Origin of the sequence: Streptomyces sp. NPDC020379 (genome assembly GCF_044387105.1) — a bacterium.
Taxonomy (GTDB): Bacteria; Actinomycetota; Actinomycetes; order Streptomycetales; family Streptomycetaceae; genus Streptomyces.
In genome coordinates, this window is the sequence record NZ_JBIRVR010000007.1 from 286,031 (window position 1) to 326,882 (window position 40,852).

A 40,852-nucleotide genomic window follows, 5' to 3' on the forward strand; every position below is an offset into this window, starting at 1 on the left:
GGCGGCCATGTTGTTGAAGCCGTCGAGGGCGAGCGAGGAGTGGAGCAGGTTGTAGAGGTCGAAGTCGGGGTCGGCGGGGTTGCCGCCGCCGGCCAGGACCGCGTCGTTCTTCATCCGCGGTTCGATGACCTCCCAGGTGCCGCTCTGCACCTCGACCTTGAGGCCGGCCTTCTTGGCGTCGGAGGCGAAGGCCAGGGCGTGGTCCTGGCGGAGCTTGTCACCGGCGGGGAACCAGAGCGTGAACTCCGCGCGCTGTCCGTCCTTCTCGCGGATGCCGCCGTCGCCGGTCTTCCAGCCGGCGTCGTCGAGGAGCTTCTTCGCCTTGTCGAGGTCGTACGGGCGCTCGGTGCCCTTGGCGAACCACTCGCTGTCGGTGGGGACCGGGCCGTAGCCCGCCTTGCCCGCGCCTTCGAGGAGCTTGTCGACCATGGCCTTGCGGTCGACGGCGAGGTCGAGGGCGCGGCGGACGGCGATGTCACCGGTCACCTTGTTCGCCGTGGGCAGCGTGACGCCGCGGAAGTCGGTGGTCCGGGCGGTGACGGACAGCTTGGACTTGTCGCCCTTGAAGCTCTTGGCGAGGTTCGGCGGCAGGATGGCGCCGTCGAGGTCGCCGTTGCGCAGGCGGGTGGCGCGGATGTCGTCGTCCTTGACGATCGCCATGGTGAGCTTCTTGATCTTCGGCTCGCCGCCCCAGTAGTCGGGGTTGGCCTTGAAGCTGAGCTTCTCGCCCTTGCTCCAGCCGGTGAGGACGTACGGGCCGGTGCCGATCGGCGCCGTGTTGAACGAACCGGTGTTGACGTCCTGCCCCTTGGCCGCGTGCTCGGGGGCGATGGGCAGCACGGTGCGCTCGGCGAACGGCGCGTACGGGTACTTGAGCTTGAAGACGACGGTGTCGTCGCCCTCCGCGCGCACCCCGTCGATGGCGTCGAGCTCGCCCTTGGCGGCGTTGTTGGTCTTCTCGTCGAGGATGGTCCGGTAGGTGAAGACCACGTCCTTCGCGGTGAACGGCTCGCCGTCGCTGAACTTCACGCCGTGCCGGAGCTTGTACGTGTACGTCTTCCCGTCGTCGGCCATCGCGGGCAGCTCGGCGGCGAGGGCGGGCCGGAGCTTCATGTCCGCGTCGCGGCGCAGCAGCCCGTCGAAGATCTTGGAGTTGCCGTCCTTGCCGTAGCCGAGCAGCGGGCTGAGCGTCTCGGGCTCATTGGCGAGCCCGACGACGAGCGACTCCTTGTCCTTCCCCCCACCGGGCGTCGAACACGCCGCGGCACCTGCCGCAAGAACCCCTGCCATGGCCGCGGCGGCCACTCCCCGTACGGACCGGGCCGTCATGCCCCACACCCTCTTACTCATGTTTTTCTGCTATTGCGAACCAGTTGCAATTAAACAGTATGTAAAGGAGGGGTCATGGGGGTGGGGGTCCGGGCTCAGCCGCCGGGTCTCACGCCAGCACCGTCAGCAATTGCTTCGCGAAGTCCTCCGGGTGTTCCGTGCAGCCCAGGTGGCCGCCCTTGAATTCCACGAGGGTGGTGCCGAGCAGGTCGGACAGGCGGGCGGCCGGGCCGTAGAGGGGGGTCTGGGCGCGGGAGTCGCGGCCGGCGGCCAGGGTCAGGCGGTTCGAGGCGCGGTGGAGGGCGGCGATGTCCGGGGCCGTTCCCGAGAACGGGCACAGCATGTGCTTCAGGAAGACGGGGAAGTTGGCGTGCATCCGCGGGAGCATCTCCTGGATCTCGGGCGGCAGTTCCGTCGCCTCCTCCGCGGAGCGGTCGTCCCCCAGGCCCTCGCTGAAGCGGGCCATCGCGGCACCGAGGCCCTTCTCGCAGAAGAGTTCGCGCACCTCGGCGAAGAGCGCGCGGTACGGCGCGGGGTCCTCGAGGACCTCCAGGAGCGGCGGCTCGTGGGCGACCACGCGGCGCAGCCGCTCGGGGTTCCGGGCCAGGAGGTCGAGCGCGACGATGGCGCCCGAGCTGTTGCCCAGGACGTACGCCTCCCGGTCCGGGGAGAGCAGGTCGAGGAGCCGGCGCGCGTCGTCGCTCCAGACCTCCACCCGCTGGTCGGCGAGGGGACCGTCGAGGGGGCTGCGGGACAGGCCGCGCGGGTCGTAGGAGACCACGGTGCAGTGGGCGGCGAGGCGCGTCGCGATTCCCTCGTACATCCCGGCGTCACCGGCGCCGCCGGGGATCAGCAGCAGGACCGGGCCGCTGCCGCGCGTCTCGTAGTGCAGGGTGGCGCCGGGCACCGCGAGGGTGCCGGCCGTGGGCTTGGTCATCGTTCGCTCCCAGCGTGTCGGGACGGCCAGTTCTCCAGGAGGACGTGCAGGGCGTCGAGTGAGCGCGACCACGATGCGCGCACGTCGCGGGAGTGGCCGAAGCCACCGCCGAGTTCCAGGTGGATATAGCCGTGGAAGGTGCTGCGCAGGAGGCGGCCCGCGTCGGTCAGGTCGGGCTCGGTGAGGCCGTAGGCGCGCAGCATGCCGTAGGTCAGCTCGACGCTGCGGCGCAGGCCGACGGAGTCGGCGACCTCTTCGGGGTCGAGGCGCATCTGGGTCGCCGCGTAGCGGCCCGGGTGTTCGAGGGCGTAGTCGCGGTAGGCGTCGGCGAAGGCGACGAGCGCGTCCTTGCCGGCCCGGCCCGCCACGGCCGCCGCGATGCGGCCGGTCATCTCCTCCGAGGCCCGCAGCGCGACCCGCACCCGGAGGTCCCGCACGTTCTTGACGTGCGAGTACAGGCTCGCGTCCTTCACCCCGAAGCGCCGGGCGAGGGCGGAGAGCGTGACCTTGTCGATCCCGCTCTCGTCCGCGAGCTCCCCGGCCGCCTCCGTCAGCTTGGCCACGGTCAGTCCTGCGCGCACCATGCTGCCGCCTCCTGCACGTTCCTAGTGTGTACAGGCAAAAACCTAACACACCTAGGTTTGGTGGCCGGAGGCCGACACGGTCAGGAGCTCAGCAGCCGGCCGCGCAGCGCGGCCACCAGGTCGTCGTCGACGCCGAGCCGCTCCGCGGCATAGCCGCGCACCGATCCGTAACGGGCACCCAGATCGGCCAGGAAGAGGCGCATGACCTCCGCGGGGGCGCGTCCGTAGGCGGGCCAGGTGAGCGTGAGACGGGGGTAACTGGCGTGCCATTCGGCCACCAGGCGCTCGGTGGCGAGGCCGGTCAGGGTGAAGTCGGCGACGATGTCGTCCTCGTGCACTCCGAGCAGGGCGAGGACGAGCATGGCCAGCAGGCCGGTGCGGTCCTTGCCGGAGTGGCAGTGGAACACCAGCGGGGCGGTGTCGTCGGCTATGACCTCCAGCGCGCGCCGGATCTCCTTGACGCCGTCGTGGGCGACCTCGGCGTACTTGCCGGCGAGGAAGCGCGCGGGCTCGACGTCCGGGGCCAGGCCCGCCTGGTCGTACGGCCGGTGCTCGATGCTCAGGTTGTGGTAGGCCAGCCCCTCGTGGCACGGGACGCGTCCGCCGCGCTCGACCTCCCAGGGGTACCGCAGATCGATCACGGTGCGGACCCCCAGGGCGAGGAAGCGGTCCCAGTCATCGCCCCGCAGCTTGCCCAGCGAGTCGGAGCGGAACAGCCGGCCCCAGCCGACGGTGCGGCCGTCGGCGGCCCGGTAGCCGCCCAGATCCCGGAAGTTGTGCAGACGCTCGAACGCGATATGTCTCTTCACTCAGGTCACACTAGCCACACCGGCCCTGGGCCGGTCCGGGAACTGGCGGCCCGGTCATGCCAGTTGCGCATCAGTCACGTGAGTTGCCGAAGAAGATGCGGTATCCGATCAGCAGGACGAGCGAGCCGGCGATCGCGGAGCCCCAGGTGGCGGCGTCGAAGAAGTGGTTGCTGATCGGCTTGTGCAGGAACTTGGCCGACATCCAGCCGCCGATGAACGCTCCGGCGATGCCGATGAGGGTGGTGCCGATCAGCCCGCCGGGGTCGCGTCCCGGCAGCAGGATCTTCGCGATCGCTCCGGCCAGCAGCCCCAGGATGATCCAGCCGATGATGCCCATGGTGTCGTCTCTGCCTTTCCAGCGGTTGATCTGTGGTGCGCTGCCCGCACAGGAGTCCGGACACTGTGAGCGACGCGTGGCAGTGGGGCGGCGGTTTCACCTCTGACCTCACCGACTCGCTGGTATTGCCCAGTTGCGCAACCTCTAAAGTGTCATTCATGACACACGATGGCGTGGCGGAGTGGGAGACGGCCGTGCTCGAGGGCGGGCCGGCGGACGGGGCGCTGATCCGGCTGGCCAACCGGCCGGGAGTGGTGCAGGTCACCCACCCCTGTGCGGTGGAGGACTCCACGAGCGGGATGCGCGTCGAGGCGCTGTACGTATACCGGCGCGATCCGCGCGTGAAGGAAGCGCCCCTGCGGTACGGCTTCGACCCCGCGAGCCCTTAGGTCCACCGGGCCACCGTCACGGGACGCCCGTCGGCGCGTCCCCGCACTCCCCTCGGCGGAGCCGACACCACATCGGAACGACAGAGCCGGCCCTATCGGGGACGGTCACCGGATCGCGCACGGAAGGAGCCCAGTTGCCGCAGGGCAGGACACCATCGACCGGCAGTAGCAACCTGCGTATCGGAGCGGCGGTGGCCGAGATCGAGGGCCTCTACGCCGCGTTGCACGCCACCGCGAACGAGCGTCGCCGGGAACGCCTCCTGAGCGAACTCGCCCAGGCCGGACGGCGCCTCACCGATCTCACGCTCTTACCGCAGAGGGAGCGTGGGGGCGTCCAGCCGCGTTCGCGCTGGCAGCGGCGGCGGTTCCTGGCGGCCCGCGGGGCCGCCAGGATCATCGCGTTCACCACGTCGGACAGCCGCGCGGACAAGCCGGCGCCCCTCGGGAACAGCCACTGACCCGGGCCGGCCCCGTTGCCTGATCCGCCTCAGGCGACGGGGCCGGGCACGTCCGCCAGCCGCGCCAGGGACTGGCGGTGCCGGGCGGGCGTGCCCAGGGCGGTCACGCCGGTCCTGGCACGTTTGAGGTAGAGGTGCGCCGGGTGTTCCCAGGTCATGCCGAGGCCGCCGTGCAGCTGGACGCACTCCTCCGCGGCGCGGACCGCGGCCTCGGCGCAGCGGGACTGGGCCACGGCGACGGCGATCGCGGTGTCGGGGGCCTCGGTCGCGAGCGCGTCGGCGGCGTTGCGGGCGGTGGCGCGGGCCGAGGCGATGTCCAGCCAGAGGGCCGCGAGCCGGTGCTTGAGGGCCTGGAAGGATCCGATGGGGCGGCCGAACTGCCGTCGCTCGGAGACATGGCGCACGGTTTCGGCCAGGCACCACTCGGCGACGCCCAGCTGTTCGGAGGCGAGCAGTCCGGCGCCGGTGAGCAGCGCGGCGTCCAGGGCGGCGGCGGCCCGGTCATGCCCGGCGAGCAGCGTGGCCGGGGCTCCGGAGAAGGTGATCCGGGCGATCGGCCGGGTGAGGTCGAGCGCGGTGAGCGGCGTGACCGTGACGCCTTCCGCGGTGGGGTCCACGCTGTGGAGGCCGGCGTCCGTGGGCACGATGAGGATCCCGGCCCCGGCGGCACCGGCGACGGAGTTCACCGTGCCGGTGAGCAACGCCCGCCCGGCGCCGGTGGCTTCGGCGCTTACGGACGGTGGTACGGACGCGCCCGGGGCGGTCGGCAGGGGCACCGCGAGCGCGCCCACCTGACGGCCTTCGGCGAGGGCGGCGAGCGGGGCGGCGACCTCGGGGCGGCCGGTGTCGCAGCCGAGCAGGGCGCGTACGGCCAGGACGGCGCTGGTCAGGAAAGGGACGTCGGCGACGGTGCGGCCCAGCTCCTCCAGGACGACGGCGGCCTCACGGGCGGTTCCGCCCTGGCCGCCGGACTTCTCGGGCACGAGCAGCCCGGCCGTGCCCATGCCCGCGGCGAGGGCCTGCCAGAGGCCGGCGTCGTACGGGTGGCCGTCCTCGGCGCGGGCGAGGACGGACGCGGGGGCGCCGTGGGCGGTGAGCAGGGAGCGGACGGCGGCGCGCAGATCCTCCTCGGCCTCGGAGTAGAGCAGGTCCGGCGTCATCGGGGCAGGTCCTTCCACGGGAGGTCCTTGTCGTTGCGGGGCTCGGGCGGCAGGCCGAGGACGCGCTCGGCGACGATGTTGAGCAGGATCTCCGAGGTGCCGCCCTCGATGGAGTTGCCCTTGGCGCGCAGATAGCGGTAGGCGGCGTCGCGGCCGGTGAAGTCGACGAGTTCGGGCCGGACCATGGTCCAGTCCTCATAGGTCAGCCCGTCCTCGGCGAGGAGTTCGAGCTCCAGGGCGCTGAGTTCCTGGTTGAGCCGGGCGAAGGCGAGCTTCATGCCCGAGCCCTCGGGTCCGGGGCGGCCGCGCCTCAGCTGCTGGCGGAGCCGTTCGCCGGTGAGGCGGGCCGCCTCGGCGTCCACCCACAGGCTCAGCAGGCGCTGGTGGAGGTCGTGGGTGCGCAGCTCCGGGCGTTCGCGCCAGGTCCGGGCCACGACGCCGATCATGCCGCCTTCGCGGGGTACGCGCGTCCCGCCGATGGCCACCCGTTCGTTCATGAGGGTGGTCTGCGCGACCCGCCAGCCGTCGCCGGTCTCGCCGAGGCGGTGCGCGTCGGGGATCCGTACGCCCGTGAGGAAGACCTCGTTGAACTCCGCCTCGCCCGTGATCTGGCGCAGGGGCCGCACCTCGACGCCCGGGTCGGTCATGTCGCAGACGAAGTAGGTGATGCCCTGGTGTTTGGGCACGTCGGGGTCCGTACGGGCGATGAGGATCGCCCAGCGGGCGAGGTGGGCGCTGGAGGTCCACACCTTCTGGCCGTCGACGGTCCAGCTGTCGCCGTCGCGCACGGCCCGGGTGGCGAGCCCGGCGAGGTCGGAGCCGGCGCCCGGTTCGCTGAACAGCTGGCACCACACCTCCTCGCCGGTCCACAGGGGCCGCAGGAAGCGCCGCTTCTGCTCGTCCGTGCCGTACTGGAGGATCGTGGGGGCGGCCATGCCGAGGCCGATGCCGATGCGGCGGGGGTCGTTGTCCGGGGCACCGGCGGCGTCGAGTGCGGCGTCGACGACCGGTTGGAGGGAGCGGGGCGCGCCGAGGCCGCCGAGCCCTTCGGGGAAGTGGATCCAGGCGAGCCCGGCGTCGAAGCGGGCCCGCAGGAAGTCGAGGGGCGCCGTGGTGGCCGGGTCGTGCGCGGCGAGGAGGGCGGCGACGCGGTCGCGCAACTCCCCGGCGTCCGGGGAGCTCATCGCGGGCCCTCCTGGGCGGGGAGGACGACGAGACGGCCGGTGGTCGTGCCGTCGGCGACGCGCTGGACGGCGTCGGCCGCCGCGGTGAGCGGCAGGCGCTCGCTGACGAGGGGGCGGATCGCGCCCTGTGCGGCGAGTTTCGTCAGCTCGTCGTGGCAGGCGCGGACGGTGGCCGGGTCCTTGGTGTTGTAGAGGCCCCAGTGCAGGCCGAGGATGGTGTAGTTCTTCACCAGGGCGTGGTTGAGGGCCGCGCTGGGGATCTTCCCGCTCGCGAAGCCGACGATCACGATGCGGCCCTCGAAGGCGATGCACTTGGTCGACTGGGTGTAGGCGTCGCCGCCGACCGGGTCGTAGACGACGTCCGCGCCGTGGCCGCCGGTGGCCTCCTTGACGGCCGCGATCACGTCCTCGGCGCGGCGGTCGATCACCACGTCGCAGCCGTTCTCACGGGCCTCGCGGGCCTTGCCGGAGCCGCCGACGACGCCGATGACCGTGGCCCCGGCGGCCTTTCCGAGCTGTACGGCCGCGCTGCCGACGCCGCCCGCGGCGGCGTGGACGAGCAGGGTCTCGCCGGGCTGGATGCGGGCCCTGCGGTGCAGGCCGAACCAGCCGGTCTGGTAGCCGACGTGCAGGGCGGCGGCCTCGGCGTCGTCCAGGGAACCGGGGGCGGGCAGCAGGGTCCGGGCGTCCACGACGGCGCGCTCGGCGAAACCACCCGCGGGGAGGGCGGGTTGCGCGAGGACGCGCGCCCCCACCGTGCCTTCCGCGCCCTCTCCGAGGGCGAGGATCTCCGCGCAGGTCTCCACTCCGGGGGTGAACGGCAGGGGCGGGCGGACCTGGTACTGACCGCGGCACAGCAGCGCGTCGGGGAAGTTGACGTTGGCGGCGAGGACGCGGATGAGGGCCTCGCCCGGTCCGGGCCGGGGGTCCGCCACGTCCTCGAGACGCATGACGTCCCGGGGTTCGCCGTTGCTGTGCACTCGCCATGCCTTCACTGGGTCCTCCGGGGTGGTGGGGTGGCGTGCGATTCGCATACTAAGCGGTTGGTAAGGGCCGGGGGTAGGGGGTGGCCGGGCGGGGTGGACTGCCCGGCCCTTCGGCAGGCGGACCTCAACTGCCGGGCAAGGCCGGGATCCGCCCGCCCGGCTACGCCCGGCCCGTCGATTCGCGGGCGGTCAGACGCGGGGTGGCCGCCTGGACGCGGCCGGGCGGGGCGCCCGTCAGGAGCTCGGTCAGGAGGCGGGCCGCCTGGCGGCCGAAGGCGGGGGTGTCGCGCGTCAGCGCCGTCAGCGGCGGGTGCGTGCTGCGGCAGAGGACGGAGTCCTCCCAGGCCACGATGGAGAGTTCGGCGGGTACGGACACCCCGAGCTCCGCGGCGACGGCGAGACCCGCGACGGCCATGACGTCGTTGTCGTAGACGATGGCGGTGGGCGGCCGTGACGCGGACAGCAGCCGACGGGTGGCCGCGGCGCCCTGGGCGTCGGAGTAGTCGGTGGTGACCGAGGTGACGTCGGGCAGGCCGCGCCGCTCGGCCTCGGTCCGCAGGCAGGCCATCCGGCGCCGGGTGTGGGCGAGTTCGGGCAGGCCGGCGACGTGGGTGACGCGACGGTGCCCGAGGCCGTGCAGGTGGCCGACGATGGAGGCCATGGCGCCGGTGTCGTCGGCCCAGAGGTTGGAGATCGCGCCGTGGGCGCCGATGTCCCCGTCGAGCGCTCCGATGACGACGGCGGGCAGGCCGAGTTCGTCCAGCAGGGCCGGGCGCGGGTCGTCGGCCCGGGGGTCGACGACGAGGAGCCCGTCGACACGGTGCTCGGCCCACCAGCGGCGGTAGACCGCGCACTCCGCGTCGATGTCCTCGGCCATCTGGAAGAGCAGGCCGAGGCGGTGGCCCGCGAGCACTTCCTGGACGCCGGAGACCAGTTGGAGGAAGAAGGACTCGACGCCCAGGGTGCGGGCGGGCCTGGCCAGGACGAGCCCGACCGTGGCCGCTCCCTCGCCGGACAGGGCCCGGGCCGCGGTGCTGGGCTGCCAGCCGAGCTGTTCGGCGACGCGGCGCACGCGTTCGCGGGTGGCGTCGGAGACCCCGGGGCGGCCGTTGAGCGCGAAGGAGACCGCGCTCTCGGAGACGCCCGCGCGGCGCGCGACGTCCTTCATCGTCGGGCGGCGGGCCGGGGTGCGGCGCATGGCTCTCCTTCTGCCCGCGCCCGGGGCGCGGGGCCGTACCGAAGCGCTCGAGTGAGCGTAACTCCCCGCAGGCTAAAGCGCATTAGCCGACAGCGGAAGTATTGACTTCACCCCGCCACGGGTGCAGCTTTTGTTGCGCACCTCCCGGTCCTACCGAAGGAGTTCGCCGCGCCATGCCCCGTTCCCGCAGAACCGCTGCCGCCGCCGTCCCGCTCCTCGCATCCGCCTTGTTGCTCACCGCCTGCGGCTCCGGTGGTGGTTCGGACGGCGATGCCGCGGACGGCAGGCCGGAGGGCGGCATCACCTTCCAGACCTGGAATCTGCGCAGCAAATTCAAGGACTACTTCGAGGGCCTGGCCGGCGAATTCGAGAAACAGAATCCGGGCGTCAAGGTCAAATGGATCGATCAGCCCGCCGACAACTACGCGGAGAAACTCAGCGCCGACGCCGGCGGCGGCACGCTGCCCGATGTCGTGAATGTGTCGCCCGACCTCTCCTATCCGCTGGCCAAGGCCGGGCTGCTGCTGAATCTGGACCGGGAGCGGGCCGCCGCGAAGTTCAAGGGCGAGTACACGCCCGAGGCGTGGCAGGGCAACGTGCTGCCGGGCCTGGACGGTTCGTACGCCTTCCCCTGGTATCTCAACACGGGCCCGCTGTTCTACAACAAGGCGCTCTTCCGGCAGGCGGGGCTCGATCCGGAGAAGCCGCCGAAGAGCTACGACGAGCTGTTCGCCACCGCCGGCACTCTGGCGAAACGGTCCGGCGGGAAGACCGCGACCCTCGCCGGCACCCCGTCCATCGAGGACTTCGGGCGCTACGGCGTACGGCTGATGAACTCCGACGCCACGAAGTTCACCTACAACGAGCCCAAGGGCGTCGAGCTGCTCACCAAATACAAGGAGCTCTACACCCACGGCGGGCTCGACGCGCAGGCGCTCACCAATACCGCGGAGCAGGCGGGGCAGAAGTTCCTGGAGCAGAAGGTCGCCATGAATCCGGGCAGCGCCCACGACCTGGACACCTTCAAACAGAGCGCGCCCCGTCTGTACAAAGAGCTGGGCATCACCGACGCCCCGAACAACACGGGCAAGCCGAACATGTACGTGATGGGTCTGGCCGTCAGCAAGCAGAGCAAGCACAAGGCCGCGGCCGTCGCTTTCGCGCACTTCATCACGGACCGGAAGAACCAGGAGGACTTCGCGCACAAAGTCGCCGTCTTCCCCAGCACCAAGGGATCGCTGGACGACCCTTACTGGACCAAGGACGACGGGACGGACGAGGGCCGGGTCCGGGTGGCCTCGGCGAAAATGCTCAAGGGCGCGGTCAATTACACGCCGGTGGTGCTGAGCGAGGAGATGAAGGTCGTCCTCAAGAACGAGGTCGCCAAGGCCCTTCAGGGCAAGAAGTCGCCCCAGCGGGCGCTCGACGACGCCGTCGCGCAGAGCGACAAGCTCCTCAAGCAGAGCTGACGGCCGTGAAGCAGCCCTCCGCACACGTGCGCACCCACCGCGCGGCCAGCCCCTGGCTCTTCCTGCTGCCCGGCCTCGGGGTGATCGCCGCCTTCAGCCTCTACCCCTTCGTCAGCACCGTCCAGAAGGCGTTCACCGACGCGCGCACGCTGACTCCGGGCAGCTGGGTGGGGCTGCGCAACTTCCAGGACATGCTGGGCGACGACCAGTTCTGGGTGGCCCTGCGCAACAGCGGGCTGTACGTCCTGCTGGTCGTGCCCTTCACCGTGCTGCTGCCGCTCCTGCTGGCGCTGCTGGTGCAGAAGCGGCTCCCGGGCGTGACGTTCTTCCGCTCCGCCTTCTACACACCGGTCGTGGCCTCCGTCGTCGTGGTGTCGCTCATCTGGGCCTGGATGCTGGACGACCGCGGGCTCGTCAACGGCATCCTGCGCTTCTTCGGGGCCGGTCCGGTGGCCTTCCTCGGTGACGAGTGGCTGCTGCTGTTCAGCGCCATGGCGCTGACGGTGTGGAAGGGCCTCGGCTACTACATGATCATCTATCTCGCGGCGCTCGCGAACGTCCCGCGCGAGCTGCACGAGGCGGCCGCGGTCGACGGGGCCGGTGCCCTGCGGCGCTTCGTCAGTGTGACCGTCCCGGCCCTGCGCTCCACGATGGTGCTGATCGGCGCGCTGTCGTCGGTGGCCGCCTTCAAGGTCTTCTCCGAGGTCTATCTGCTGGCGGGCCCGACCGGCGGACCGGCCGGACAGGACACCACGCTGGTGATACTCGTCCAGCGGACCGGCACCGGACTCAACGGGCGGGTGGGATACGCCTCGGCCCTGTCCCTCGTCGTCTTCGTGATCGCGCTGCTGCTGATGCTGCTGGTGCTCCGCGCCGACCGGAAGGAGAGCGTCTCGTGACGCGGACGTCCGGCTGGGAGAAGGCGCTGCGCTATCTGCTGATGCTCGTCGTGCTGGGCATCACCGTCGGGCCGTTCCTCTGGCAGCTGTCCACCTCGTTCAAGGGCGCGTCCGAGGACATCTACACCTACCCGCCCGGCTTCCTGCCCGAGCATCCGACCACCGGGAATTATGCAGGTGTCGCCGACATCATTCCGGTCTGGGACTATGCGTTGAACTCCCTCAAGGTCGCTCTCACCAATGTGGTCACCAACCTTGTCGGTGCCTCACTGGCCGGATACGCCCTGGCCCGGCTGCGCTTCCGCGGCCGGCGGCTCGCCGGGCTCGCCTTCGTGGTGGCGCTGCTCGTCCCTCTGGAGTCCATCGTCATCGCGCAGTTCACCATGATGCGCGACCTGCACCTCAACAACACCCTCACCGCCGTCGTCCTGCCCGGCGCGGTGGGCGCGCTCAATGTGCTGCTGATGCGCAACGCGTTCGCGAACCTCCCGTACGAGATCGAGGAGGCGGCCGTCATCGACGGGGCGAACGTCTGGCAGCGGTTCCGCCGGATCGCCCTGCCGTCCGTACGCGGCACCCTGGCCGTCGTCGCGATCTTCTCGTTCATGGGCGCGTGGGACGACTTCCTCTGGCCGCTGATCGTCCTCTCGGACTCGGACCGCTTCACGCTGACCGTCGGCCTGAACTACCTGCACGGAACGTTCCAGCAGAATCCCCGGCTGGTCGCCGCGGGCACCATCATCGCCGTCGCCCCGCTCATCGTGCTGTTCGCCTGCCTCCAGCGGTACTTCTTCCGCGGCGTCGGCGAAGGCGCCGTCAAGGGCTGACCCCGCTCCCCGCCCGAAGGGACACCTCCATGCGCTTCGGTGTGAACTACACCCCCACCCGCGGCTGGTTCCACCACTGGCTCGACTTCGACCTGGACGACATCCGCGCCGACCTCGACTCCATCGCCGCCCTCGGCCTGGACCACATCCGTGTCTTCCCGCTGTGGCCCGTCTTCCAGCCCAACCGCGCGCTGATCCGCCCGCGCGCCGTCGAACAGCTGGTGAGCCTCGTCGACGCGGCGGGCGAGCGCGGGCTCGACGTCGCCGTGGACGGCCTCCAGGGCCACCTCTCCAGCTTCGACTTCGTCCCCTCCTGGACCACGACCTGGCACCGCCGCAACCTCTTCACCGACCCCCAGGTCGTCACCGCGCAGGAGGAGTATCTGGCCGCGCTCGCCGGCGCGCTCGCCGGCCGGCCGAATTTCCTGGGCATGACGGTCGGCAACGAGACCAATCAGTTCTCCGGCGACCCGCACCCCGACCCCGACCGGATCAGGCCCGGTGAGGCGGAACGCTGGCTGCGCCGGATGCTGGCCGCCTGCGAGAAGGCCGCGCCCGGCCGGACGCATCTGCACGCCTCCTACGACGTCGCCTGGTACGACGGCGCGCACCCCTTCACCCCCGCCCACTCGGCCCGCCTGGGTGCCATGACCGCCGTGCACTCCTGGGTCTTCAACGGCACCGCGCAACGGCACGGCCCGCGGGGCACGGCCACCGAGCACCACGCCGCGTACCTCATCGAGCTGTCCAAGGCATGGGCCGAGGACCCGGCGCGGCCGGTGTGGCTCCAGGAGGTCGGGGCGCCCGCCCCGCACATCGCCCCCGGGCGGGCGGCCGCGTTCACCGAGGCGACCGTCCTCAACGCACTCGACTGCACCGGCCTGTGGGGCATCACCTGGTGGTGCTCCCACGACGTCGACCGCGCGCTCGCGGACTTCCCCGAGCTGGAGTACGGGCTGGGGCTGCTCACCAACGACCGGCGGGTGAAGCCGGCGGGCGAGACGTTCGCCCGTCTCGCCCGTGAGTACCGTGCCGCGGGGACCGCCGCGTCGCCCCGGTCGACCGCGCTGGTCGTGGAGGCGGGTGAGGTCGCGGGGGCGCCGCTGCGGGCGGTGTGCGCGCCGGGTGGGGAGTTCTTCGAGGCGTGGATGCGCGTCGCTGCGCGCGGGCGGAGGCCGGCGTGTGTGCTCTCTCAATCGGCCGGTGATGGCGGGCACTTGGCGGCGCGGGGGATCACGGAGGTCTTGACCGTGGCCCAGGTCCGATAGGTCTTTTTCCCCAGCCCCGCCCCTTCCCGAGACCGGGGCTCCGTCCCGGATCCCGGACCGCGCCGGCGCGCGGTGTCCTCAAGCTCCCCCGGCCACCGCTGGGAGGGGCCCACAGGCCGGGTCACCCCAAGGAGCAGCCATGCGTCAAAGACCCACCCGCCGTGAGGTTTTAGCCATCGGCCCCGCGACCCTCGCGGCACTCGCTCTACCGCGCGCAGCCGGCGCCACAGCCGACGGCACGCTTCAGCCCTACGCCTCGTACTGGTTCCCCGACACCCTGCCCGACGGCCGGCCCGGTGAGGGCGTCCGGTGGCGCAGCCTCGCCGCGTGGCGGCCGGAGGACGATGCCGATCTGTCCTTCAACCAGGCGACCGTGCCGCTCACCCCGCGCTTCACTCCCCCGCCCGTCAACACCACCGCCCGCGCCGGGCAGGCACGCGTCTGCGCGCTCGCCGCCTTCGCGCACACCTCCGGCAACCCGTCCCAGGGCTCGGACACCGCCGACCACTACGCGCTCACCCACTGGGCATACCTCGACGAGCTGGTCTTCTGGGGCGGCTCCTCGGACGAGGGGCTGATCGTCGCCCCGAACGCGCCGGTCGTGGACGCCGCGCACCGCAACGGCGTGCCCGTCCTGGGGACGGTGTTCCTGCCTCCGGCCGCGTACGGCGGGCGGCTGCGCTGGACGGAGGACCTCGTCAGGCGCGAGGCGGACGGCCGCTTCCCGCTGGCCGACAAGCTGATCCAGGTCGCGCGGGCGTACGGCTTCGACGGCTGGTTCCTCAACGCCGAGACCGGCGGCGGGGACGCCCGGTTGGGCGCGGCGATGCGGGACTTCGTGGCGTACCTGCGGGAGCGCGGCACGGGGCTGCGCGTCATGTGGTACGACGCGATGGCCATCTCCGGCGACATCGCCTGGCAGAACGAGCTCAACGACCACAACGCCCCGTTCTTCCGGGCGGCCGGCTCGATGTTCCTCAACTTCGACTGGAGCCGTGCCGGGCTCGCGGCGTCGGCCGGGCGCGCGCGGCGGCTGGGGCGGAGCCCGTACACCCTGTGGGCGGGCGTCGACGTCGAGGCGCGCGGCTGGGACACCCCGGTCGACTGGGACGCGGTCGTCCCGGCGGGCGGCTCGCACACCGTCTCGTACGGCTTCTACCGGCCCGAGTGGACCTGGACGAGCCTGCCCGCGGGCGGGCGCTCCCCCGCGGCCTTCCACGCGCGGGACGACCGCTTCTGGTCCGGCGAGGGCCTCGACCCCACCGCGCCGCCGGCCGGGCCCTGGCGGGCGCCCGCGGCGTCCGTCGCGGACCGTTCCACGCTCACCGCGCTGCCGTTCGCGACGAGCTTCAACACCGGCCACGGGACCGGCTGGTACGAGAAGGGCGAGCGCCTCTCCGACGCCGCCTGGAACCACCTGGGGCTCCAGGACCGGCTGCCCGGCCGCCGCTGGGTCGTCCGCACGGCGGGCACCCGGCCAGGCGTCGGCTTCGATTTCGACGACGCCTGGCGTGGCGGCAGCAGCCTCCTCGTGGAGGGCGCGCCGACCGCGCCGGCGACGGTCGAGCTGTACGCGGCGCGGCTGCCGCTGTCCCGCGCCACCGTCGTGGAACTGGCCCACCGCACCGACACCGGGTCGGCCGCGGTACGGGTGGAGCTGGCCGTGTCGCCGCGCCCGGGCCTCTTCCACCACGTGCCCGCGGGCACGCTGCCGGGAGGGGGCCGCGGCTGGACGACCGTACGGCTGCGCCTCGGCGCGCTGCCGCACGGCACGCTCCACGCGCTGGGCGTGCGTCTGACCGCGCCGGACGGCGGTACGGTCCGCTGGCGGCTCGGCGGCCTCGCGGTCCACGACGGGGCACCACCGGCGCCCGCCCGGCCCGGCCGCGTCCGGGTGACCGCCTCCCGCCGGACCGGCGACGGCACGGCGGAGCTACGGCTGGCCTGGGGGGCGACCAGCGGGCCCGTGCGCCATCACGAGCTCCATCAGGTGCTCCCCGGCGGCGGCCGTCGCTTCCTGGGCGGCACCTGTGGGCATGCCTACTACGTCGCGGCGCTGCGCCGCACCGCCACGGAGGCGGTCACGCGCGTCGAAGTGCGCGCCGTGGACGAGCTGTACGCCTCCTCGGCACCCGCGTCCGTCGCTTTCCGCTGGTAGACCTACTGCGTGAGGACACCGACTCCATGCACAACGACCGCACCATCACCGAAGCCCGACTGAAGCGGGTGCTGGACGAGCGCGTCCGGCCCGCCGTGTACCCCGAGTCGGTGCCGCTGGCCGTCTCGGTGTGGAACGCGCCGGGCGAGCCCGTCCCCGTGGCGGAGGGGCTGGCAGCCGCGCGGGTGCCGATCCGGACCGGCGAGCGGTGGGGGCCTCCGTGGGGGACGAGCTGGTTCACCGTCACGGGAACGGTGCCGCCACAGTGGGCGGGCCGGACCGTCGAGGCGCTGCTGGACCTGGGCTTCGACGAGAACATGCCGGGCTTCCAGTGCGAGGGGCTCGTCTACCGTCCGGACGGGTCGCCGGTGAAGGGGCTCAATCCGCGCAACCAGTGGGTGCGCGTCGGCGAGAGGGCGGCCGGTGGCGAGGAGGTGACGCTGCACATCGAGGCGTCGTCGAACCCGGTGATCCTGGACTACCACCCCTTCCTGCCGACCGAACTGGGCGACAGGGAGACCGCGGACGGCGCGCCGCGCTACCGGCTGGGGCGGATGGACCTCGCCGTCTTCGACCGGACGGTGTGGGAGCTGGTCCAGGATCTGGAGGTGCTGGGCGAGCTGATGGGGGAGCTGTCCGTGGACTCCCCGCGCCGCTGGGAGATCCTGGGCGCCGTGGAGCGGGCGCTGGACGCGGTCGACCTCCAGGACGTGAACGGCACGGCGGAGCGGGCCCGTGAGCGGCTCACCGGCGTGCTGTCCGCGCCCGCCCACGCCTCGGCCCACCGGATCAGCGCGGTCGGGCACGCGCACATCGACTCGGCGTGGCTGTGGCCGCTGCGCGAGACGGTGCGCAAGGTCGCGCGGACGACGTCGAACATGACGGCGCTGCTGGAGGACGAGCCGGACTTCGTCTACGCCATGTCGCAGGCGCAGCAGTTCGCCTGGATCAAGGAGCACCGGCCGGAGGTCTACGCGCGGGTGAAGAAGGCGGTCGCGGAGGGCCGTTTCGTGCCGGTGGGCGGCATGTGGGTGGAGTCCGACACCAACATGCCGGGGTCCGAGGCGCTGGCACGGCAGTTCGTGCACGGGAAGCGGTTCTTCCTGGAGGAGTTCGGGATCGAGACGGAGGAGGTGTGGCTGCCGGACACGTTCGGCTATTCGGCGGCGCTGCCGCAGCTCGTGAAACTGGCGGGCGCGAAGTGGTTCCTGACGCAGAAGATCTCGTGGAGCCGGACCAACAAGTTCCCGCACCACACCTTCTGGTGGGAGGGGCTGGACGGGACGCGTGTCTTCACGCACTTCCCGCCCATCGACACCTACAACGCGCAGCTGTCGGGCAAGGAGGTCGCGCACGCCGTGCGCAACTTCCAGGAGAAGGGCGGCGCGACGCGTTCCCTCGCGCCGACCGGCTGGGGTGACGGCGGCGGCGGGACGACGCGCGAGATGCTCGCCCGCGCCAAACGGCTCGCGGATCTGGAGGGGTCGGCCCGGGTCGCCTTCGAGAAGCCGTCGGCGTTCTTCGAGAAGGCGCACGCGGAGTACGCCCACGCGCCCGTGTGGGTGGGCGAGCTGTATCTGGAGCTGCACCGGGCGACGCTCACCAGCCAGGCGCGGACCAAGCAGGGCAACCGCCGCTCGGAGCACCTGCTGCGGGAGGCGGAGCTGTGGGCGGCGACCGCGGCCGTACGCACCGGATTCCCGTATCCGTACGAGGCGCTGGACCGGCTGTGGAAGACGGTGCTGCTGCACCAGTTCCACGACATCCTGCCCGGTACGTCGATCGCCTGGGTGCACCGGGAGGCGGCGGCGGCCTACGCGGCGGTCGCGGCGGAGCTGGAGGCGGTCATCGGGGACGCGCTGGCGGCGCTGGCCGGGGACGCCGAGGCGCGCGGGAGCGTGGTCTTCAACGCGGCGCCGCACGGGCGCGGCGGCGTGCCTGCGCTCGGCGCGGCCGTCGGGAGCCCGGCGGACGGCGCGGCGGTGCGCGCGGCGCCCCGCGAGGGCGGCGGATTCACGCTCGACAACGGGCTGCTGCGGGTGGTGGTCGACGGGCGGGGGCTGGTGGTCTCCGTGTACGACCTGGCGGCGGACCGCGAGACGGTCGCGCCGGGCGCGGCTGCGAACCTCCTCCAACTGCACCCGGACTTCCCGAACATGTGGGACGCCTGGGACGTCGACCACTTCTACCGCAACACCGTCACGGACCTCACGGACGTCGAGACGCTGGAGCTCACGGACACCGGTGCGGTGCGGGTGACGCGAGCCTTCGGGGCATCGCGGGTGGAGCAGTTCATCGGACTGCCGGAGGGTGAGCGGCGGCTGGAGATCACGACGGAGGTCGACTGGCACGAGACGGAGAAGTTCCTGAAGGCGGCGTTCCCGCTGGACGTGCACACCGACCGCGTGGCGGCGGAGACCCAGTTCGGCCACCTCTACCGCCCCACGCACGCCAACACCAGCTGGGACGCGGCCAAGTTCGAGGCGTGCGCGCACCGTTTCGTCCACCTGGAGGAGCCCGGCTGGGGCGTGGCGGTCGTCAACGACTCCACGTACGGCTACGACGTGACGCGTGCCGTACGCGAGGGCGGCACGGGCACGACGACCACCCTGCGCCTCTCCCTGCTGCGGGCGCCCCGCTTCCCCGACCCGCGCACGGACCAGGGCGTGCACCGCTTCCGCTACGCGCTGGTGCCGAACGCGTCCCTGGGGGACGCGGTGCGGGAGGGACACCGGATCAACCTGCCGGAGCGGCGGGTGCCCGGGTCCCGCGCGGTGGAGCCGCTGGTGTCGGTCCCGGACGCCTCCGTCGTCGTGTCGGCCGTCAAGCTCGCGGACGACGGCAGCGGAGATGTGGTGGTGCGGCTGTACGAGGCGGGCGGCGGGCGGGCGCGGATCCGCCTGGCGGCGAGCTTCGCGGTGGCGTCGGCGTCCGTGTGCGACCTGCTGGAACGGCCGCTCAAGGCGGTCGAGGCGGAGGCGGGCGCGGAGGACGGCGTCCCGTTGTCGTTCCGCCCCTTCGAGATCGTGACCGTGCGGCTGGCCCGCGCCTGACCCTTCCCGGCCGACCGCCCGGCGGCGGTGTCAGTGCCTGCGCATAGCATCACCGCATGAGACTGCGATTCCCCCGGCGGCGCCGGCGGCTGTTCGCCGCCGCGGCCGTCGGTGCCGTACTGGCCGGGGCCGGCACCTGGACGGCGGCTTCGGCCACGGGCGGCGGACCCTCGGTGCACCGCGAGGACGGGTTCCTGAGCGTGCCCGAGTCGCCGGGCAGCGGTGACAAGGTCCGGATCGACATGTCGTACTTCACGGCCGGTGACACCGGGCGCAGGCCCGCCGTGCTGCTCGCGCACGGTTTCGGGGGCAGCAAGGAGGATCTGCGCGGCCAGGCGGAGGATCTGGCGCGTGACGGCTACGCGGTGCTGACGTGGTCCGCTCGGGGTTTCGGCAGGTCCAGCGGCCGGATCGGGCTGAACGACCCGGACCACGAAGTCGCCGACGTGAGCCGGCTCATCGACTGGCTGGCCAGGCGGCCCGAGGTGAAGCTGGACAAGGCGGGTGACCCGAGGGTCGGGATCGCGGGCGGTTCCTACGGCGGCGCGGTCTCCCTCCTCGCGGCCGGGTACGACAAGCGGGTCGACGCGATCGCCCCGCAGATCACCTACTGGAATCTCGCCGACTCGCTCTTCCCGAACGATGTCGTCGACGAGCCCGGGGACGCGAGCCGGGATCCCGGGGTCTTCAAGAAGCTCTGGGCCGGCATCTTCTTCACCACCGGCTCCACCGGCGGCCCGGTCACGGCCGGTCCCGGCGCAGGTGCCCAGGCCCCGCCCTCCGCGCCGCAGGGCGGCTGCGGCGGCTTCGAGCCGGCTCTGTGCGAGATGTACGAGCGGGTGGCCGTCGCCGGGAAGCCTGACGCGCAGGCGCGCGAACTGCTGGAGCGCCGCAGCCCGTCCGCCGTCGGCGACCGCGTCAAGGTGCCCACGCTGCTGGTCCAGGGGCAGGGGGACTCGCTGTTCCCGCTCGACCAGTCCGACGCCGCGGCCAGGGCCATCGCCCACAACGGCGCGCCCGTCTCCGTCGACTGGATCGCGGGCGGGCACGACGGCGGCATGAGCGAGACCGGTCGCCTCCAGCAGCGCACGCGCGCGTGGTTCGACCGCTACCTCAAGGACGACAAGAGCGCGGACACAGGACCGGCGTTCCGGGTCAGCAGGACCGGTGGCATCGACACCACCGACGGCAAGGCACAGGTGCGCGGCGCGAGCGCGGACCGCTATCCGGGGCTGCGCAACGACGCGCGCACGGTCCCGCTGACCGGCCGTCCGCAGTCGTTCGGCAATCCGGCCGGTGCCACGCCTCCGGCGATCTCCGCACTGCCGGGGATCGGCGCGGTGTCGCAGCTGTCGGGGCTGGGGGTGGGGCTGTCGCTGGACTTCCCCGGTCAGTACGCCCGCTTCGAATCCGCGCGGCTCACGGAGGGCGTGCGGGTGACCGGCTCGCCGACGGTGAAGGCGAAGGTCACCTCGGACTCCGGGGAGGCGGTCCTCTTCGCCAAGGTCTACGACGTGGGGCCGAACGGGCAGCAGGTGCTGCCCGCGCAGCTCGTCGCGCCCGCGCGGGTGACCGACGCCAAGGGCGGCAGGACCGTCGAGCTGCGGCTGCCCGCCATCGACCACACCTTCGAGGCCGGGCACCGGATGCGCCTCGTGCTCGCCGCCACGGACCTGGCCTACGCCTCACCCGCGCAGCCCGCGACCTACACCGTCGCCCTGGAGGGCGGCGGGCTGAGCGTGCCGACGGCGCCGGAGGTGCGGACCGCTTCGGCCGCGCTGCCGTGGTGGACGTGGGGGCTGCCGGCGGCCGGTGCGGTCGTCGCGGCGGCCGTGCTGCTGACCGGGCGGCGGCGCGTGGCCGTGCCCGCGCCCGATCCGGCGCTCGCCGAGGTGCCGTTGCAGATCACGGACTTGAGCAAGCGGTATGCCAAGTCCGCCGACCGCTATGCCGTCCGCGACCTGTCCTTCCGGGTGGAGCGGGGGCAGGTGCTCGGTCTGCTCGGCCCGAACGGCGCGGGCAAGACCACGACCCTGCGGATGCTCATGGGCCTCATCCGGCCCGACGGTGGCGAGGTGCGGGTCTTCGGGCACGCGATCCGGCCGGGCGCGCCGGTGCTGTCCCGGGTGGGGGCGTTCGTGGAGGGCGCCGGTTTCCTGCCCCACCTGTCCGGGCGGGCCAATCTCGATCTGTACTGGCAGGCCACCGGCCGCCCGGCCGAGGACGCCCGTATCGACGAGGCCCTGGAGATCGCCGGGCTGGGTTCCGCGCTGGAGCGCGCCGTGCGGACGTACTCCCAGGGCATGCGGCAGCGGCTCGCGATCGCGCAGGCCATGCTCGGCCTGCCGGAGCTGCTGATCCTGGACGAGCCGACCAACGGTCTCGACCCGCCGCAGATCCGGGAGATGCGCGAGGTGATGATCCGCTACGCGGCGGCCGGGCGCACGGTCATCGTCTCCAGCCACCTCCTCGCCGAGGTCGAGCAGAGCTGTACGCACCTGGTGGTGATGGACCGCGGGCGGCTGGTCACGGCCGGTCCCGTCGCGGAGATCGTCGGCTCGGGCGACACGCTGCTGGTCGGCGTCGAGGGCGGGCCGACGGAGGCCGTCGCCGAGAAGGTGGCGGCGCTGCCGGGCGTGGCGTCCGCGGTGCGGACGGACGAGGGGCTGCTGGTGGAGCTCGACGGGTTGAGCCCGGCGGCGCTGCTGGCGGAGCTGGTCCGGCTGGAGGTCCCGGTGGAGCGCGTGGGTCCGCACCGCCGCCTGGAGGACGCGTTCCTGACCCTGATCGGAGGCTCCGCATGAGCACGGCGACGGACATCGCCCCGGAGGCCGCGCCGGGTTACCGCGCGCGGCACACGCTGCCGCTGCGGGTCGAGGCGATGCGGCAGTTGCGGCGCCGGCGCACGCTCGTGGTCGGGGCGGTCCTGGCCGTGCTGCCGTTCGTCCTGATCGCGGCCTTCGCGATCGGCGGGCAGCCGAGCGGGCGGGACGGCAGGGTGACGCTGATCGACACGGCGACCTCCTCCGGCGTCAATTTCACGGCGACGTGCCTCTTCGTCTCGGCGGGCTTCCTGCTGGTGGTGCCGGTGGCGCTGTTCTGCGGTGACGCGGTGGCATCCGAGGCGAGCTGGTCGTCACTGCGCTATCTGCTGGCGGCGCCGGTGCCGCGGGCCCGGCTGCTGCTGAGCAAGCTGGCCGTGGCGCTGGGGTTCAGCGCGGCCGCGATGGTGCTGCTGCCGGTGGTGGCCCTGGCCGCGGGCACGGCGGCGTACGGCTGGGGGCCGCTCCAGATCCCCACGGGCGGCGCGCTGCCCGGTGACACGGCGGCCGTGCGGCTCGCGGTTGTCGTCGCGTACATCTTCGTCGGGCAGCTGGTGACGGCCGGGCTCGCGTTCTGGCTGTCGACCGTCACGGACGCGCCGCTGGGCGCGGTGGGCGGCGCGGTGGGTCTGACCATCGTGGGCAATGTCCTGGACGCGGTGACGGCACTCGGGCACTGGCGCGACTTCCTGCCCGCGCACTGGCAGTTCGCCTGGGCGGACGCGCTCCAGCCGCACCTGGAGTGGTCGGGCATGATCAAGGGCACGGCGGTGTCGGTGTCGTACGCGCTGGTGCTCTTCGCCTTCGCGTTCCGACACTTCCGGGGGAAGGACGTGGTGTCGTAGCCGGAGCGCCGGCCCTACCCCGCCCCGTAGACCGCCCCCGGCGGGCGTGCTCCCTTCAGCAGTTCGCGTACCGTCTCCCCCGCCTCCCGCGGGGACCGGAGGGCGCCCTTGTCGGCCGTCGGGCCCGGGTGCCAGCCCTCCAGCACCGTGATGCGGCCGCCGTCGGCCTCGAAGACGTGGCCGCTGACGTCCGCGGAGCCGGGTGAGGCCAGCCAGACCACCAGCGGGGAGACGTTGGCGGGGGCCATCGCGTCGAAGCCGGCCGGGGGCGCGGCCATCGTGCCGGCGAAGGTCCGCTCGGTCATGCGGGTGCGGGCGGCTGGGGCGATGGCGTTGACCTGGACGCCGTAGCGGGCGAGTTCGGCGGCGGCGACGAGGGTGAGGGCGACGATGCCGGCCTTGGCGGCGGCGTAGTTGGCCTGTCCCACGCTGCCCAGCAGCCCCGCCCCGGAGGTGGTGTTGACGACGCGCGCCACGGGCCTGCGGCCGGCCTTCGTCTCGGCGCGCCAGTGCGCGGCGGCGTGCCTGAGTGGCAGGAAGTGGCCCTTGAGGTGGACGCGTACGACCGCGTCCCAGTCGTCCTCGCCGAGGTTGACGAGCATGCGGTCGCGCAGGAATCCGGCGTTGTTGACGAGCGCGTCGAGCCTCCCGTAGGTGTCCAGGGCGGTCGCGACGAGGGACGCGGCGCCCCCGTCGGTGGCGATGTCGCCGTGGTGCGCGACCGCTTCGCCGCCGCGCGCGGTGATCTCTTCGGCGACGTGCCGGGCGGGGTCCGCCGAGCCGCCGTGCCCGTCGAGCCCCACCCCCAGGTCGTTGACGACGACCTTGGCCCCCTCCGCGGCGAGGGCGAGCGCGTGCGCGCGGCCGAGGCCGCGGCCGGCGCCGGTGACGACGGCGACGCGGCCCGCGCAGCTTCCGGTGGGTCCTTGGGGCATGTCAGCGCTCCTCGTGGTGGGCGGAAGCGGCGTCGAGGAAGGCGGGGCGTTCCCCGCCGCCGTGGACGAGCAGGCTCGCGCCCGTGATGTAGGCGGCGTCGGCGGAGGCGAGGAAGACGGCCGCGGCGCCGATCTCGCCGGGCTCGGCGAGCCGCCCGGCGGGCACCGTCCGGGCGACGGCGGCGATGCCGTCCTCGTCGCCGTAGTGGAGGCGTGCCGAGGCGGTGCGGACCATGCCGAGGACGAGGGTGTTGACCCGGATCGCGGGCGCCCATTCGACGGCCATGGTGCGGGCGAGGTTCTCGAGTCCCGCCTTGGCCGCGCCGTAGGCGGCGGTGCCGGGCGAGGGGCGGGTGCCGCTCACGCTGCCGGTCATGAGGACGCAGCCGCCCTCCGGCTGCCGGCGCATGAGGCGGTACGCGGCGAGCGACGCGGTCAGCGGAGCGAGGAGGTTGAGGCCAAGGACGCGGACGTGCCGTTCGTCCGCTCCTTCGCCGAGGGGCTGGAAGGGCGTGCCCCCGGCGTTGTTGACCAGCACGTCCAGCCGCCCGTACGCCGCGTCGAGCCGGGCGAAGAAGGCCCGTACGCCGTCGGCGTCCCGGAGGTCCACCGGCAGGAAGCGGGCGCTGCCGCGCTCCGTCGCGACCGGCCGCTCGGGGGGTCTGCGGGCGCAGACGACCACCCTCGCCCCGGTGTCCAGGAACGCCCGCGCGATGCCCGCGCCGACGCCGCGCGTCCCGCCGGTGACGACGACGACCCGGTCCGACGCTCCCTCGGCGCCGCCCATTTCGCACCTCCCGCGCCGGCCTGCCCGCTGCTACCTTCACACCTAACAAACGTTTGGTGGAAAGGTAGCTGATCCTCTGATGGGTGTCTCCACCTCCCGCCCCGAATCCGCCGTGGCCGTCGTCACCGTGGACTTCCCTCCCGTCAACGCCCTGCCCGTGCGCGGCTGGTACGACCTCGCCGCCGCCGTCCGCGCGGCGGGCAGCGATCCAGCGGTCCGCTGCGTGGTCCTCGGCGCCGCCGGGCGCGGCTTCAACGCCGGCGTCGACCTCAAGGAGATCCAGCGCTCCCCCGGCGGCGCGGCCCTGATCGGCGCCAACCACGGCTGCGCGGCGGCCTTCTCGGCCGTCTACGACTGCGAGGTCCCCGTCGTGGCCGCCGTGCGGGGCTTCTGCCTGGGCGGCGGCATCGGCCTCGTCGGCAACGCCGACGCCGTCGTCGCCTCCGACGACGCGACCTTCGGCCTGCCCGAGCTGGACCGCGGCGCGCTGGGCGCCGCCACCCACCTCTCCCGGCTGGTGCCGCAGCACCTGATGCGCACGCTCTACTACACCTCACGCACGGTCACCGCCGAGGAGCTGCACCGGCACGGCGCCGTGTGGAAGGTCGTGCCCCGTGAGGAACTCCCCGGCGCGGCGATGGAGTTGGCGAGGGAGATCGCCGCCAAGGACGGCACGCTGCTGCGCATGGCCAAGGCCGCCATCAACGGCATCGACCCGGTCGATGTCCGCCGCAGCTACCGCTACGAGCAGAGCTTCACCTTCGAGGCCGGTCTGAGCGGACTCGCGGACCGGCGACGGGACGCCTTCGTCCAGGGCGGGGCGGGGAAGGAGCGGCAGTCATGACCGCCGACAAGAGGATGACCGCGGACGAGGCCGTCGCCCGTCTGGAGAGCGGGATGACGGTCGGCATCGGCGGCTGGGGCTCGCGCCGCAAGCCGATGGCGCTGGTCCGGGCCCTGTTGCGGGCGGGCGTCGGCGAACTCACCGTCGTGTCCTGCGGCGGCCCCGACGTGGGCCTGCTGGCGGCGGCCGGGCGGATCCGCAGGCTCGTCGCCCCCTTCGCCACGCTGGACTCCATCCCCCTCGAACCGCACTTCCGGACCGCCCGGCAGCGCGGGGAGATCGAGCTGACGGAGCTGGACGAGGCGATGTTCATGTGGGGGCTGACGGCGGCCGCGCACCGGCTGTCGTTCCTGCCCGTACGGGCCGGTCTCGGCTCCGACGTGATGACGGTCAACCCTGGCCTGCGCACGGTCACTTCACCGTACGAGGACGGCGAGGAGTACGTCGCGGTGCCCGCGCTGACGCTGGACGCCGCGCTGGTGCACCTCAACCGGGCCGACGCGCGCGGCAACGCGCAGTACCTGGGCCCCGATCCGTACTTCGACGACCTCTTCTGCGAGGCGGCGCGGGAGGCGTACGTCTCCTGCGAACGCGTCGTCGACAGCGCGGAGTTCGCGGCGGCGGGCGGGCCGCAGACGCTGCTGGTGCAGCGGGCGTGCGTCAACGGCGTCGTCGAGGCACCGGGCGGCGCGCACTTCACCTCCTGCGTGCCCGACTACGACCGGGACGAGGTGTTCCAGGCCGCGTACGCCGAGGCGGCCGCCGACCCGGTGAGATGGCGGGAGTTCACCGGCCGCTTCCTCTCGGGCGACGAGGACGCCTACCGCGTGGCCGTCGCGGACTTCAAGGGGGCGGCGGCGTGACGGCGACCAGGGCCGAGGTCTGTGTCGTGGCGTGCGCCGAGGCGTGGCGCGGCGACGGCGAGATCCTGGCCGGCCCGATGGGCGTGGTGCCGACGATCGGCGCGCGGCTCGCGCGGCTGACCTTCGCGCCGGACCTGCTGCTGACGGACGGCGAGGCGATGCTGGTCGCCGACGTGCCCGCGCTGGGCGAGCCCGCCACGGCCGTCGAGGGGTGGCTGCCGTTCCGCCGCCATCTCGCGCTGGTCACCGGCGGCAGACGGCATGTGATGATGGGCGCGAGCCAGCTCGACCGGCACGGCAACCAGAACATCTCGTGCGTCGGCGACTGGGTGCGGCCCACCCGGCAGCTTCTCGGCGTGCGCGGCGCCCCGGCCAACACCCTGAACCATCCGACCAGTTACTGGATCCCCCGGCACTCCCCCCGGGTCCTGGTCGAGAAGGTCGACATGGTCTGCGGTGTCGGCTACGACCGGGCGGCCGCCGCCGGCCCGTCCGCCACGCGCTTCCACGGTATCCGCCGCGTCGTCACCGACCTGGCCGTACTCGACTTCGAGACGCCGGACCGCACGATGCGGGTGCGCTCCCTGCACCCCGGCGTCACCGCCGAGGAACTGCGGGCCGCCACGGGCTTCCCGCTCGACATGCCCGACCACGCGCCGCGCACCCGCGCCCCGACCGCCGAGGAACTGCGCCTGATCCGCGACACCCTCGACCCGCAGGCCCTGCGGGAGAAGGAGGTGCGGACATGAGGACCGCGCTCACCGAGCTGACGGGCGTCCGGCACCCGGTCGTCCAGACCGGCATGGGCTGGGTGGCGGGGCCCCGCCTGGTGTCGGCCTCGGCGAACGCGGGGGCGCTGGGCATCCTCGCCTCCGCGACCATGACGCTCGATCAGCTGCGGGGCGCGATCAAGGAGGTGCGCTCGCGCACGGACCAGCCCTTCGGCGTCAACCTCCGCGCGGACGCCGGGGACGCGGCCGAGCGCGTATCCCTGATCATCGACGAGGAGGTGCGCGTCGCCTCCTTCGCTCTCGCGCCCTCGCGGGAGCTGATCGCCCGCCTCAAGGACGCCGGTGTCGTCGTCATCCCCTCGGTGGGCGCGCGGCGGCACGCCGAGAAGGTCGCGGCGTGGGGCGCGGACGCGGTCGTGGTGCAGGGCGCCGAGGGCGGCGGCCATACGGGCCAGGTCGCGACGACGGTCCTGCTGCCGCAGGTCGTGGACGCCGTCGGCATCCCGGTGATCGCGGCGGGCGGCTTCCACGACGGGCGTGGCCTGGCGGCGGCACTGGCCTTCGGGGCGGCCGGGGTCGCCATGGGCACGCGCTTCCTCCTCACCTCCGACAGCCCGGTCCCGCAGGCGGTGAAGGCCGCGTACCTCGCCGCGTCCGTCACGGACATCACGGTGACCACGAAGGTCGACGGCCTCCCCCACCGGATGCTGCGCACCCCCTTCGTCACGGCACTGGAACGCTCGGGGCGTGCGGCCACGCTCGTACGGGCCGCGCGGCACGCTTTCGCCTTCCGCGAGGTGTCGGGGCTGGGGCCGGTGCGGCTGCTCCGGGAGGGGGTGGCGATGCGGCGCGGTGCGGAGCTGACGTGGAGCCAGGTGCTGCTGGCCGCGAGCACGCCGATGTTGCTGAGGGCGGCGATGGTGGACGGCCGGACGGATGTGGGGGTGATGGCTTCTGGGCAGGTGGCGGGCGTGATCGACGACCTCCCGTCGTGCGGGGAGTTGGTGGAGCGGGTGGTGTCGGAGGCGTCGGAGGTGCTGGCGTCCTTGGCCTCGGGACGGTGAAACGGACCGGCCGCCATCCGCGAGCCCCGGCCCGCTCGCGGCGGGCCGGGGCCGACCGGCGGCTACAGACCCAGCTCCGCTGCGTCTTTGACGCTGGTCACGAAGGAGGACCAGGCGCCGGACGGAAAGGTGAGCAGGGGCTTGTGAGGATTTTTGGAGTCACGGACGGGGACCACGTCGCGCGAGGCGACAAGGTTGGTAGCGACCTCTATGCACTGGCCGCCATTACCGCTGTGGGACGATTTGAACCAACGGGGGGAATCGGTCACGGTCTGCCCTTTCGTACCTGCTTGATCAAGGCCACAGACTCCGCCTGAGAGAGGGCGTCGGCCTGCAACTGATGGTAGGCCGCCAACATGGAGAGGACGAACACCCTTTCCCTTTCGAGATGACCCCGATGTGTGGACTCGGCGTAGGACATCAGCGACCGGTCCGGCATCGTGAGCACGGTGACGGGCAAGCTGAACGGCCTGCGCGCCCCCATGGAGAAGGGGGCGACCTGCAACACGGTGTTCGGCATCTCGGCGAACTCAAGCAAGCGCTCGAACTGTGCATCCATGACCGCGAGGGACCCCATTGGCCGCCGGATGCACCCTTCGTCAAGTACCGCGAAGATCAGAGGCGACGGCGATCGCGCAAGGGCGGCTTGCCGACTCACCACCAGATTCACACGCTCGTCGGCTTGTTCGGGAGTGATCGCCTCCCTCCGCACTGCATCCGCTTCCAGCGTCGCCGCATACTCCGGCGTCTGAAGCAGACCAGGGATGACGCCCACCTCGTACAGCCTGATCTCAGCGGCGCGCGCTTCGTGCGCCACGTACTCCGGGAATCCTTCAATCAGTGCCGTGTGGCGCACAGCACGGCTCTGACGTTCAAGCCTGTCACCCGTCCCCAACGCCCGGTCCGCTCTCTTCGAGAACCGGGGAGTTGGGGGACGTCGACCAGTTTCGACGGCAGAAATGTGCGTCCCGGAGAACCCCATCCGCTCGCCCAGCTCATCCTGCGTCCAACCACGCTCGTCCCGCAGCGCACGCAACCGCTGGCCGAAGCGCGCACCGGGCGACCCCTCGGGGTCCAGGTCCTTACGGTTCACCATCCTTGCTCCCAACTCTCCGAGCAATCCTCGCAAGTTGAAGACAGGGCGACTGTAGGACACGCTGAACACCGCCGTCAGGAAAAGCAGTACAGAGAGGAGTGATCGTGTCCGCCGACCCTTGGACCGGCTACCGATCCGGCGCGCTCGTGATGGACACGTCCACCAACCGCATCGGCGTCAGCGTCGCTTTCGACGGCGAGCGGTACACCCTCAAAGGGGCGAAGGGCGGCCCGCCCGAGTGGACCGCCGACAAGCGCGCCGTCCGACTGGCCACCACCGAAGAGCGCGCCACTCTCGGACTCGGACCCCGGAGCGTCTGATGCCCACACCCCCGTTCTTCCTCCCGCACTCCGGCGGGCAGGCTCCGCTCCTCCAAGGTTGATCATCCCCGGAGAGGAGCGGGTAAGACGCCCGCCCGGCCATCCTCGTGGCTGAAGAAGGCCGGGCGGGTCTTCAAGGGGAACGAAACCCGATTCACAGGGAGTTCGTCATGTGGCACACGCCGAGCAACGACGAATGCGACCACGAATGGGTGGAGTGGAGCGGAGCCAACCGCTGCCGTAGGTGTGGCACGACACAGTCGTAACGCCGAAAGCGGGAAGGGGCACCGGGCGGTGCCCCCTCCTTTTTCCTTGCCTTGACAGGAGTACCCGTGATCGAACGAGTCAGCTGGGAAGCGCTCCCCGCCGGACTGCGCGGCGCGGTGGAGGAACGTGCGGGGCAGGTGATCGCGTCGGAGATCGTCGCCGAGGGGCTCAACTGCGCCGCTGCCCTTGTCCTGACCACGCGACGCGGCGAACGCCTGTTCCTCAAGGGGGTGCGCGAAACCCACGAGGCAGCCGTCGCGGCACTCGACCACGAGGCCCGCATCAACGGTGTGGTGCAAGACGTCAGCCCCACGGTGCTGCACCGCTTCCGGGTCAGCGGGTGGTCCTGTCTCGCCTTCGCGTTCGTCGACGGCCGGCACGCCGACCTCGGCCCCGGAACGAGTGACCTGGCAGCCGTGGCGTCCGCTCTGCAACACATGCAGGCGTTCAGTGGTTCCGCCTTCCCCGCTCCGCCCTTCGTCGACCGGTTCACGCCGTACCTGCTGCCCGGTGAGGCCGAGTCCCTGAGGGGAACCGCGTTGCTCCACACGGACACGAATCCGCACAACATCCTGATCGACAAACGCCACGGCAACGCCCGCATCGTGGACTGGGCCATGCCCGCGACAGGCCCCGCATGGGCCGACCCGGCGTATACGGCCGTGCGCCTCATGGAATGCGGGCAGGCGCCCGCTGACGCGCTCGCCTGGCTCGGCGAGTTCACCAGTTGGCGGCACGCGGAGCCGAGATCGGTCGAGGCGTTCGTGAACGTCACGTGCCGGCGTTGGGCGGCGACCGTCGGCGAGCAGGCCGCAGAGCCCAGTAACGCCAGATTCCGGCATCTGCTGGGCTTCCACCACGACCGTTGAGCGGCCCCCAGCCCGGCCACCTACAGCCGCTCCACGATCGTCACATTCGCCTGTCCCCCGCCCTCGCACATCGTCAGCAGCCCGTATCGCCCGCCCCGCCGTTCCAGCTCGCCCAGCAACGTCGTCAGCAGCCGGGCCCCCGTCGCCCCCAGCGGATGCCCCAGAGCGATCGCGCCCCCGTTGACATTGACCCGGTCCGGGTCCGCGCCCGTCTCCTGGAGCCACGCCAGGACCACGGAGGCGAACGCCTCGTTGATCTCGACCAGATCGATGGCATCCATCGCCAGCCCGGCCCGCTTCAGAGCGCGGGCCGTCGCGGGGATCGGCGCGGACAGCATCCGGATGGGGTCCTCGGCCCGTACGGACAGATGGTGGACGCGGGCCCGAGGCGTGAGCCCGTGGTCCCTCAGCGCACGGTCGTTCGCGATGAGGACGGCGGCCGCGCCGTCCGAGATCTGGGAGGAGAGGGCGGCGGTGAGCGTACCGCCGGTGAGGACCGGCGGGAGCGCGGCCATCTTCGCCGCGGTCGTGTCGCGGCGCGGGCCCTCGTCGGCGACGACGCTTCCCCAGGGGACGAGTTCGCGGTCGAAGCGCCCCTCGTCGGCGGCGCGCACGGCCCGCCGGTGCGAGCGCAGCGCGAATTCCTCCATGGCCGCGCGGCTGATGCCCCACTGTTCGGCGATCATCTCGGCGCCGTGGAACTGGTTGACGGGCCGGTCGCCGTAGCGGGCCCGCCAGCCGTCCGACCCGGCGTACGGGCCGTCGGCGAGCCCGAGCGGTTCGGCGGCGCGGCGGGAGGCGTAGGCGATGGGGATCTGCGACATGTTCTGCACGCCGCCCGCGACGACGAGGTCCTGGGTGCCGGAGAGCACGGCCTGGGCGGCGAAGTGGACGGCCTGCTGCCCGGAGCCGCACTGCCGGTCGACGGTGACGCCGGGCACCTCCTCGGGCAGGCCCGCGGCCAGCCAGCTCGTGCGGGCGATGTCACCGGCCTGCGGGCCGACCGCGTCGAGGCAGCCGAGGACGACGTCGTCGACGGCGGCCGGGTCCACGCCCGTACGGTCCATCAGGGCGCGCAGCACATGGGCGCCGAGGTCGGCGGGGTGGGCGGCGGAGAGCCCGCCGCCCCGACGGCCGACGGGGGTGCGCACCGCTTCGACGATGTATGCCTCGGCCATGTCCGCTCCTTGATGTTCCGTCAGTCCGGAACGGTGATGCCGTCCAGGATCATCGACAGGTACTGGTGGGCGATCTCCTCGGGCGTGTGGTGCCCGCCCGGCCGGTACCAGGACGCGGCGACCCACACGGTGTCGCGCAGGAAGCGGTAGGTGAGCCGGGCATCGAGGTCGGCGCGGAACACCCCCTCGGCGACGCCGCGCCGCAGGGTGCCGAGCCACGCCTTCTCGAACCGGCGCCGCGATTCGGCGAGATAGGCGAAGCGGGGCCGGGCGGCGAGGTAGCGGGACTCCCTCTGGTAGATGGCGACGGCGGGGCGGTGCCGGTCGATCTCGCGGAAGGACTCGGTGACGAGGGCCTCCAGCGTCTCGCGGGGGCCGAGGCCGGCGGCGAGCACGGCGTCGTAGCCGGCCCAGAGCTCGGCCAGGAAGGTGGAGAGGATCTCGTCGAGCATCGACTCCTTGGAGTCGAAGTGGTAGTAGAGGCTGCCCGCGAGCAGCCCCGCCTCGTCGGCGATCCGGCGGACGGTGGTGGCGTTGTAGCCGTGGGCGGCGAACACCTCGGCGGCGGTGGCGAGGAGTTCGCGGCGCCGCTCGGGGGCGGCGGGGTGAGCGGTGGTCTGCTTGCTGTTGGGCACGGGGTCATTCTCGGTCACGCGCGCTGGCCGCTGACGGAGACCGTCTCCCCCGTCATGTACGAGGAGTAGCCGCTGGCGAGGAAGACGATGACGTTGGCCACTTCCCAGGGCTCCGCGGGGCGGCCGAAGGGCTCGCGCGCGGTGAGCTCGGCGAGCAGCTCGGGGGTGGTGACCTTGGCGAGGTGGGGGTGCATGGCGAGGCTGGGCGCGACCGCGTTGACGCGTACGCCGTAGGCCGCGGCCTCGACGGCCGCGCAGCGGGTGAGGGCCATGACGCCCGCCTTGGCGGCGGCGTAGTGGGCCTGCCCGCGCTGGGCGCGCCAGCCGACGACGGAGGCGTTGTTGACGACGACGCCCCCGGTGCCCGTGGCGCGCATCCGGCGCAGGGCGGCGCGGGTGCAGCGGAAGGTGCCATTCAGGGAGGTGTCGACGACCTTGTCCCACTGCTCGTCGGTCATGTCCACCAGATCGGCGGTGCCGCCGAGGCCCGCGTTGTTGACGACGATGTCGAGCGCGCCGTGGCGTTCCTCGGCGAGCTCGAACAGGGCGGTGACCTGGGCCTCGTCGGTGACGTCGCAGGGCAGTCCGGCGACCTGCCGGGCGCCGAAGCTGTCGCACAGCGCGGCGACGGTCGCCCGGAGCCTGCGGGCGTGGGCGTCGCCGAGCACGACGCGGGCGCCCTCTTCGAGGAACCGCCGCGCGGTGGCGCCACCGATGCCGGTGCCGGCGGCGGCGGTGATGACGGCGGTGCGGCCCGACAGCAGTTCGTGGCCGGGGAGATAGGGCGGCGGTACGGGCCGGGAGGCGGTGCGGGACTCCTCGACGCTGCTCATGGGCGTACGTTAACCTACCAAACACTTGTTAGGGAAGGATGGGCATGTCCACTGACCCGGCAGTGCGTTACGAGCGGAAGGGCCCGGTCGCGACGGTCACGATGAACCGGCCGCGATACCGCAACGCGCAGAATTCGGCGATGACTTACGCCCTCGACGACGCCTTCCAGCAGGCCGCGAGGGACGACAGGGTCGGGGTCGTGATCCTCGCCGGGGCCGGTGAGCACTTCTCCGCGGGCCATGACATCGGCACCCCGGAGCGCGACGCCCATCTCCCGCACGCGCACCGGGCGGGCCTGTGGTGGGACCACTCCGACAAGGCGGGCGCGGACAGCCGCTTCGCCCGCGAGTCCGAGGTCTATCTCGGCATGTGCCGACGGTGGCGCGAGCTGCCCAAGCCCGTCATCGCGTCGGTCCAAGGTGCCTGTGTGGCGGGCGGGTTGATGCTGGCGTGGGTGTGCGACCTGATCGTGGCGAGCGAGGACGCGTTCTTCGCCGATCCGGTCGTGCGGATGGGCATTCCCGGTGTCGAGTATTTCGCCCATCCGTGGGTGATGCCGCCGCGCGTCGCCAAGGAGTTCCTCTATACGGGCGACCGGATGAGCGCCCGGCGCGCGTACGAGATCGGCATGGTCAACCATGTGGTGCCGTGTGAGGAACTCTCAGCGAGAACACGGGAGTTGGCCTCCCGGATCGCCGCGATGCCCCGCATGGGCCTCGCCCTCGCGAAGCGGGCCGTGAACCAGGCCGAGGACCTCCAGGGGCTGCACAGCGGTCTCGACGCGGCCTTCGCCCTCCATCACCTCGCCCACGCCCACAACGCCGAGACCGGCGGCGATCCGCTCGGCGGCATGGACATCGGGGCGATGAAGGCCAAGGAGCGCGGCGCCTGATGGACCTGGACCTGACGGCACAGGAGGAGGAGTTCCGCGCCGAGGCCCGCGCGTGGCTCGCCGCGCATGTGCCGGGCACTCCCCTGCGCTCGCTGGAGACCCGGGAGGGGTTCGCCGAACACCGGGCGTGGGAACGCGAGCTGGCGGCCGATCGCTGGTCGGTGGTCTCCTGGCCCGCGGCGTACGGCGGCCGGGACCGTTCGCTGCTGGAGTGGCTGCTCTTCGAGGAGGAGTACCACGCGGCGGGCGCCCCCGGCCGGGTCGCCCAGAACGGCATCGGCCTGCTCGCCCCCACCCTCTTCGCCCATGGCACGGAGGAACAACGCGCCCGCGTACTGCCGTCGATGGCGAGCGGCGAGACGGTCTGGGCGCAGGCGTGGTCCGAGCCCGAGGCGGGCTCGGACCTCGCGGCCCTGCGGTCGGTCGCGGTGCCCGAGCGGGGCGGCTGGGTGCTGCGCGGCCGGAAGACCTGGTCGTCGCGCGCGGCCTTCGCCGACCGGGCCTTCGGGCTGTTCCGCAGCCACGCCGCCCCGGACCGGCCACCGCACCACGGGCTGACGTACGTGATGTTCCCGCTGGACGCGGACGGTGTGACGGTGCGTCCGATCGGCCGCCTCGACGGGAAACCGGCCTTCGCGGAGATCTCCCTCGACGACGTGTTCGTGCCGGACACGGATGTGATCGGCGAGCCCGGGCAGGGCTGGGGCGTCGCGATGAGCACCGCGGGCAACGAACGCGGGCTGACCCTGCGCAGCCCCGGCCGCTTCCTCGCCACCGCGCGCCGGCTGGCGGCCCTGTGGCGCGAGACGGCCGATCCGGCCGACACGGCACTCCGGGAGCAGGTGGCGGACGCGGCCATCAGGGCGCGGGCGTACCAGCTGTTCACCTACGCCCACGCGGAGCGGCCGGCCGCCGGGGGCCCGCTCGGAGCAGAGAGCAGCCTCAACAAGATCTTCTGGTCCGAGCTGGACCTCGCGCTGCACGAGACGGCACTCGATCTGCTGGGCCCGGAGGGCGAGTTGGCGGAGAGCACGTGGGCGGAGGGCTACGTCTTCGCGCTGGCGGGGCCGATCTACGCGGGGACGAACGAGATCCAGCGGGACGTGGTGGCCGAGCGCCTGCTGGGCCTGCCCCGCGGGCGCCGGCGGGCATGACCGCCGGCGCCCGCATGACCCCCGGCACCCTCCTCCGGCGAGAGGACCTGGCGTGAGACTTTCGCTCGACACCGCGCAACTCGACTTCCAGCACGCTCTCGCGCGCATGCTCAAGGAGGCCGGCACGCCGTCGGCCGTCCGCGCGTGGGCCCGCGGCGAGCACGGGCCGGGGCTGAGGCTGTGGGGCCGGGTGGCGGACATGGGCGTCTTCGGGCTGGCCACACCGCAGGCGTACGGCGGTTCGGGCACGCTCCCTGTCGAACTCGCCGTCGCCTTCACCGAGTTGGGACGCCACGCGGCGCCCGGCCCCTACGTCGAGACCGTCGCGGCGGCCGCGCTCCTCTCCCGCCTGGCCGGGCGCGGCGAGACCGCCCCCGCCGATGCCTGGCTCCCCCGCGTCCGCACCGGCGCGGCGCGGCTCACCCTGACGCTGCCCGGTGGCGGCCCGTACGCGCTGGACGCGGACGCGTGCGACGCGGTCCTGACCGTGGCACCGGACGCCCTGCGCCTGGTCACCGGCCATGGGCCCGTACGGCCGTCGCTCGATCCCGCGCGACGGCTCGCCCTGCCGGACGGCGGCGGCGAGGTGCTGGCCGCGGGCCCGGCCGTGCGGGAGGCGGCGGCGTACGCGGCGGACCTCGCGGCGTTCGCGGTCGCCGCGCAGTCGCTCGGCGTGGGGTACGCGCTGCTGGAGCGCACGGTGGCGTACGTGCGGCAGCGCACCCAGTTCGGCTCGCCGGTCGGCGCGTTCCAGGCGGTCAAGCACCGGCTGGCGGACACCCTCGTGGGCCTGGAGTTCGCCAGGCCACTGCTCTTCGGCGCGGCGGTCGCGCTCGCGACGGGCGCGCGGAGCGCACCGGCCGAGGTCGCCGCGGCGAAGGCCACCGCCTGCGACGTGGCGTACGCGGCGGCCCGCACCGCGCTCCAGCTGCACGGAGCGCTCGGCTACACGGCGGAGTACGACCTGTCGCTGTGGCTGGGCAAGGCCCGTGCCCTGCGTTCCGCGTGGGGGACACCGACGGAGTGCAGGGCCCGCGCGATGGGGTTATTTTTCGAGTAAAACACTTGCTAATCTTTTTGGCATGCCCGAACTGACCCTTCGCCGCTTCCCCCTGCGCGACACGATCCGGCTGAACCGCGCCGGGGACATCTGGCACAAGCCCGCCTTCAGCGCGGTCGCCGCGATCGCGGTCCCCGACGGCGTCCTGCTCGCCACCGACCGCCTCGACCTCGCGCTCTACACCTCGGCCGGAGCGCTCTGCGCGCTGTACGGCCACGCCAGGCCGTACGCGGCACGAGCCCGCGCGCTCGCCGGGGTGGTGCTCGGCATGGCCGCCGGGGTGGCGGTGGCGCTGACGGCGGCGGCGCTGACGGGCTCCGTCGCGCTGCTGGTCGTGGTCGCGGCGGCGCTGGCGGCGGCGCAGAAGACGCTGTGCGACGCGTTCCGGGCCGGCCCTCCGGGCAGCATCGTCCTCACCTTCGTCAGCTCCACCGCGTGCTTCGTGCCGCAGCGGCCGGGCGAGGTGCCCTGCCACGTCGGGCTCGTCCTGGCCGGCGGCGCGCTCGCGTGGCTGATCTGCATGGCCCCCGGACTTGTGCGGCCGCACGGCCCGGAGCGCATCGCCACGGCCCGCGCCCTGGAGGCCGCCGCCCGGCTGCTGCGCGCGGACGCTAAGGCCGCCCCGCGCGCCCGGCACGCCGTGATCGCCCTGGCGGGTGCGGCGCGCGCGGAGCTGCGCCGCACGCCTTCGCGCCGGGCCGGTGCGCTCGCCGGGCTGGAATCCCTGCTCGTACGGGCCGAGGCGGCGGGCGCGGGCGGCCCCGGCGCGGAGGCGGAGCTCTTCGACGCGTGGGCCCGGGACCTGCGCAAGGGGCGCGCGCTGCCCGGCGACATCACCGGCGGCGGCTCCCCCCGCGTGAGCCCGTCCGGCGGGCCCACCGCGCTCGACCGGCTGCGGCCCGGTTCGCCGCTGCTGACCGCCGGGGCCCGGGTCCTGGCCGGGGGCGTGCTCGCGGGCTGGGCGGCGGAGGCGGCGGGGATCGGCCATCCGTACTGGGCGGTGGTGACAGTCGCGTCCGTCCTTCAGGCGAATTCCGTGCTGTCCTGGCAGCGCGCCGTCCAACGCGTCCTCGGCAACTTCCTGGGGCTGCTGCTCTTCACCGCGCTGCTGCCCGTGGCCCGGACGGGGGCCCTCGCCATGGTGTTGATGTCGATCGTCTTCCAGTTCGGCGCCGAGGCGCTCATCGCCCGCAACTACGCGCTCGCGGCCGTCTGCGTCACCCCGATGTCCCTGCTGCTCGGTGAACTCGCGGGCAGCCACCCCGCGGGCCGGCTCGTCGGTGACCGCTGGGCGGATACGCTCGTCGGCGCGGTGATCGGACTGCTCGCCTGCGTGCTGGTCACCGACCGGCGCTCGGCGGACCGGGTCGACGCCGCGGTGGACCGGGTCGCCGAGGCGCGGGACGCGGCCCACGCCCTGCTGGACGCCCCGCACTCCGCCCACGAAGCGGGCCGGGCCCGCGACCGGCTCGCGACCGCGCTCGTGGAGTTGCGGGAGACGGCGGACGCGGCGGCCGGCGAGTGGCGGCGGCGCCCGCTCCCGCCACTCCCCCACGAACGGGTGGAGCGTGCCGAGCGCGACGGCCACCACACCCTGACCGCGCTCGTCCGGAGCCTGGCCACGGCCGCGGCATAGCCGGCGGCCCGGCCCCGGCACCGGGCGGCCGCGGCGGGACGGCAGAATCTTGTTCCGGAGCACCCGGCCGAAAGGAACCCCCACCGTGACCGAGGACGTCGTCGCGCGCGTGCTGCGCCAGTGGCAGCAGGTCCACCCCGGACTCGACACCGCGCCGATGGCCGTGATCGGCAGGCTCAACCGCTGCGCGGCACTGCTCGCGCAGGCGACGGACGCGCCGCTGGTGCGGGAGGGGCTGACGCGCCCGGAGTTCGACATCCTCGGCACGCTGCGGCGGACGGGCAGGGAGCTGTCGCCCGGTCAGATCGCGCGGGAGACCTTCGCCTCGGGGGCCGCGGTCACCAAGCGGCTGCGCGTGCTGGAGGACCGCGGCCTCGTCACCCGACGCGCCGACGAGCGCGACCGGCGCGTGGCCCACCTCTCCCTCACGGACGCGGGCGCGGACCTCATCGACCGCCTGATCCCCCGCCAGCTCGCCTACGAGAGCACGCTGCTGGACGGGCTCGGCGACGAGCGGCGCGAGCGGCTCTCGGAGACGCTCGGGGAGCTGCTGGTTCTGCTGGAGGGGCGGCTCGGGGGGCTTCAGCCGTAACCGTTGGCGGCGGTTCCTCGAATGGGGTGCGGGTCGCCGCGCTTGGCCGGGCGGGTCGTTGCCGCCCGCGGCGGGAGCGGCCTTGGGGGTCCCCCGGACGAAGTCTGGGGGAGCGTCCTCACACTCCCCCAGCTACCGCTGGGAGGTGCCCCACGGGCTGTTTGTTCCCCAGCCCCGCCCCTTCCCGGCTGCGTCTGATGTGCGGCTCCGCCGCGTGAGGGGGCAAGCCCCCAGACCCCCAGCAACACGGCTCGGCCGCGTTGTCCTCAGACGCCGGACGAGCTGAATGGGTGCCCGGCACGGGCTGGGATGCGCGCCATCCAGTCACCAGGGGATACCCCCGCCCCGTATCCACCCACTCTCCTCCGCACCCCTTGCCCTGCCATACACCCCGGGGGTATACATGACGGTGTCAGATACCCCCAGGGGGTATCACCTCAGCCTCAGGAGTCGGCAATGAGCACCACGGCCACCCAGGTCGAACTCACCATCGGCGGGATGACCTGCGCCTCGTGCGCCGCGCGCGTCGAGAAGAAGCTCAACCGCATGGACGGCGTGGAGGCCACCGTCAACTACGCCACCGAGAAGGCCAAGGTCACCTACCGCCAGGACCTCACCGTCGCCGACCTCGTCGCCACGGTGGAGGCCACCGGCTATACCGCCGCCGTGCCCCGGCCCCCGCGCAGGACCGGACCGGACGAGGCGGACGACCCGGGCGGCGAGCTGCGCACGCTGCGGCAGCGGCTTCTCACCGCCGTGGTGCTCGCCGTGCCCGTGGTCGTGCTGGCGATGGTGCCGGCCTGGCAGTTCACGTACTGGCAGTGGCTGTCCCTGACCCTGACCGCCCCCGTCGTCACCTACGCCGCCTGGCCCTTCCACCGTGCCGCCTTCACCAACGCCCGGCACGGCGCGGCGACCATGGACACCCTGATCTCGGTGGGCACCTCCGCCGCGTTCCTGTGGTCGCTGTGGGCGCTGTTCTTCGGCAGCGCGGGCATGCCGGGCATGACGCACCCCTTCGAGCTGACCATCGCGCGCGGCGACGGCGCGGAGAACATCTATCTCGAAGCGGCCGCGGGAGTGACGGCGTTCATCCTGGCCGGGCGCTACTTCGAGGCCCGCTCCAAGCGCAAGGCGGGAGCCGCTCTCAAGGCGCTGCTGGAGCTGGGCGCCAAGGAGGTGACCGTGCTCCGCGGCGGCCGCGAGGAGCTGATCCCTGCCGAGGACCTCGTGGTCGGCGACCACTTCGTCGTCCGGCCCGGCGAGAAGATCGCCACGGACGGCACCGTCGTCGAGGGCACGTCCGCCGTGGACGCCTCGATGCTCACCGGTGAGTCCGTGCCGGTCGAGGTGGGGGTGGGCGACGGCGTCACCGGCGCGACGCTCAACGCCGGCGGGCGGCTCGTCGTGGCGGCGACCCGCGTCGGCGCGGACACCCAGCTGGCCCGCATGGCCGAGCTGGTGGCGGACGCCCAGAACGGCAAGGCGGCCGCGCAGCGGCTCGCCGACCGGATCTCCGCGGTCTTCGTTCCCGTGGTCATCGTCCTCGCGCTCGGCACGCTGGCCTTCTGGCTGATCAGCGGCGCGGGCCTGACGGCCGCGTTCACGGCCGCCGTGGCCGTGCTGATCATCGCCTGCCCCTGCGCCCTGGGGCTCGCGACGCCGACCGCGCTGATGGTCGGTACGGGCCGGGGCGCGCAGCTCGGCATCCTCATCAAGGGGCCCGAGGTGCTGGAGACCACGCGCAGGGCCGACACGATCGTGCTGGACAAGACGGGCACGGTCACCACCGGCCGGATGACGCTGCTGAAGGTGCACACCGCCGAGGGCACGGCGGAGGCCGAGGCGCTGCGGCTCGCGGGCGCGCTGGAGCACGCCTCGGAGCATCCCCTCGCGCGGGCGATCGCCACGGGCGCGGCCGAGCGGGTCGGCGCGCTGCCCGTGCCGGAGGACTTCGCCAACGCCCCCGGTCTCGGTGTGCAGGGCGTCGTGGACGGTCACGCGGTGCTCGTCGGCCGGGAGAAGCTGCTCGACTCCTGGTCGATGCCGCTGCCCGCGGGCCTGGCCCGGGCGAAGAAGGCGGCCGAGGCCGCGGGGCGTACGGCGGTCGCGGTGGCCTGGGACGGCGAGGCGCGGGCGGTGCTGGAGGTCGCCGACGCGGTGAAGGGGACGAGTGCCGAGGCCGTCCGGCGGCTGCGCGCGCTGGGCCTGACGCCGATCCTGCTGACCGGCGACAACCGCGCCGTGGCCGAGGCCGTGGCCGCCGAGGTCGGCATCGACGAGGTGACCGCCGAGGTCATGCCGCAGGACAAGGCCGACGTCGTCCGGCGGCTTCAGGAGGAGGGCCGTACGGTCGCGATGGTCGGTGACGGGGTCAACGACG

General features: G+C 72.9%; 38 protein-coding genes (1 of these 38 only partly in view). 22 read left to right on the top strand and 16 right to left on the bottom strand.

The window, feature by feature from the left end; genetic code table 11:
* The 5 genes from ACH427_RS12550 to ACH427_RS12570 all read right to left on the bottom strand — a co-directional run.
* Window positions 1-1,329: the 5' portion of an ABC transporter substrate-binding protein gene (locus ACH427_RS12550; protein ID WP_398869468.1), read on the bottom strand. 255 nt of this gene lie to the left of the window's left edge; 1,329 of the gene's 1,584 nt are visible here — the first part of the coding sequence; it begins with the start codon at window positions 1,327-1,329; the stop codon falls past the left edge of the window.
* Between the two features lie 109 nt (window positions 1,330-1,438).
* Window positions 1,439-2,266: an alpha/beta fold hydrolase gene (locus ACH427_RS12555; protein ID WP_398869415.1), complete on the bottom strand. Its 828-nt coding sequence runs from the start codon at window positions 2,264-2,266 to the stop codon at window positions 1,439-1,441.
* On the bottom strand, window positions 2,263-2,850 hold the full coding sequence (locus ACH427_RS12560; protein ID WP_398869416.1) for a TetR/AcrR family transcriptional regulator: 588 nt from the start codon (window positions 2,848-2,850) through the stop codon (window positions 2,263-2,265). Before ACH427_RS12560 ends, ACH427_RS12555 begins: the two co-directional genes overlap by 4 nt.
* An 80-nt stretch (window positions 2,851-2,930) precedes the next feature.
* The gene (locus ACH427_RS12565; RefSeq protein ID WP_398869417.1) at window positions 2,931-3,659 is read right to left on the bottom strand and encodes a tyrosine-protein phosphatase; all 729 of its coding nucleotides are present in this window, start codon (window positions 3,657-3,659) and stop codon (window positions 2,931-2,933) included.
* Window positions 3,660-3,729: 70 nt separating this feature from the next.
* A complete protein-coding gene (locus ACH427_RS12570; protein WP_398869418.1) occupies window positions 3,730-3,996 on the bottom strand; it encodes a GlsB/YeaQ/YmgE family stress response membrane protein in 267 nt (88 codons plus the stop codon).
* Between the two features lie 158 nt (window positions 3,997-4,154).
* Between ACH427_RS12570 and ACH427_RS12575 the strand changes: the two genes are divergently transcribed.
* Both ACH427_RS12575 and ACH427_RS12580 read left to right on the top strand, forming a co-directional pair.
* Window positions 4,155-4,385, top strand: coding sequence for a hypothetical protein (locus ACH427_RS12575; RefSeq protein WP_398869419.1), 231 nt, complete (start codon window positions 4,155-4,157; stop codon window positions 4,383-4,385).
* Window positions 4,386-4,576: 191 nt separating this feature from the next.
* Window positions 4,577-4,843, top strand: coding sequence for a hypothetical protein (locus tag ACH427_RS12580; protein ID WP_398869420.1), 267 nt, complete (start codon window positions 4,577-4,579; stop codon window positions 4,841-4,843).
* Window positions 4,844-4,872: 29 nt separating this feature from the next.
* On the opposite strand, the gene ACH427_RS12585 is transcribed toward ACH427_RS12580, so the two are convergent.
* The 4 genes from ACH427_RS12585 to ACH427_RS12600 form a co-directional block, all read right to left on the bottom strand.
* On the bottom strand, window positions 4,873-6,003 hold the full coding sequence (locus tag ACH427_RS12585; RefSeq protein ID WP_398869421.1) for an acyl-CoA dehydrogenase family protein: 1,131 nt from the start codon (window positions 6,001-6,003) through the stop codon (window positions 4,873-4,875).
* Window positions 6,000-7,187, bottom strand: a complete 1,188-nt coding sequence (locus tag ACH427_RS12590; protein ID WP_398869422.1) for an acyl-CoA dehydrogenase family protein — start codon at window positions 7,185-7,187, stop codon at window positions 6,000-6,002. The genes ACH427_RS12585 and ACH427_RS12590 overlap by 4 nt, the downstream gene beginning before the upstream one ends.
* Entirely contained in the window at window positions 7,184-8,182 is a 999-nt protein-coding gene (locus ACH427_RS12595; RefSeq protein WP_398869423.1) for an NADPH:quinone oxidoreductase family protein, read from the bottom strand. Before ACH427_RS12595 ends, ACH427_RS12590 begins: the two co-directional genes overlap by 4 nt.
* Window positions 8,183-8,333: 151 nt before the next feature.
* Window positions 8,334-9,371 carry a LacI family DNA-binding transcriptional regulator gene (locus tag ACH427_RS12600; protein WP_398869424.1) on the bottom strand — a complete coding sequence of 346 codons (1,038 nt, stop codon included), beginning with the start codon at window positions 9,369-9,371 and terminating at the stop codon, window positions 8,334-8,336.
* Window positions 9,372-9,544: 173 nt separating this feature from the next.
* Between ACH427_RS12600 and ACH427_RS12605 the strand changes: the two genes are divergently transcribed.
* The 8 genes from ACH427_RS12605 to ACH427_RS12640 all read left to right on the top strand — a co-directional run bounded on the left by ACH427_RS12605 (window position 9,545) and on the right by ACH427_RS12640 (window position 22,712).
* The gene (locus tag ACH427_RS12605; RefSeq protein WP_398869425.1) at window positions 9,545-10,840 is read left to right on the top strand and encodes an ABC transporter substrate-binding protein; all 1,296 of its coding nucleotides are present in this window, start codon (window positions 9,545-9,547) and stop codon (window positions 10,838-10,840) included.
* A gap of 5 nt (window positions 10,841-10,845) precedes the next feature.
* Window positions 10,846-11,739 (top strand): carbohydrate ABC transporter permease, encoded by an 894-nt coding sequence (locus ACH427_RS12610; protein WP_398869426.1) that lies wholly within the window; start codon window positions 10,846-10,848, stop codon window positions 11,737-11,739.
* A 41-nt stretch (window positions 11,740-11,780) separates the two neighbouring features.
* A complete protein-coding gene (locus ACH427_RS12615; protein ID WP_398869469.1) occupies window positions 11,781-12,566 on the top strand; it encodes a carbohydrate ABC transporter permease in 786 nt (261 codons plus the stop codon).
* Window positions 12,567-12,595: 29 nt separating this feature from the next.
* The gene (locus ACH427_RS12620) at window positions 12,596-13,834 is read left to right on the top strand and encodes a glycosyl hydrolase (protein ID WP_398869427.1); all 1,239 of its coding nucleotides are present in this window, start codon (window positions 12,596-12,598) and stop codon (window positions 13,832-13,834) included.
* A 139-nt stretch (window positions 13,835-13,973) separates the two neighbouring features.
* Complete coding sequence (locus tag ACH427_RS12625) at window positions 13,974-15,992, top strand: endo-beta-N-acetylglucosaminidase (protein ID WP_398869428.1); 2,019 nt, start codon at window positions 13,974-13,976, stop codon at window positions 15,990-15,992.
* Between the two features lie 26 nt (window positions 15,993-16,018).
* Window positions 16,019-19,045 carry an alpha-mannosidase gene (locus tag ACH427_RS12630; protein ID WP_398869429.1) on the top strand — a complete coding sequence of 1,009 codons (3,027 nt, stop codon included), beginning with the start codon at window positions 16,019-16,021 and terminating at the stop codon, window positions 19,043-19,045.
* Window positions 19,046-19,101: 56 nt separating this feature from the next.
* Window positions 19,102-21,849, top strand: a complete 2,748-nt coding sequence (locus ACH427_RS12635) for an alpha/beta fold hydrolase (protein WP_398869430.1) — start codon at window positions 19,102-19,104, stop codon at window positions 21,847-21,849.
* Complete coding sequence (locus tag ACH427_RS12640; protein ID WP_398869431.1) at window positions 21,846-22,712, top strand: ABC transporter permease; 867 nt, start codon at window positions 21,846-21,848, stop codon at window positions 22,710-22,712. The genes ACH427_RS12635 and ACH427_RS12640 overlap by 4 nt, the downstream gene beginning before the upstream one ends.
* A gap of 14 nt (window positions 22,713-22,726) precedes the next feature.
* Here the strand turns inward: ACH427_RS12640 and ACH427_RS12645 are convergent, their stop codons facing one another.
* Window positions 22,727-23,647, bottom strand: a complete 921-nt coding sequence (locus ACH427_RS12645; RefSeq protein ID WP_398869432.1) for an SDR family oxidoreductase — start codon at window positions 23,645-23,647, stop codon at window positions 22,727-22,729.
* A gap of 1 nt (window position 23,648) precedes the next feature.
* Window positions 23,649-24,434, bottom strand: a complete 786-nt coding sequence (locus ACH427_RS12650) for an SDR family oxidoreductase (protein WP_398869433.1) — start codon at window positions 24,432-24,434, stop codon at window positions 23,649-23,651.
* Window positions 24,435-24,513: 79 nt separating this feature from the next.
* Between ACH427_RS12650 and ACH427_RS12655 the strand changes: the two genes are divergently transcribed.
* The 4 genes from ACH427_RS12655 to ACH427_RS12670 are packed head-to-tail and all read left to right on the top strand — an operon-like array spanning window position 24,514 to window position 27,936.
* Window positions 24,514-25,278 (top strand): enoyl-CoA hydratase family protein, encoded by a 765-nt coding sequence (locus ACH427_RS12655; protein ID WP_398869434.1) that lies wholly within the window; start codon window positions 24,514-24,516, stop codon window positions 25,276-25,278.
* Window positions 25,275-26,141 carry a CoA transferase subunit A gene (locus ACH427_RS12660; RefSeq protein ID WP_398869435.1) on the top strand — a complete coding sequence of 289 codons (867 nt, stop codon included), beginning with the start codon at window positions 25,275-25,277 and terminating at the stop codon, window positions 26,139-26,141. Before ACH427_RS12655 ends, ACH427_RS12660 begins: the two co-directional genes overlap by 4 nt.
* Window positions 26,138-26,890 (top strand): CoA-transferase subunit beta, encoded by a 753-nt coding sequence (locus ACH427_RS12665; protein WP_398869436.1) that lies wholly within the window; start codon window positions 26,138-26,140, stop codon window positions 26,888-26,890. Before ACH427_RS12660 ends, ACH427_RS12665 begins: the two co-directional genes overlap by 4 nt.
* Entirely contained in the window at window positions 26,887-27,936 is a 1,050-nt protein-coding gene (locus ACH427_RS12670) for an NAD(P)H-dependent flavin oxidoreductase (RefSeq protein ID WP_398869437.1), read from the top strand. Before ACH427_RS12665 ends, ACH427_RS12670 begins: the two co-directional genes overlap by 4 nt.
* 62 nt (window positions 27,937-27,998) lie before the next feature.
* Here ACH427_RS12670 and ACH427_RS12675 read toward each other — a convergent pair whose 3' ends face one another.
* The gene (locus ACH427_RS12675) at window positions 27,999-28,205 is read right to left on the bottom strand and encodes a DUF397 domain-containing protein (protein ID WP_398869438.1); all 207 of its coding nucleotides are present in this window, start codon (window positions 28,203-28,205) and stop codon (window positions 27,999-28,001) included.
* A complete protein-coding gene (locus ACH427_RS12680; protein ID WP_398869439.1) occupies window positions 28,202-29,032 on the bottom strand; it encodes a helix-turn-helix domain-containing protein in 831 nt (276 codons plus the stop codon). Before ACH427_RS12680 ends, ACH427_RS12675 begins: the two co-directional genes overlap by 4 nt.
* Window positions 29,033-29,136: 104 nt before the next feature.
* Between ACH427_RS12680 and ACH427_RS12685 the strand changes: the two genes are divergently transcribed.
* A complete protein-coding gene (locus ACH427_RS12685; protein WP_398869441.1) occupies window positions 29,137-29,352 on the top strand; it encodes a hypothetical protein in 216 nt (71 codons plus the stop codon).
* Between the two features lie 332 nt (window positions 29,353-29,684).
* A complete protein-coding gene (locus ACH427_RS12690; RefSeq protein ID WP_398869442.1) occupies window positions 29,685-30,488 on the top strand; it encodes a phosphotransferase in 804 nt (267 codons plus the stop codon).
* A 20-nt stretch (window positions 30,489-30,508) separates the two neighbouring features.
* On the opposite strand, the gene ACH427_RS12695 is transcribed toward ACH427_RS12690, so the two are convergent.
* From ACH427_RS12695 to ACH427_RS12705, 3 genes are read right to left on the bottom strand one after another with little or no spacing between them, the layout of a single operon-like run.
* Window positions 30,509-31,666 (bottom strand): acetyl-CoA C-acetyltransferase, encoded by a 1,158-nt coding sequence (locus ACH427_RS12695; RefSeq protein ID WP_398869443.1) that lies wholly within the window; start codon window positions 31,664-31,666, stop codon window positions 30,509-30,511.
* A 20-nt stretch (window positions 31,667-31,686) separates the two neighbouring features.
* Complete coding sequence (locus tag ACH427_RS12700) at window positions 31,687-32,301, bottom strand: TetR/AcrR family transcriptional regulator (RefSeq protein WP_398869444.1); 615 nt, start codon at window positions 32,299-32,301, stop codon at window positions 31,687-31,689.
* Window positions 32,302-32,315: 14 nt separating this feature from the next.
* Window positions 32,316-33,134 carry an SDR family oxidoreductase gene (locus ACH427_RS12705; protein WP_398869445.1) on the bottom strand — a complete coding sequence of 273 codons (819 nt, stop codon included), beginning with the start codon at window positions 33,132-33,134 and terminating at the stop codon, window positions 32,316-32,318.
* A 44-nt stretch (window positions 33,135-33,178) separates the two neighbouring features.
* On the opposite strand from ACH427_RS12705, the gene ACH427_RS12710 reads away from it, so the two are divergent.
* The 6 genes from ACH427_RS12710 to ACH427_RS12735 form a co-directional block, all read left to right on the top strand.
* Entirely contained in the window at window positions 33,179-34,027 is an 849-nt protein-coding gene (locus ACH427_RS12710; protein ID WP_398869446.1) for an enoyl-CoA hydratase, read from the top strand.
* Complete coding sequence (locus tag ACH427_RS12715; RefSeq protein WP_398869447.1) at window positions 34,027-35,181, top strand: acyl-CoA dehydrogenase family protein; 1,155 nt, start codon at window positions 34,027-34,029, stop codon at window positions 35,179-35,181. The genes ACH427_RS12710 and ACH427_RS12715 overlap by 1 nt, the downstream gene beginning before the upstream one ends.
* Window positions 35,182-35,233: 52 nt before the next feature.
* A complete protein-coding gene (locus tag ACH427_RS12720; protein ID WP_398869448.1) occupies window positions 35,234-36,241 on the top strand; it encodes an acyl-CoA dehydrogenase family protein in 1,008 nt (335 codons plus the stop codon).
* A 22-nt stretch (window positions 36,242-36,263) separates the two neighbouring features.
* Window positions 36,264-37,877 carry an FUSC family protein gene (locus ACH427_RS12725; protein WP_398869449.1) on the top strand — a complete coding sequence of 538 codons (1,614 nt, stop codon included), beginning with the start codon at window positions 36,264-36,266 and terminating at the stop codon, window positions 37,875-37,877.
* 85 nt (window positions 37,878-37,962) lie between these two features.
* On the top strand, window positions 37,963-38,469 hold the full coding sequence (locus ACH427_RS12730) for a MarR family winged helix-turn-helix transcriptional regulator (protein WP_398869450.1): 507 nt from the start codon (window positions 37,963-37,965) through the stop codon (window positions 38,467-38,469).
* 456 nt (window positions 38,470-38,925) lie between these two features.
* On the top strand, window positions 38,926-40,852 hold a 1,927-nt coding region (locus tag ACH427_RS12735; protein WP_398869451.1), incomplete at its 3' end, for a heavy metal translocating P-type ATPase.

Bases quoted from the DNA above. Each gene is read 5' to 3' on its own strand.
- ACH427_RS12555 (WP_398869415.1), bottom strand. From the start codon at position 2,266: ATGACCAAGCCCACGGCCGGCACCCTCGCGGTGCCCGGCGCCACCCTG.
- ACH427_RS12560 (WP_398869416.1), bottom strand. From the start codon at position 2,850: ATGGTGCGCGCAGGACTGACCGTGGCCAAGCTGACGGAGGCGGCCGGG.
- ACH427_RS12570 (WP_398869418.1), bottom strand. From the start codon at position 3,996: ATGGGCATCATCGGCTGGATCATCCTGGGGCTGCTGGCCGGAGCGATC.
- ACH427_RS12575 (WP_398869419.1), top strand. From the start codon at position 4,155: ATGACACACGATGGCGTGGCGGAGTGGGAGACGGCCGTGCTCGAGGGC.
- ACH427_RS12585 (WP_398869421.1), bottom strand. From the start codon at position 6,003: ATGACGCCGGACCTGCTCTACTCCGAGGCCGAGGAGGATCTGCGCGCC.
- ACH427_RS12590 (WP_398869422.1), bottom strand. From the start codon at position 7,187: ATGAGCTCCCCGGACGCCGGGGAGTTGCGCGACCGCGTCGCCGCCCTC.
- ACH427_RS12600 (WP_398869424.1), bottom strand. From the start codon at position 9,371: ATGCGCCGCACCCCGGCCCGCCGCCCGACGATGAAGGACGTCGCGCGC.
- ACH427_RS12605 (WP_398869425.1), top strand. From the start codon at position 9,545: ATGCCCCGTTCCCGCAGAACCGCTGCCGCCGCCGTCCCGCTCCTCGCA.
- ACH427_RS12615 (WP_398869469.1), top strand. From the start codon at position 11,781: ATGCTCGTCGTGCTGGGCATCACCGTCGGGCCGTTCCTCTGGCAGCTG.
- ACH427_RS12620 (WP_398869427.1), top strand. From the start codon at position 12,596: ATGCGCTTCGGTGTGAACTACACCCCCACCCGCGGCTGGTTCCACCAC.
- ACH427_RS12625 (WP_398869428.1), top strand. From the start codon at position 13,974: ATGCGTCAAAGACCCACCCGCCGTGAGGTTTTAGCCATCGGCCCCGCG.
- ACH427_RS12630 (WP_398869429.1), top strand. From the start codon at position 16,019: ATGCACAACGACCGCACCATCACCGAAGCCCGACTGAAGCGGGTGCTG.
- ACH427_RS12635 (WP_398869430.1), top strand. From the start codon at position 19,102: ATGAGACTGCGATTCCCCCGGCGGCGCCGGCGGCTGTTCGCCGCCGCG.
- ACH427_RS12640 (WP_398869431.1), top strand. From the start codon at position 21,846: ATGAGCACGGCGACGGACATCGCCCCGGAGGCCGCGCCGGGTTACCGC.
- ACH427_RS12645 (WP_398869432.1), bottom strand. From the start codon at position 23,647: ATGCCCCAAGGACCCACCGGAAGCTGCGCGGGCCGCGTCGCCGTCGTC.
- ACH427_RS12650 (WP_398869433.1), bottom strand. From the start codon at position 24,434: ATGGGCGGCGCCGAGGGAGCGTCGGACCGGGTCGTCGTCGTCACCGGC.
- ACH427_RS12655 (WP_398869434.1), top strand. From the start codon at position 24,514: ATGGGTGTCTCCACCTCCCGCCCCGAATCCGCCGTGGCCGTCGTCACC.
- ACH427_RS12660 (WP_398869435.1), top strand. From the start codon at position 25,275: ATGACCGCCGACAAGAGGATGACCGCGGACGAGGCCGTCGCCCGTCTG.
- ACH427_RS12670 (WP_398869437.1), top strand. From the start codon at position 26,887: ATGAGGACCGCGCTCACCGAGCTGACGGGCGTCCGGCACCCGGTCGTC.
- ACH427_RS12680 (WP_398869439.1), bottom strand. From the start codon at position 29,032: ATGGTGAACCGTAAGGACCTGGACCCCGAGGGGTCGCCCGGTGCGCGC.
- ACH427_RS12695 (WP_398869443.1), bottom strand. From the start codon at position 31,666: ATGGCCGAGGCATACATCGTCGAAGCGGTGCGCACCCCCGTCGGCCGT.
- ACH427_RS12705 (WP_398869445.1), bottom strand. From the start codon at position 33,134: ATGAGCAGCGTCGAGGAGTCCCGCACCGCCTCCCGGCCCGTACCGCCG.
- ACH427_RS12710 (WP_398869446.1), top strand. From the start codon at position 33,179: ATGTCCACTGACCCGGCAGTGCGTTACGAGCGGAAGGGCCCGGTCGCG.
- ACH427_RS12715 (WP_398869447.1), top strand. From the start codon at position 34,027: ATGGACCTGGACCTGACGGCACAGGAGGAGGAGTTCCGCGCCGAGGCC.
- ACH427_RS12725 (WP_398869449.1), top strand. From the start codon at position 36,264: ATGCCCGAACTGACCCTTCGCCGCTTCCCCCTGCGCGACACGATCCGG.